Annotated in this window: 44 protein-coding genes and 2 pseudogenes (1 of these 46 running past the window's edge); 17 read left to right on the forward strand and 29 right to left on the reverse strand. The window is 39.3% G+C overall.

Going from position 1 to position 57671, the window contains the following annotated elements; all coding sequences use genetic code 11:
* Positions 1 to 70: 70 nt before the first annotated feature.
* Both VB713_RS19500 and VB713_RS19505 read left to right on the forward strand, forming a co-directional pair.
* Positions 71 to 907, forward strand: a complete 837-nt coding sequence (locus tag VB713_RS19500) for a DUF2887 domain-containing protein (RefSeq protein ID WP_323313165.1) — start codon at positions 71 to 73, stop codon at positions 905 to 907.
* 3 nt (positions 908 to 910) lie between these two features.
* Positions 911 to 1162: a DUF4351 domain-containing protein gene (locus VB713_RS19505; protein WP_323313166.1), complete on the forward strand. Its 252-nt coding sequence runs from the start codon at positions 911 to 913 to the stop codon at positions 1160 to 1162.
* A 155-nt stretch (positions 1163 to 1317) separates the two neighbouring features.
* Here VB713_RS19505 and VB713_RS19510 read toward each other — a convergent pair whose 3' ends face one another.
* The gene (locus VB713_RS19510; protein WP_323313167.1) at positions 1318 to 3003 is read right to left on the reverse strand and encodes a DUF3352 domain-containing protein; all 1686 of its coding nucleotides are present in this window, start codon (positions 3001 to 3003) and stop codon (positions 1318 to 1320) included.
* A gap of 637 nt (positions 3004 to 3640) precedes the next feature.
* Between VB713_RS19510 and VB713_RS19515 the strand changes: the two genes are divergently transcribed.
* The 3 genes from VB713_RS19515 to VB713_RS19525 all read left to right on the forward strand — a co-directional run bounded on the left by VB713_RS19515 (position 3641) and on the right by VB713_RS19525 (position 8629).
* Positions 3641 to 6226 (forward strand): M1 family metallopeptidase, encoded by a 2586-nt coding sequence (locus VB713_RS19515; RefSeq protein ID WP_323313168.1) that lies wholly within the window; start codon positions 3641 to 3643, stop codon positions 6224 to 6226.
* Between the two features lie 287 nt (positions 6227 to 6513).
* Positions 6514 to 8190, forward strand: coding sequence for an AarF/ABC1/UbiB kinase family protein (locus tag VB713_RS19520; RefSeq protein ID WP_323313169.1), 1677 nt, complete (start codon positions 6514 to 6516; stop codon positions 8188 to 8190).
* A 46-nt stretch (positions 8191 to 8236) separates the two neighbouring features.
* The gene (locus tag VB713_RS19525; RefSeq protein ID WP_323313170.1) at positions 8237 to 8629 is read left to right on the forward strand and encodes a hypothetical protein; all 393 of its coding nucleotides are present in this window, start codon (positions 8237 to 8239) and stop codon (positions 8627 to 8629) included.
* 301 nt (positions 8630 to 8930) lie between these two features.
* On the opposite strand, the gene VB713_RS19530 is transcribed toward VB713_RS19525, so the two are convergent.
* From VB713_RS19530 to VB713_RS19560, 7 genes are all read right to left on the reverse strand, one after another.
* Positions 8931 to 9860 carry an Npun_R2821/Npun_R2822 family protein gene (locus VB713_RS19530; protein WP_323313171.1) on the reverse strand — a complete coding sequence of 310 codons (930 nt, stop codon included), beginning with the start codon at positions 9858 to 9860 and terminating at the stop codon, positions 8931 to 8933.
* A gap of 12 nt (positions 9861 to 9872) precedes the next feature.
* A complete protein-coding gene (locus VB713_RS19535) occupies positions 9873 to 10871 on the reverse strand; it encodes an Npun_R2821/Npun_R2822 family protein (protein WP_323313172.1) in 999 nt (332 codons plus the stop codon).
* A gap of 35 nt (positions 10872 to 10906) precedes the next feature.
* A complete protein-coding gene (locus VB713_RS19540; protein WP_323313173.1) occupies positions 10907 to 11860 on the reverse strand; it encodes a glycosyltransferase family 10 domain-containing protein in 954 nt (317 codons plus the stop codon).
* A gap of 24 nt (positions 11861 to 11884) precedes the next feature.
* Positions 11885 to 13096 (reverse strand): glycosyltransferase, encoded by a 1212-nt coding sequence (locus VB713_RS19545; RefSeq protein ID WP_323313174.1) that lies wholly within the window; start codon positions 13094 to 13096, stop codon positions 11885 to 11887.
* Between the two features lie 4 nt (positions 13097 to 13100).
* A complete protein-coding gene (locus tag VB713_RS19550) occupies positions 13101 to 15350 on the reverse strand; it encodes an ABC transporter ATP-binding protein (RefSeq protein WP_323313175.1) in 2250 nt (749 codons plus the stop codon).
* An 89-nt stretch (positions 15351 to 15439) separates the two neighbouring features.
* Positions 15440 to 16612 (reverse strand): glycosyltransferase family 4 protein, encoded by a 1173-nt coding sequence (locus tag VB713_RS19555; RefSeq protein ID WP_323313176.1) that lies wholly within the window; start codon positions 16610 to 16612, stop codon positions 15440 to 15442.
* 112 nt (positions 16613 to 16724) lie between these two features.
* On the reverse strand, positions 16725 to 17567 hold the full coding sequence (locus tag VB713_RS19560) for a hypothetical protein (RefSeq protein WP_323313177.1): 843 nt from the start codon (positions 17565 to 17567) through the stop codon (positions 16725 to 16727).
* A gap of 594 nt (positions 17568 to 18161) precedes the next feature.
* On the opposite strand from VB713_RS19560, the gene gloB reads away from it, so the two are divergent.
* The 3 genes from gloB to dnaB all read left to right on the forward strand — a co-directional run bounded on the left by gloB (position 18162) and on the right by dnaB (position 23230).
* Positions 18162 to 18935, forward strand: coding sequence for a hydroxyacylglutathione hydrolase (gloB, locus tag VB713_RS19565; RefSeq protein ID WP_323313178.1), 774 nt, complete (start codon positions 18162 to 18164; stop codon positions 18933 to 18935).
* A 205-nt stretch (positions 18936 to 19140) separates the two neighbouring features.
* Entirely contained in the window at positions 19141 to 19599 is a 459-nt protein-coding gene (gene rplI, locus VB713_RS19570) for a 50S ribosomal protein L9 (RefSeq protein WP_323313179.1), read from the forward strand.
* A gap of 325 nt (positions 19600 to 19924) precedes the next feature.
* Positions 19925 to 23230: a replicative DNA helicase gene (gene dnaB, locus VB713_RS19575; RefSeq protein WP_323313180.1), complete on the forward strand. Its 3306-nt coding sequence runs from the start codon at positions 19925 to 19927 to the stop codon at positions 23228 to 23230.
* 142 nt (positions 23231 to 23372) lie between these two features.
* Here dnaB and VB713_RS19580 read toward each other — a convergent pair whose 3' ends face one another.
* Both VB713_RS19580 and VB713_RS19585 read right to left on the reverse strand, forming a co-directional pair.
* Positions 23373 to 23894, reverse strand: a complete 522-nt coding sequence (locus VB713_RS19580; protein ID WP_323313181.1) for an FKBP-type peptidyl-prolyl cis-trans isomerase — start codon at positions 23892 to 23894, stop codon at positions 23373 to 23375.
* A 79-nt stretch (positions 23895 to 23973) separates the two neighbouring features.
* On the reverse strand, positions 23974 to 24297 hold the full coding sequence (locus VB713_RS19585; RefSeq protein WP_323313182.1) for a phasin family protein: 324 nt from the start codon (positions 24295 to 24297) through the stop codon (positions 23974 to 23976).
* Positions 24298 to 24875: 578 nt separating this feature from the next.
* Between VB713_RS19585 and VB713_RS19590 the strand changes: the two genes are divergently transcribed.
* On the forward strand, positions 24876 to 27665 hold the full coding sequence (locus VB713_RS19590; protein WP_323313183.1) for a Calx-beta domain-containing protein: 2790 nt from the start codon (positions 24876 to 24878) through the stop codon (positions 27663 to 27665).
* Positions 27666 to 27923: 258 nt separating this feature from the next.
* Here the strand turns inward: VB713_RS19590 and VB713_RS19595 are convergent, their stop codons facing one another.
* The 5 genes and pseudogenes from VB713_RS19595 to VB713_RS19615 all read right to left on the reverse strand — a co-directional run bounded on the left by VB713_RS19595 (position 27924) and on the right by VB713_RS19615 (position 33690).
* The gene (locus tag VB713_RS19595) at positions 27924 to 28793 is read right to left on the reverse strand and encodes a hypothetical protein (RefSeq protein WP_323313184.1); all 870 of its coding nucleotides are present in this window, start codon (positions 28791 to 28793) and stop codon (positions 27924 to 27926) included.
* Between the two features lie 201 nt (positions 28794 to 28994).
* Positions 28995 to 29357 (reverse strand): hypothetical protein, encoded by a 363-nt coding sequence (locus VB713_RS19600; protein WP_323313185.1) that lies wholly within the window; start codon positions 29355 to 29357, stop codon positions 28995 to 28997.
* A gap of 342 nt (positions 29358 to 29699) precedes the next feature.
* Positions 29700 to 32279 (reverse strand): leucine--tRNA ligase, encoded by a 2580-nt coding sequence (leuS, locus tag VB713_RS19605; protein WP_323313186.1) that lies wholly within the window; start codon positions 32277 to 32279, stop codon positions 29700 to 29702.
* A 171-nt stretch (positions 32280 to 32450) separates the two neighbouring features.
* A pseudogene (locus VB713_RS19610) lies at positions 32451 to 32954 on the reverse strand (DUF4351 domain-containing protein); the annotation flags it as partial.
* Positions 32955 to 33270: 316 nt separating this feature from the next.
* Entirely contained in the window at positions 33271 to 33690 is a 420-nt protein-coding gene (locus VB713_RS19615) for a formylglycine-generating enzyme family protein (protein WP_323313217.1), read from the reverse strand.
* On the opposite strand from VB713_RS19615, the pseudogene VB713_RS19620 reads away from it, so the two are divergent.
* Positions 33668 to 33967, forward strand: a pseudogene (locus VB713_RS19620) (gamma-glutamylcyclotransferase family protein); the annotation flags it as partial. The gene VB713_RS19615 and the pseudogene VB713_RS19620 sit on opposite strands and share 23 nt — an antisense overlap.
* Here VB713_RS19620 and VB713_RS19625 read toward each other — a convergent pair.
* Together VB713_RS19625 and VB713_RS19630 are read right to left on the reverse strand one after the other, a co-directional pair.
* The gene (locus VB713_RS19625) at positions 33968 to 34603 is read right to left on the reverse strand and encodes an anti-sigma factor family protein (protein ID WP_323313187.1); all 636 of its coding nucleotides are present in this window, start codon (positions 34601 to 34603) and stop codon (positions 33968 to 33970) included.
* A 157-nt stretch (positions 34604 to 34760) separates the two neighbouring features.
* The gene (locus VB713_RS19630; RefSeq protein WP_323313188.1) at positions 34761 to 35417 is read right to left on the reverse strand and encodes a sigma-70 family RNA polymerase sigma factor; all 657 of its coding nucleotides are present in this window, start codon (positions 35415 to 35417) and stop codon (positions 34761 to 34763) included.
* A gap of 496 nt (positions 35418 to 35913) precedes the next feature.
* On the opposite strand from VB713_RS19630, the gene VB713_RS19635 reads away from it, so the two are divergent.
* Complete coding sequence (locus VB713_RS19635; protein WP_323313189.1) at positions 35914 to 36711, forward strand: L,D-transpeptidase; 798 nt, start codon at positions 35914 to 35916, stop codon at positions 36709 to 36711.
* A 70-nt stretch (positions 36712 to 36781) separates the two neighbouring features.
* Here VB713_RS19635 and VB713_RS19640 read toward each other — a convergent pair whose 3' ends face one another.
* Both VB713_RS19640 and VB713_RS19645 read right to left on the reverse strand, forming a co-directional pair.
* Positions 36782 to 37318: a late competence development ComFB family protein gene (locus VB713_RS19640; protein ID WP_015215431.1), complete on the reverse strand. Its 537-nt coding sequence runs from the start codon at positions 37316 to 37318 to the stop codon at positions 36782 to 36784.
* 78 nt (positions 37319 to 37396) lie between these two features.
* Positions 37397 to 38320, reverse strand: coding sequence for a M23 family metallopeptidase (locus VB713_RS19645; RefSeq protein ID WP_323313190.1), 924 nt, complete (start codon positions 38318 to 38320; stop codon positions 37397 to 37399).
* A gap of 295 nt (positions 38321 to 38615) precedes the next feature.
* On the opposite strand from VB713_RS19645, the gene VB713_RS19650 reads away from it, so the two are divergent.
* Positions 38616 to 39815, forward strand: a complete 1200-nt coding sequence (locus VB713_RS19650; RefSeq protein ID WP_323313191.1) for a caspase family protein — start codon at positions 38616 to 38618, stop codon at positions 39813 to 39815.
* On the opposite strand, the gene VB713_RS19655 is transcribed toward VB713_RS19650, so the two are convergent.
* Positions 39800 to 41032 carry a site-2 protease family protein gene (locus VB713_RS19655; protein ID WP_323313192.1) on the reverse strand — a complete coding sequence of 411 codons (1233 nt, stop codon included), beginning with the start codon at positions 41030 to 41032 and terminating at the stop codon, positions 39800 to 39802. The genes VB713_RS19650 and VB713_RS19655 overlap by 16 nt on opposite strands.
* A gap of 240 nt (positions 41033 to 41272) precedes the next feature.
* Positions 41273 to 41527: a photosystem I reaction center subunit PsaK gene (psaK, locus tag VB713_RS19660; RefSeq protein ID WP_323313193.1), complete on the reverse strand. Its 255-nt coding sequence runs from the start codon at positions 41525 to 41527 to the stop codon at positions 41273 to 41275.
* A 129-nt stretch (positions 41528 to 41656) separates the two neighbouring features.
* On the opposite strand from psaK, the gene VB713_RS19665 reads away from it, so the two are divergent.
* Both VB713_RS19665 and VB713_RS19670 read left to right on the forward strand, forming a co-directional pair.
* On the forward strand, positions 41657 to 42316 hold the full coding sequence (locus VB713_RS19665; RefSeq protein WP_323313194.1) for a phosphoribosylanthranilate isomerase: 660 nt from the start codon (positions 41657 to 41659) through the stop codon (positions 42314 to 42316).
* Positions 42317 to 42627: 311 nt separating this feature from the next.
* Entirely contained in the window at positions 42628 to 43329 is a 702-nt protein-coding gene (locus VB713_RS19670; RefSeq protein WP_323313218.1) for a Uma2 family endonuclease, read from the forward strand.
* Between the two features lie 345 nt (positions 43330 to 43674).
* Here the strand turns inward: VB713_RS19670 and folE are convergent, their stop codons facing one another.
* The 5 genes from folE to VB713_RS19695 form a co-directional block, all read right to left on the reverse strand.
* A complete protein-coding gene (folE, locus tag VB713_RS19675) occupies positions 43675 to 44382 on the reverse strand; it encodes a GTP cyclohydrolase I FolE (protein WP_323313219.1) in 708 nt (235 codons plus the stop codon).
* Positions 44383 to 44530: 148 nt separating this feature from the next.
* Positions 44531 to 45256 (reverse strand): SDR family oxidoreductase, encoded by a 726-nt coding sequence (locus VB713_RS19680; protein ID WP_323313220.1) that lies wholly within the window; start codon positions 45254 to 45256, stop codon positions 44531 to 44533.
* A 348-nt stretch (positions 45257 to 45604) separates the two neighbouring features.
* Positions 45605 to 46585, reverse strand: a complete 981-nt coding sequence (locus VB713_RS19685; protein WP_323313195.1) for an acetyl-CoA carboxylase carboxyltransferase subunit alpha — start codon at positions 46583 to 46585, stop codon at positions 45605 to 45607.
* Between the two features lie 125 nt (positions 46586 to 46710).
* Complete coding sequence (locus VB713_RS19690; RefSeq protein ID WP_323313196.1) at positions 46711 to 47730, reverse strand: long-chain acyl-[acyl-carrier-protein] reductase; 1020 nt, start codon at positions 47728 to 47730, stop codon at positions 46711 to 46713.
* A 451-nt stretch (positions 47731 to 48181) separates the two neighbouring features.
* Positions 48182 to 48880, reverse strand: coding sequence for an aldehyde oxygenase (deformylating) (locus VB713_RS19695; protein WP_323313197.1), 699 nt, complete (start codon positions 48878 to 48880; stop codon positions 48182 to 48184).
* Positions 48881 to 49058: 178 nt separating this feature from the next.
* Here VB713_RS19695 and VB713_RS19700 point away from each other — a divergent pair, with 178 nt between their 5' ends.
* Both VB713_RS19700 and VB713_RS19705 read left to right on the forward strand, forming a co-directional pair.
* Positions 49059 to 49886 (forward strand): carbohydrate ABC transporter permease, encoded by an 828-nt coding sequence (locus VB713_RS19700; RefSeq protein ID WP_323313221.1) that lies wholly within the window; start codon positions 49059 to 49061, stop codon positions 49884 to 49886.
* A 320-nt stretch (positions 49887 to 50206) separates the two neighbouring features.
* Positions 50207 to 50473: a transporter suffix domain-containing protein gene (locus VB713_RS19705; RefSeq protein WP_323313198.1), complete on the forward strand. Its 267-nt coding sequence runs from the start codon at positions 50207 to 50209 to the stop codon at positions 50471 to 50473.
* Positions 50474 to 50495: 22 nt separating this feature from the next.
* Here VB713_RS19705 and VB713_RS19710 read toward each other — a convergent pair whose 3' ends face one another.
* A complete protein-coding gene (locus tag VB713_RS19710) occupies positions 50496 to 54731 on the reverse strand; it encodes a chemotaxis protein CheB (RefSeq protein ID WP_323313199.1) in 4236 nt (1411 codons plus the stop codon).
* A gap of 653 nt (positions 54732 to 55384) precedes the next feature.
* On the opposite strand from VB713_RS19710, the gene VB713_RS19715 reads away from it, so the two are divergent.
* Complete coding sequence (locus VB713_RS19715) at positions 55385 to 55678, forward strand: 4a-hydroxytetrahydrobiopterin dehydratase (protein WP_323313200.1); 294 nt, start codon at positions 55385 to 55387, stop codon at positions 55676 to 55678.
* Between the two features lie 101 nt (positions 55679 to 55779).
* Here VB713_RS19715 and VB713_RS19720 read toward each other — a convergent pair whose 3' ends face one another.
* Positions 55780 to 56796 (reverse strand): hypothetical protein, encoded by a 1017-nt coding sequence (locus VB713_RS19720; RefSeq protein ID WP_323313201.1) that lies wholly within the window; start codon positions 56794 to 56796, stop codon positions 55780 to 55782.
* Positions 56797 to 57000: 204 nt separating this feature from the next.
* On the reverse strand, positions 57001 to 57671 hold the 3' portion of the coding sequence (locus VB713_RS19725; protein ID WP_323313202.1) for a FecR family protein. Its footprint extends 157 nt past the window's final position; 671 of the gene's 828 nt are visible here — the last part of the coding sequence; the start codon falls outside the window, past its right edge; it ends in the stop codon at positions 57001 to 57003.

Below are 57671 nucleotides of genomic sequence, written 5' to 3' on the forward strand. Positions count from 1 at the left end.
AATCCTTAAATCCTGGATATCCTGATTCAGACATTTTCCCTAACTAGCAACTTACATTATTAATAAAAATATGCACACAGATACGATATTCTATCAAATCTTTCTCACCTTCCACACCCTATTATTTGAACTACTTGGACAACCCACAGAAAATGCCAAAAGCTATAACTTCACATCTGTCGAAGTCAAAGAAAAAGCTTTTCGATTTGATGGGATTTTCATGCCAGATAGTTTAGAAAAGCCCATTTATTTTGTAGAAGTTCAATTCCAAAACAAACCAGAATTCTACTGGGAATTAATTACAGAAATCAACATTTATCTCAATCAATACAAACCCGCACAAGATTGGCAAGCAGTAGCTTTATTTGGTAAACGTAGTTTGGATGTAGAAATATTAACTCCCTTCCAGCAAGAATTAGTTAATAGTGGTCGCATTCAAAGAATTTATTTAGATGAAATCCCAACAGGTTCAATCGGTATGGGATTGATTGAGTTAATTCTGAGTAAAGAAACCCAAACACCAGAATTAGTTAAAAACTTAATGCAAAGAACCAAAACAGAGATTAGCAACAACACAGAAAGACAAGGTATTATAGATTTATTAGAAAGTGTTTTGGTGTCAAAATTCTCACAATTAAGCCGTCAGGAGATTGAAGCGATGTTTTTAGTCAGTGATATCAAGCAAACAAGGGTATATCAAGAAGCAAGGCAAGAAGGTAAACAAGATGAAGCGACAAGCTTACTACTGCGAATATTATCCAAGAGATTTGGGAAATTGAGCGATAATAACCTACAAAATATCAAAAATCTAACAATAGAGCAACTAGAAGACCTGGGAGAAGCATTGTTAGATTTTGTGGACATTAACGACCTAGAACAATGGCTCAAATCCCACATAGAATTATAGAAAATGCACACAGACCTGATATTTTTAGTGAATGGTATCAAGCAAACAAGAGTATATCAAGAAGCAAAGCAGGAAGAAGCAACAAACTTACTGGTACGTCAGTTATCCAAGCGATTCGGAAAATTGAGCAGTAATTACATCGAAAATATCAACAAACTCACCATAGAACAACTAGAAGACCTGGGAGAAGCATTATTTGATTTTGTGGACATTTCTGACCTGGAACAATGGCTAAAAACCCACACAGAGAAGTAAGTGATTAACCCAAATTGCTAATTAGACCAGAGAAATGTAATCAGGTGCAAGGAGGAAAAGGTATTGATAGGTAAAAACCCTTTGTAGGGATAATTAATGAATTATCCCTACGTCTTGTTTGGAGATGTATACTGCCCGATTACAAGTAATTTAATTTACTTTGCAGTAGCAGGTTTCAGAGACAACAACATTTCCATTTGACTGGTAGATTTATCAGGGCTATTCACAGTCACACCAATACCACGAATGGAACTCAGGATAGCACTAGCTTCGGGAGGAAGAGGTTGACCTGCTGTGGCAAAACGAGTAATCAGGGATGTGGTGTTGTCCATATCTAAGTAAAAATAGCCTGCGTTGGGTTTTTGCAAAGAACCTGTTACGGATTTAAAGGTGTCCGTGTTATCGAGAGATTGACCTTTTTTATCTGCTAGGGTTTCGCCAACGGGTCCGCCAATAGCGAGAAATACGGTGTCCTGATCTAGCCAACCATGTGCTACTAAAGCGCCTTGCTGGGGTATTTGCCATTCTGTGATATTTTTACCACCAATGCTTTTTTGAGCAACGTTGAGAGATTGTTTTTTGGCTAAATCATCTAATTTAGTGAAGGTGGCTTCGGCTGTTTTGCGATCGCTCGTATCAAATACTATCGCTCCCCCAAATCCTACATTAGCTAACCATCCTTGACTTGATTTCACAGCACCCAAAGCAAATTCTTGATTCATCCAACCAAAAATATCTTTATCTAAATCAAGATTGGCAAATTGTTGTAGTTGTCCGCGAGTCTGTTCAATTACTTGCTTCAGTTCAGGATAATCTTTTGACTGTTCTACCAAAGTTTGCCAACTACGATTAATATTCTGTCCAGTGACTAAAGCAAAGGTATCGCTAGGAAATTGTCCCACTATCTTGGCAGGAGTCGTTTGATACTGAAATTTGCTCAGTTGCGGATCTAAATTCACTACAGCTTTTAACCGCAATCCTGCATCATCAACACCAATACCTGCTACCATCGACTTTACTTGTTTAAGTTGTGCCAAGGTTTGGGGAGGTAATGGCCTAGCTTGAGGATTTAATGCTGTTAATTGCTGTGCCATATTGGCGTAATCAGGAACATAAATTTGAGCAAGGCTGTTTTTTACATCCACACCTTTGGAGAGAATGCTGCTTGCACCTTCTTTAGTCGCAAAAGAAGGTTCACCTTTATAAGTGTCAATAGCTTTTTCTAAAGCTTGTTTTTCTGGTGCTAACAGCAACTGGCTATTATTCAAAACCGTTGTGTATGTCGATTTACCCTTACTTTTACTAGCAATAATTTTCTGACCTTTATAGTCTGATTCCTCAGTTTGCAGGTTTTTTTGCTCTTTCAATTTCTTAGAAAAATTCAAAGCACTGAGTTTATCCTTAATACCTACTACTAACAGGATATTTGGCTCTTGTTTTGGCTTAATAGGTGCATTCGGCGGAGTTGGTGTAGGCGGAGTTGGTGTAGGCGGAGTTGGTGGTAACACAGCAATCATCACACCACCTACCCAAGGCTTAATGTCTGTTTCGTAAGAAATATTACTACCACTTAATAGTTCTTTATTGACATCTTCTAGACTTTTTGTTATTAGCTGTTGGGCTTGTGGATTACCAAATTGCCGTAACTTATTCCAAGATTGATCATCTGTATTGATATAAGTTGCGATTAAGGCATTAGCCGGTACTACTTTAGCACTGCCCAGAGGACTGGAACTATCTCCCGTAGGAGATTTTAAATACATATAAACTGCAATACCTCCAGCCACGACTATAGCAGTACTAATAGCAGGAACTAAAAACTTTGATTTACTTTCAGGCATTGTTATTGTCCTCTTTTGAGCAAATAAATTATTATCAGGCAGTTAAAACAGTGATAGTCAATATAGCAATCCTATTTGAGTTGATTGATTGGTGGGGGCAGGGAATAGGGAAAAGAAAGCGTTCATAAATCATTTAGGATTGCTATATTTAGGATTTTTATCACCGATTTCCACTAATTTAGCGGTTTTTACTGATAAAATTAGTGTTTATACACACGCAGAATTTGTAGTGGCTCTAAAAAAGACTTCACTAGAGTCAGGAGTCAATCCGCAAATGGTATCTTAGTTGATATCCAAAAAATAGTCGGACTCTTAGCCACAAGCTATTCTAAGCTAGAAGAATGATCGATAGTATTTGTGCTTAACAGAAATCTATTGCCTAACGGCACGCTACGTGAACACAGCGCGGTGCAAGACACTCTTGTCCCGAAGATGTAAAAGTGCAAAATATCAGATGACATCAAAACATCGAGACTTGGGAGCAAAATGAAAAGGTTAATACCAATCATCCCATCCCAGAGAAAAATCCTCATCAAATAATCATATTGATTGGGGATACGCATCTACGATGCCGACGGCAAGCGTAGCTATCGGTATTTTTATGAAAGTTTCAGGATTACAAGGTCAGTAATTATCAATGTTGCATTCTTATTTTGATACAGAGAATAACGGACACAAATCGTTTGAGTTGCCAGGGGCTAAACCACACTACAACCCTGACAAACCCGGACAGGTAGAGCATATTTTTCTCGACCTGAGTTTGGATATTCCGAACCAAAGTTACTATGGCAATTGTAGTATTAGATTATTGCCTATCCGTAATAATATTGAGCGTTTGACCTTGGATGCTGTAAACCTGAATATCCAATCTGTACAGGTAGACGAAGTACCGCAAAAGTTTGAATATGATGGAGAAAAGCTGGCAATTCAACTGTCTCAACCAACTCAGACAGGTAAGAGATTGTTGATTGCGATCGCTTACTCAGTGGAAAAACCCCAGCGGGGAATTTACTTTATTCAACCAGATAAACACTATCCAGACAAACCCACCCAAGTCTGGACTCAAGGAGAAGACGAAGACTCTCGTTTTTGGTTTCCCTGTTTTGACTACCCAGGACAGTTATCAACTTCGGAAATTCGAGTTCGTGTTCCCAAATATCTGATTGCTATTTCTAATGGTGAATTGATCCACACCCAAGAAAATGGCAATGATAAAATTTACCATTGGTTACAGCAGCAAGTTCATCCTACTTACTTGATGACATTAGCGGTAGGTGACTTTGCCGAAATTCGAGACGAGTGGCAAGGTAAACCCGTCACCTACTACGTAGAAAAGGGCAGGGAAGCAGATGCTAAACGTAGCATGGAAAAAACCCCCCGCATGATCGAATTTTTGAGTGAAAAGTATGGTTATCCATACCCTTTTCCCAAATATGCCCAAGTTTGCGTCGATGACTTTATTTTTGGAGGTATGGAAAACACCTCCACAACTCTCTTAACCGACCGCTGTTTACTAGATGAAAGGGCAACATTAGATAACCGCAATACAGAAAGCTTAGTTGTCCATGAACTCGCACACCAGTGGTTTGGTGATTTGCTGGTAATTAAACATTGGTCTCACGCTTGGATTAAGGAAGGAATGGCTTCCTATTCTGAAGTCATGTGGACAGAACATGAATATGGTATCCAGGACGCAGCCTATTATCGCTTATTGGAAGCTCGAAGTTACTTGAGCGAAGATAGTAGTCGCTATCGTCGGCCAATGGTAACTCATGTTTACCGGGAAGCAATTGAGCTTTATGACCGCCATATTTACGAAAAAGGATCTTGTGTTTATCACATGATTCGTACAGAATTAGGAGATGAATTATTTTGGCAAGCCATTCAAACCTTTGTTAATGATTATGCTCATCAAACTGTAGAAACAGTAGATTTATTAAGGTCAATTGAAAAAGCAACTGGACGAAATCTCACGTTTCTGTTTGACCAGTATGTTTATCGCGGTGGTTATCCCGATTTTAAAGTTGCTTACTCTTGGGATGGAGATGCGAATTTAGCTAAGGTGACGGTGACTCAAACCCAAGCCAGTACAGATAATAATGGGCAGAAGGATTTATTTGATCTGAAAATTCCCATCGGTTTTGGTTATACTCAGCCAAAATTAGAACTCAAAAGTTTCACTGTGCGTGTGAATGAACGAGAACAAAGTTTCTACTTCCCATTGACATCAAAACCTGATTTTATCAGCTTTGATGTGGGTAATAATTACCTGAAAACTGTGGCTTTAGAATATCCAGTCCCAGAGTTGAAAGCACAGTTAGAATTTGACCCAAATCCCATTTCTCGCATCTATGCGGCTGAAGCTTTAGCTAAAAAAGGCGCATTAGAATCGACAAAAGCACTATCAGCAGCTTTAGAAAATGATTCCTTTTGGGGTGTGCGTGTAGAAGTGGCTAAACAGTTAGCAGAAATTAAGTTAGATCAAGCTTTTGATGCTTTAGTTTCTGGTTTGCAAGACCAAAGTCCTTATGTACGTCGTGCGGTGGTAGAGTCTCTATCTCAAATCAAAACTCATACTAGTTATAAAGCTGTGAAAAGTTTTGTGCAGGATGGTGATGCCAGCTACTATGTGGAAGCTGCTGCTTGTCGTACCATTGGCACAATTGCAGCTGCTAATTTGGAAGATAAACCCCATGAAGATAAGGTTATCAAGCTGCTAAAATCTGTTTTGGAAGAAAAGGCCGGTTGGAACGAAGTGGTACGGAGTGGCGCAGTTGCTGGACTGGCTGAATTGAAAACTTCTGAAACGGCTTTGAATTTGCTGATTGAATACACCAAACTGGGCATCCCCCAACCGTTACGACTAGCGACAATTCGTGCTTTAGGAAAAATTTCTGTTGGTCAAACTCCTGCTAATTTAGAACGAATTTTAGCCCGATTGGCAGAAATAGCTAGAGAAACGTTCTTTTTGACACAGGTGGCAGTGGTGTCAGCATTAGGACAAATGGAAACTCCCAAAGCGATCGCTATTTTACAATCTTTAGCTAATCAAACAGCCGATGGGCGTGTTCGTCGTTATGCTGAAGAAGAAGTTTCCAAAGTCCAAAAGAATATTGGCCCAGAAAAAAGCTTGCGTCAAATGCGTGAAGAACTCGACCAACTCAAACAACAAAATCAGGAACTAAAAAGCCGCTTAGAAACTTTAGAGGCCAAATCAAAGTAAACTCAATATCCTCAATTATTCCTGAATAACAACCAGATTCCCGACTTCTTGGAGATTCGGGGATCTCAACCTTTTTAACTCAACAAATTACATAAAATATAAAATACTCCAGCTGGAGAACAAATGTTTGTACTTTTATAAAGTATAATTAAGAAAAAGATAAACAACTCTAGACAGTTGAAGTAGGCTTCTTTAGCCTGACATAGTGTCTGTCAATAGGCAAAGCTCAATACTTTGTCAACCAATTATCTATCGTAAAATTCCCAGTTGAAGAGGCAAATAAAGGCGTGGGTCAGTATCAACCTGCTCAACTAAAGCAGTATAATCCAGACGCGATCGCTCGTTACTATCGTTACCGTCCCTGGTTAGCTTGGGGCAGACTGCTAAGAATCATCCTCTCTTTTGCAGGATTTATACTCGGTCTCAAGTGGGATGAATGGCAAAATCAAGTTGAGCAGAACAAGGGGAAACGAGCTACCCAGTTGCGAGAACTGCTCACTCACCTTGGCCCTACATTTATTAAAGTAGGTCAAGCACTCTCCACCAGACCTGACCTAATCCGCAAAGACTTTTTAGTAGAACTGATAAAGTTACAAGACCAGTTACCACCCTTCGATAATGCCCTGGCTTACCACATTATTGAAACTGAACTCGACCGACCAATTCAGGAAATATTTAGAGAACTCTCACCCAAGCCAGTAGCAGCAGCCAGTTTAGGTCAAGTCTATCGGGGTCGTTTACTCAGTGGTGAAGAAGTAGCCGTAAAAGTTCAGCGTCCGCACCTACGTCCAGTCATTACAAAAGACTTGTATTTAATGCGCTGGGCAGCAGGTTGGCTAACACCTTGGTTGCCTCTCAATCTGGGTCACGACCTGACATTAATTGTGGACGAGTTTGGCACAAAACTATTTGAAGAAATAGATTACATCAACGAAGGTCGCAACGCCGAACAATTTGCCAATAACTTCCATGATGATCCTCACGTCAAAGTTCCGTCTATTTATTGGCGTTATACCAGTAATCATGTTTTAACTCTAGAATGGATTAACGGATTTAAACTCACCGATACACAAAGCATCCGCCAAGCAGGTTTAGATCCAGAAACAATTATCCAAATAGGTGTTACGACCGGATTACAACAGCTATTAGAACATGGTTTTTTCCATGCAGATCCCCATCCAGGTAATTTGTTTGCTGTCCCCGATGGTCGGATGGCTTACATCGACTTTGGCATGATGGATCAATTAGAGGAAACTACTAAAGAATCACTTGTAGATGCCTTAGTACATCTGGTAAATAAAGATTACACCGACTTAGCTGAAGACTTTGTCAAACTAGGCTTTTTAGCCCCAGATACAAATATTTGCCCCATTGTACCAGCATTAGAAGCCGTATTGGGAAATGCTATTGGCAAAAATGTCAAAGACTTTAACTTCAAAACCATCACTGATGAATTTTCGGAATTGATGTATGAATATCCTTTCCGAGTACCAGCCAAATTTGCTTTAATTATTCGTTCGCTGGTGACACAAGAAGGCATTGCTCTCAGCCTTAACCCCAACTTTAAAATCGTGGAAATAGGTTATCCCTACATAGCAAGGCGGTTGCTGACAGGGGAATCTCCCGCATTAAGACGGAGGTTGCTGAATGTATTATTTAAAAATGGTAAATTCCAGTGGCAGCGGTTAGAAAACTTAATTTCTATTGCTCGTACCGATGAGGAATTTGATGTTTTACCTACAGCGAAAATGGGCTTACAATTTTTACTATCTGAAGAAGGTAAATTCCTCCGTCGTGAGTTAGTTCTTGCCATTACCGAAGATGACCGCTTACATACTGAAGAAGTACAACGGCTATGGAATTTAGTCAAAGATGACTTACCACCAAATCGGTTATTAAATGTAGCAGTTGGCTTGTTAACAGAGTTATCTAGAGAAGGTGTAGCTGCTATTCTGCCCAAATAATCCCTCAGTAAATAAAAACGAATTTTAATAACAATCAGGAGTTTTAATGTACTATTACCCTCTACAACCACCTTACATTTCACTATTAATTGGTTTTCTCATCGCTTTAACTTCAGGTTTAGCCCTATCTGGCACATTAAAAGTAATTGTCCAAGAATGGCCAAAGGATAAGTCTAAAGATAAGTCATCTGAACAAAATACTAATGCCCGTTTCTTTTATAAACAATTGTTAGTGCCATTTATTGGTATTACGGGTGGTATTTGTTTATTTCTGTCTTCCGGTTTAGAGATATTTGGTTTTCCCTTTGGACTAGCTTTAGGTGTGGGTTTACCAATTAGTCTGCTAACTTGCTTATTTGTTTGGTGGCAGTTGGGAGGTATGCTAGATTATGTTAAAAGTCAAGGAATGCAATCTTTAGATTTAGATTCTTGGTCTTAACAAGAGAAGTTTATGCTTGTATCGAGATCCCTCCTAACCTCCTTAAACAGGGAATAACCTGCTCACAGTCCTCCTTAAAAAGGAGGATTTAGGAGGATCTAAAGTTTTTAATATATAGCGTTTCCTAATCACATGAGGTATATCATAGCCCTCTCCTCGCTTGCGGGGAGGGGGTTAGGGGTGGGGTTCTTGTACCTCACTCAACCGATAACCGCTATATCAGTCACCACTTTTCAAACACCCTCTAAAGTAGCTAGAGGATATCTAAAGATTTTTTGATCCATATTTGGACTGTGAAGAGTTACTTATTTCTCAGTTGTCTAACTTGGTTTTTAAGATTGTCAACAGTCTGCTGCCACTGACTTTTTTTCGCAGGTGTAGGAATAGCAGCGGGAGGTATACCAGGATTTAAATTACGATAATATTCCCAAGTTTCCCAATAGGGACAACCTGGTTGAATTTTAATTCCTGCCCAATGAAGATATTGTAGAGGTTGATTAACTGTTGGATCAAATAAAATATTACCTTGGGTCTGAAAATGTGGTGTTCCCCCCCAATTTCCTGGCGCTTTTCCTTCTCTACGAACGATGTTAAAACGATGGGGAATACGCTTAAGTAGCATATAATTGATAATTGGTTGGTCAGAAGTTTTTTCAGAAAAATCAAAATATTCTGGATGAGATGCACATTCAGCAAATGTTTCATACAAATCATTTTCGGAAATTAAGTTTTTCTTAGAACCCCAAAAACCACCATTAAAAATTTCTTTAACTTCGTCCTTTGTAAATACTTTATTTTCTATTACTTGGGAATTAAAAACATTTTTAATCCCTCCTAAATGTTGGTAATCACAACAGATAAAGTCAGTATTTTTCAAATAATTGAGATTATCAATTATTTTTTCAAAAACAACAATATCAGTATCAATATACAAAAATTCATCAAATTCTCCAAACCAGCAAGCTTGTTTACGAAATTGATTAGGACGAGCAAAAAACTGACCCCCAAAGGTTTCATATAATCTTTGAGAAAGACGAGCAATAAAATCTAGGTCTTCATAGATTTTTACGCCATAATTTTTACCCAAAATATCAGCAATAGCATGATAATTATCATCATAAGGAATCATGACTACTGGTGTATCAGCATCATATAAACGAATACTATTCAGGAGAGCAATCGCTTGCTCTGTCACCTTATCATTAGCAATGATATAAATTCCCCTATTCATTCAATTAAACCTCTAATTTTTAGCTAATTTCAACTTGTTTAAAATTCTTGTGCCTAAACTGGGAAGAGCATTATAAGCCTTAGCTTTAGTTGTGAACTTTGGCCGCTGTTCTGGTTCATGCAAATAGCGATAGTACAGAAAAATATCTCGATAAGGAAAATCAATATTTTCTCCAGTACAAACTCGATGGAATAATTTAGAAGATAACCCAATATAATGCAAATAAGTTAATCTGTTACCTTTGTCATAGAGAATTTGATCTCGGTTTTCAAAATGTAAAGAGGTTACAGAGCAACCAGTAGTTTTATCAGCAGGTAACTCCAGGGCAAAATTATAGTTAGATAGCCCTAATCGCATGACCATATAGTTGAGAATTGTTTGGTCAGGAGCCATATCATAAAGAACTTCTGCTTCTCCTTGACGCAAAAACTCTAGGATCATTTCTCTATTTTGTTCAGGAAATATATCTTTTTTAGAACCATAAAATCCAGAACAAAATATTTCCGTTTGCAACCGTTTTAGGGTAAACAATTCTTTTAATTTGCTTGATGATACACTGTAAACATGAGCTAAATCTTTAAATTGAAAATCATATACTACCCAATCATGATGATTTAGCTGAGTAAAAATATGATCTAATGGGCTCATTAATATAGTATCAGCGTCCATATAAACAAAGCGGTCAAAAGGAGCATCAAAAGCGCAGTAACGCCGATGAGTTCCTAGTCTGTGATATTTCTCGGTTCCTATTTTTTGCCAATGGGTTTGGGCGTTAGGATGGGTATCCCAAATCTCTTTGACAAATTTATCCCACTTTTGAATTGAATCTTGGTGATCATAAAGTGTCACATGAGGGCGGTGGACAAGTTCAGCAGCAATTTTTTCTGTATTGTGATCATAAGGATAGATACATACAGGCATTGTCTGACCATAAATTGCTTCTATACTGTTGATGAGGGCAATGAGTTGGTCATAAACTCGGTCATTAGCAAGTGTACAAATACCATCCATATATAAATCCTAAAATGTACATTTATCAATTTGAATTAAGAAAATTGAGTGACAAATTCTGATAACCAATTGAGTAAGTTTAGTTTGTGTAAAATAATTTGTCTGGCTTCAGCAATCGCATCTTTGGCAGCATACCAAGCATCAGGTGTAGATGTTATTTCTTGAATGTAAGCAATTCCTTTTTCATCTAAACTTGGTAATCTTAAAAAGCTTCCTGGTGGTAATAATTTATCTGCGGCTTGTCCACCATAATAAATTGGTAAACACCAAGCTAATAAACTATCCCAAAGTTTCTCACTGACATACCAACTATTATCAGCATAGTTTTCAATTGCTAAATTATAATAATATGGTGCCATGCCGTACCATTTATTACCAAGTTCTCCGGAAGTTTTCACCCATTTTTCTAAACCACGTCCATAGAAATCAATTTGCATACCGCTAGATTTTAAAGATTGCAAAAAATCGAGACGTTGCCGATGATTTGCTGTGCGATTAATACCGGAAGTAATCCAACTACAGTTAGATACTTTTTGTGGACATGGCATTTCATTTAAATCCTTAAAGGAATTAGAATGATACCAAATAGCAGGCATATAATTGGGAATAGGGGCAAAATCATCAGGGCCAGAAATGTAACCACAATAATTTTCAGCTTGTTGATAATTACGCTTATTAATTTCTAAAATTTCATCTAAAGGTGGTTCTCTCAATAAATAAATAATCTGCTCTTTACTGACATTACGTAATAGATTATGAATATTTAATTCTGGTTTTGGTTGCTTTTTCCGTAAACGGTCTAATAATGACGGAGGAGGTGATGGTTGAGGAAAATCAAACTGATACATGAGCAGGAAATTTGGTTTTTCTGCTAGTGCTTGCATTTGTATATTTTCCCAAACACCAAAGGGATGGGGTGTTTGTTGCCACAGCCAATCTGCTCTTGATTCTAGAGCGCGATAGCTGCTAATCATACCTACAGTTTTCATATTTAGTCGCTAATCAAAATTAGTTTAGGGGATGAGTGGAGGTAGAAAGGATTCATCTATGTAGCTGAGAATTTTGGCGGCGCGATTTTCCCAAGAGAACTGCTTAACAAAGTCAATAATTTCTGGATAACCAGCTATTTTTTTAGGATGTGTTGCTAATACTTGTCGTAGAGCAATAGCAAATTGAGTTGGGTTATCTGGTTCACACCAAGCAGTAATGGCCGGAGTATTTTTAAACTCAGTTAAGGAGGGAATTTCGGTAGCAACAACGGGATTCCCAGAGGCTAGGTAGTCGAATAACTTTAAGGGGGATGTAAAAGTTGCGGCTTTTCCTAAACAATGAGGATGAGCCAAGATATCTGCTGCTTGTAGCAAAGATGATAACTCATTATGCAAGATGTAACCTAAAAAAGTAATATTTTCTACTTGCTTGTCTTTTGCTAATTGTTGATAGTGTTCAACTTCTGCTGGTTTACCACCTGCACAGGCAAACTGCACATTTGGCATTTCTTTAGCTACCTCAATGAGTACATCAATACCTTTAAATTGCTTTAATGCTCCTGCATAGACTACTAATTTTGTTCGTTCATTTTGCAATAATTTTTCACGCCACAATCTGGATTTTTCAGGTTGTCTTTCCATAAATAGGCGATTAAAACCATTGTGTAGGGTAATCACTTTTTCTGGGGGCATACCATTTTCAATCATGGTTTCACGGATGGTATCTACTACTGTGATGGCAATTTGAAATAGGGGATTTTTGACGATTTCCGGTTCAAATTGTTTGTGATCATGATGGTGATGTTCGTAGATTGCTGGAATGCCATTTTTGATGGCAGCTTTAATAAAATTCCAGTTACGACTGTGAACAATTTGGGTTTTTGGTAGTATATGAAAAGGTAAATAATATTTTGTGGCAATAGTATTAGAATTAGTAATTTTATTTTGCCAATTGTCAATTGGCCAAGGCATAGGTAAGGGAGCAACTTTTAATTTATCTTGTAAGTTGTAGTAATTAACAAGTTTGTCTGGTATTTTTTGAGGTTGAAAAGGACGAGCTAGATGCCAGAAATTTATAGCTGATAATCCTTTTTGAGGATAAACTAGTACGGTTGAATAACCTAAGTTAGCTGCCCCATTTGCAGCGTTAGTAGACTGAACTAGGTGAGCTTCTGGCTTTGGTAATTCTTCGTTAATAAAAAATATATAGTTTTTAGCTAAAATATTGTTTTTCATTGTTTTATATTTTAATGTTATCCTCAAATTTTTCTAAGTTGCCCAGAAGATAAATAGCAGATTCATATGCTTCATTAAGTAGTTGATTTTGAAATTCCATTGGCTCTTCCACATTATCAGCTAGTGTGCGGAGGCAGGCAAATATGGGATTAAGAGAGGAGCGAAATTCATCAAAGAGATAACTAAAATTTTGATAATATGTGGTGATACCACTGCGATTCTGTTCGGCGATAGAGACTAACTGTCCCTTGATTTGTCTGTTAATTACATCATCGAAAACATCAATGGTGTTGAGGATTCTCCATGATGATTTGTAAGATTCTTCCAGTAATTCTTGACGCTCTGAGAAATCATCTACTAGATCATCAAGTAATAAACGCATTAACCCAATCATGGAATTAAGTTGTGTGCGAATTTCATAAGATATCCGGAGTAAGCTTTGATTGCGTTTACTGGGAGTGTCGGAGTTATTGGCAAATTGCATGGAATACAGCTGTGAATAGTATCCACCTTTTTTGAGCAGTTCTTCATGGGTTCCAACTTCTACAACACGACCTTGATCTAGGACGGCTATTTGATCAGCTTTACGGACTGTGGAAAGACGGTGAGCAATGACTAGGGTGGTGCGATTTTGACTGAGTTCATCGAGTGCAGATTGTACCAAGCGTTCGGAAACAGTATCTAAGGCGCTCGTAGCTTCGTCTAAGATGAGGATTTCTGGATTTTGAACTAGTGCGCGTGCGATCGCTAGTCTTTGTCTTTGACCACCTGATAACATCACACCGCGATCGCCTATCAGGGTATCAAATTGCTGTGGTAATTTGCTAATAAATTCATAGGCATTAGCTTTCTGTGCTGCTGTGATAATTTCTTCTTCTGTTGCTTCTGGTCTAGCATAGGCGATGTTATTCCGTACTGAATCATTAAACAAAAAAGTATCTTGACTAACAATTCCCATGTGTTGTCGCACAGAAGTTAAATCAAACTCTCGTAAATCTACATCATCAAAGGTAATACAGCCACTTGTTGGATCATAAAATCTTGGTAAAAGGTCTGCCAATGTCGATTTACCAGCACCAGAACCTCCTACTAATGCTAAAGTTGTGCCACAAGGTAAATATAAATTGATATCTTTCAATACCTGTTGTTTATGTTCAGTATATGCAAAGGAAATAGATTTAAAATTTACTCCCCGTTCTAAACTTTTATAAGGAAGTTTACCATTACCCATAAATGGCTTATCTTCTAGCCTTAAAAATTCACTTACCATCTCTACGCTAGTAGAGGTACTGGCAAAATTGCTCCGCAGGCCATTTAATTGAGAAATTAGTGGTAGTAATCGCAATAGCACTAATAAGTATGTCAATAGTACGGTAGAAACGGCAGTAATTTGGTTCGCAAATAAAGTTTTACTCAAAAAAACAATTATCAGTAAACAAGTGATGCCCATAAATTCACTCAATGGAGCGATCACTTGAAAATTAGCCTGAGATTCAAAATCTGCTTTTTCACGATCTCTAATCAGTTTTTGAATACGTTGATATTCTCTTGTTTCATTGCCTGTTGACTTGACTAACCTGATTCCATTCAAAATTTCTAGTACAGCAATTGAATATGCTTTAGATAATTCACTAAGTTGTTTACCAAATTTTTTAGAACGGTTAATAAAGTACTGATTCAGAAATGTCACTACTGACATTAAAGCTGTTGCCGCAATTGTTAATGGCCATGAAATCGACAATAATAAACCAATAAAAACTAAAATTGTAATTGACAGAGTAGTTAATTTAACTATATTACTTATAGCACTAGAGGCGCGACTCATTTCTCCGCCTAGACGGTTCATTAAATCGCCAGCCTTCATCTTAGTGTAGTAATCTATATCAACTTTTAATAAAATATTGAGTCCCGCTTCTCGCATATCTGATGTTAACATCCGGGTTAGAGAACTAGATGTTAATGAATTAATATATGCAGATAAATTCTTCAAAGCAATTGTGCCAATAACTGCTATTGCCATGACGGCAATCCGGTAATTTTCTGGCACACCATCAAATGGATTCAGAAGAATTTTAAGAATACCAGGAGCGCCTTTAAAGTCTATATCTTGTCCTACTATTTTTAAAATAACTGGTACAATTAGAGCCGTGCTAACGCCATTAAATAAAGCTCCAGAAAATCCTAATAATATCGTTGATAAAATCAATACTGGATAAGGTTTAGCAAATTTTAGTAGTAGTTTTCTGGTAGACATTGGGTTTAATTAACATGAAAATTAAGTTATTTCTCACACCAACAATATATATGATCATTCATGAAAAATTAATTATTTCTCAGAACTATTTATAAGTTGGCGATGACTGATTCAAGAACAGAAGACATTGAATTGATACTATATTTTTCTACACATCTTTCTCTTGCTTTAACTGCACGCTGATTAGCTGTATCTAAATCCTCAAATATCAATTTGATTTTGTCAGCAAGTTGTTCAGGCGCTTCAGAATCAACTAAATAACCTGTTTCGCCTAAAATTTCGGGAATATCTCCCACACGGGTTGCTAATATAGGTTTAGCCATTGCCATACCATCTGTTAACTTGAGGGGAAATTGAGCTAAAGCTGCGGGAGTATCTCTTTGTGGTACAACAATGACGTGTGCCGCTGCCACAATTTTAGGCATTTCTGTAGATGGATATTTTGGGAGTTTGATAATCCAACGTCCCCATTTTTCTGAGAGTTGAGCATCATAATCATCATAAGGACTACCACCTACAATTACTAGTTTTAAATCTGGGTCATTGAGAATTTCCAGTGCCATTAATACATCTTCAACACCTTTGTAAGGTCTAGGTGCGCCAGGAAACATTAAAATTTTATAACCTGACAGTCCATAGTAGCTTCTACTTGCTTCGGGATCATAATAATTAGGATTAAACAGTTCTGTGTCTTTTCCATTGGGTATATATGTGCCACCAAATTTATCTTGTAAAAACTTAGTATGAATTGTAATGGCATTAGCTTTGTGTGTCATCCCTTCAATTTTTTGCAAATAAAGCGGATGATCAGGATTTTTCAAGGCTCCATCTGGTTTAAAAACATCCCGATAAATTTGCTTCCATGATAAATTATATTGCCATTTTTCACCACCATACCAACTGAGTTCCCAGTCATCTATATCTAAAATTATCGGTCGTTTGGTTTTTAATTTTTGCAGTAATGCTAAACCAAAAGTTGTAGGTTTTGGTCTCATAGCATAAATAATATCACCATCAAGTCTTTTCAAAAGTTGAGAAGCTGAGATCAGAAATTTTGGGTAGTTATAGCCAGTAAAGTGACTAACTATAATCTCTGATTGAGGAATCACTGCGGCTTCTTGTCCAAAGACAAATCCTAAAATTTCTACTTGATGATTAAGTTTTTGTAGTGCTTGAGCTAACAAAAAAGAACGGACAGATCCACCACCCCATCTTCCTGCTCCGGCACTCGATAAATCACTCACTAATATAGAAATTTTCAATTTTGGTATTTTCTCCTGTGATTACAAAATTTTCAGATGTTTTTATTATGCTAGGCTCTAATCGCAACTATTTTATTACATAAAGTAGTTATTATTTTTCATGATTAATGGTTTATTTTTTACGCCAGGGATTAGTTACTTGGTTGGGTAAAAATACTTGAGCTAATTTGTCAAATACTCTAGTATAAAGACTTCGAGTGATATTTTTAGCGTATTGAGGACGGTAAGGATAGGTACAGTGTAGAACTTTGATTGGTGTATCAATCTGGTACGCATCTTGCCATTTACTCATATAATTATAGGTAGGGGGTAATATCTTTATTTTAGGCTTGGTTGAGGCTATAGCTGAGGAAAAAGCACCTTGATCTTTGAGTAGTAATTTATCTTGATTGTTTTTGATTATTTCAAAATACTGTTTAAATTCATTAAAAAAGATTTGATTTTTTTCTGATTTTGTAAAAGCAATTAAACCGCTATTATACTGGATACTATCATCCTGTAGTGGTAAGTCTAAGGATTGCAAAATTGTTAGCACATGGGGTAAAAGTTCTTGTTGATTTCCCCTCAATAAATTCGTAGCTTTGGCAATAGAAGGTTGAACATCTTCTGTTAGTAATAAATCATATTCATCTAAATAATTAAATACATCATTTAAATCAGTTAATAGACAGGTGTCTGAATCTAAGTAAATAGTTTTATCAAATTCTGAGGCAGCATACAAAGCCAGTTTAGCTTCTCGTGATGCTAAAACAGGATTTTTATTAGCTGGAGCTGGCTTCAAGATTATATTGTTAAATCTTGTTAATAGGGGATAAAAAATTTTAGGAACTTGATCAATTAAAATAATTATTGGTTCCTGATGAAACTTTCTTACAGATGCTAAAAAATGAACACAATCTTGAAAAGGGTAAAGTCCTGTGAGAATTGTAATAAATCCTTGAGTTGCTGATCTCATAAAACCTTTTTTGTTTAAAACTAATGTAGTGTGTCCCTTTGCAAAAACTTTTATTCCAGTCTTCGTGTTAATAAAAAATTCCTTGTCATTAATAAAAGTAAACAAATGGGAGTGTAGTTTTTGTTCTATGATTAGAGAATGTATGTAGTTGCAATAGGTTATTCTTGATTAAGATAGCGTTTCTCGGTTGAGTGAGAGACAAGAACCCTACCGCCGACCTCCTTCACGAAGCAGCGGGGAGGTGGCTATGATATAATTAATATGATTAAGGAACGCTATATCTAAAATATGTGTGTAAAATCAAAGTTTGTGGTAATCATGATGAAATAATACCAAAAGTGAATAACAAAAACTTGGAATTAATACTTCGCTTCTTTTAACCTAGATTTTTCGAGAGTTAACATATTTTCCAGCTATTGTGGATAGTTTTGCAGAACAGATAATGCAAAATTATACATATATAATACCAGGTATGGTTTGATTTTTATTTAAAGTATAAGTAATTATTTGCAATTTTTTATGAAGTTATGTATTTTACTGAAGACGATTTAAATATTTAATACTTGTATTATATTGAAGATAGAGGCAAATGTAATGCAAATCATACGTTTGGCAGCACTTTCAGACAATTATGTATTTTTGCTCTATGATAGCAAAAAAAACATTGCCGCAGTAGTCGATCCGGCAGATTCTCAACCGGTTTTGCAGCAATTAGCGCAACTTCAAGCGGAGTTGGTAGCAATATTTAACACTCATCACCATCATGATCACGTAGGTGGTAATCAACAGTTAATGCAACAATTCCCCCAGGTAGTGGTTTATGGTGGGGTGGAAGATCGGGGGAGGATTCCTGGACAGCAGGTATTTTTACAAGATGGCGATCGCATACAATTTAGCGATCGCACCGCAGAAGTTTTCTTTGTCCCTGGACATACCCGCGCTCATATTGCTTATTACTTCCCACCACTGATAGACGGTGAAATAGGAGAATTATTCTGTGGTGATACCATATTTACTGGTGGTTGTGGTCGCTTATTTGAAGGGACACCAACACAAATGGTAGATTCATTAACTAAACTGCGGAATTTAGCTGATAATACTCGTGTTTGGTGCGCCCATGAATACACATTGAGTAATTTGCGATTTGCACTCACCGTGGATGACGAGAACCTAGATTTACAAAAGCGTTTTGCTGAAGTTACCGCTATGCGTAATCGCCAAGAAGCAACCGTACCCTCACTACTAGGAATAGAAAAGCTAACAAATCCCTTTTTGCGATGGGATCAAGCATCATTACAATTAGCTGCAAAAAGTAGTGATCCAGTGCAAACCTTTGCCAGAATTAGAGGCATGAAAGACCAATTTTAAAGATTTTAGTAACTACTGAAACTCTATAGTAGGAACAGGTATTGTAGATTTTGGCAAATTAGAGTTGCGATCGCCCCCTATTTTCCGCTACGATCTGTAGGCTTTGGGGTAACTATGTAAAGTCGCTGGGAATCAAGCTACCATTTTGTAAGCTCTCCTGCTGATACCCAAGTCAATAAAAATTTTACAGGAAAAACGAAAGACAATGGCCAAACGTGTGCAGTTAATTTTGAATCAGGATATTTATAAGCTCGGTAAATCCGGCGACTTAGTGGATGTAGCACCTGGCTATGCTCGTAACTTCCTAATTCCTCAAAAAAAGGCAAATCATGCCACTCCCGGTCTTCTCAAGCAAGTAGAACGTCGTCGTGAGCAAGAACGTCTCAGACAATTAGAACTAAAACAACAAGCTTTAGAACAAAAAGCAACTTTAGAAAAAGTTGGTAGCTTGAAAATTGCCAAGCCAGTTGGTGAAAACGAAGCTATTTTCGGTACTGTCACCACCCAAGATGTAGCCGAAGCAATTATGGCTGCTACTAGTCAAGAAATTGACCGTCGTGGTATTACCATCCCCGATATTAACCACCTTGGTACTTATCAAGCTGAAGTTAAGCTGCATTCTGACGTAACAGCGCAAATTGATATCGAAGTTATTGCCAGCTAAGAGTACCGAGTACCGAGTACCGAGTGCTGAGTTCTGAGTGCTGAGTTCTGAGTGCTGAGTTCTGAGTGCTGAATGCTGAGTGCTGAGTGCTGAGTTCTGAGTTCTGAGTGCTGAATGCTGAGTGCTGAGTGCTGAGTGCTGAATGCTGAGTGCTGAGTTCTGAGTGCTGAATGCTGAGTGCTGAGTGCTGAGTGCTGAGTGCTGAGTGCTGAGTGCTGAGTGCTGAGTACTGAATGCTGAGTATCGTTCCTACTTATTACTCGTTACTTATTACTCTGTACTGACTTGCCCCTACCCCTGTTTGCAAATCCAAAATCGCTCACTTATGGCTGAAGAACTGAGTTTTCAAGGTGATGGGAGCGATCGCTTACCACCCCAAAACATTGAAGCAGAAGAAGCGATTTTGGGGGGTATCTTACTAGATCCAGAAGCAATAGGTCGAATTCGCGATCGCTTGGCTCCCGAAGCATTTTACATCAGCGCCCATAGAGATATCTATCGAGCTGCGATCGCACTCCATGCCCAAAATAAACCCACAGACCTGCTCTCCCTCACCAGTTGGCTGACTGATAACGATAAGCTGACCCGTATTGGTGGTAGAAACAAATTAGCCACTTTAGTAGACCGCACAGTCTCAGCAGTCAACATTGATGCTTTAGCAGGATTAGTCACAGAAAAATACCTGCGACGACAATTAATTAAAGCGGGTAATGAAGTTGTCCATCTTGGTTACGAAACAGAAACCGAGTTACCAATTGTCTTAGACCAAGCAGAACAGAAAGTTTTCGGTGTCACTCAAGAACGTCCCCAATCAGGTTTAGTTCACATTTCTGATACCCTGATTAACGCCTTCCAGGAAATTGAAACTCGTCATCAAGGCATCGCCTTACCCGGTATTCCCTGCGGTTTTTATGATTTAGATGCCATGACCAGTGGTTTTCAGCGTTCTGATTTAATTATCATCGCTGGTCGGCCGTCAATGGGGAAATGCCTTAGTTACGACTCAGAAATCGTTCTAGCTGATGGGCAAATTACCACAATTGAAGAATTGTATAACCAACGTCAAGGCTTTTTATTGACGTTAAACGACAATTGGAAATTTACCTTTACCCAACCATCTGCATTTGTAGATGATGGTATCAAACCCGTTTTCCGTGTCACAACTCGCTTGGGTAGATTCATTGAAACTACCATTACTCACCCATATTTAACTATTAACGGCTGGCAAAGGCTAGAAAATCTAAAAATCGGTGATAAAATTGCCGTCCCCCGTAAAATTGATGTCTTTGGTAAAGAAACCATCCGGGAGTGTGAAGTTAAGTTATTAGGTTATTTAATCGGTGATGGTGGTTTAACTAACAGCACCCCCAGATTTACAAATAGCAACCCATTACTACAAGCAGATTTTTCTCAAGCCATTACTGACTTTGGTGGTTTATCAATAAGATGGGAAGATTCCCAAGGGCAAAGGACACCATCATTGTGTGTTAAAGGAAATTTAGAATTTATTGCTACTCAAAGAGAGTTGTTTGCCGAAAGTCTCAAAATGGCCATTCGCTCTCGTTCATTATCGGCTAAACAATTAAGCCATGAACTAGGCGTAAGTCCATCTTTACTTTGTACGTGGACGAAAGGAGAATGTGTACCAAATTTCAACACTTTTCAGCTATTATGTAAAACTCTAAACATGGAGTTAGAGGAATTTGCACCTTATGGATTTAATAGCATCAGCAAGTCTAGTAAAAATAGTTTAACAATTTGGTTAGAAAAATTAGGTTTGTGGGGTAAAGATGCTCATACTAAAACTATCCCCAAAATTATATTTAAATTAGAAAAATCGCAAATATCTTTATTCTTAAATCGTTTATTTGCCACAGATGGTTGGGCGACATTACTGGCTAGTGGACAATCACAGTTAGGCTATGGCACAGTTAGTGAGAAACTAGCAAGACAGATTCAACATCTATTATTAAGGTTTGGCATTATTGCTACCTTGAAAAAACGCTCTGTAAAATATAACAATACTCGTAGACCTGCTTGGCAATTAGATATTACTGATGCCTTATCTATCAAAACTTTCATTTCAGAAATTGGTATTTTTGGTAAAGAAGAAGCATTAGCAAAGGTGACAGCCGCAATATCTACCAAACGATATCAAACTAATCGTGACCTTATACCTATAGATATTTGGGAAAAATTAGCCGCAGCCAAAGGTCATGAAACTTGGAATAGTTTAGCTTACCGTGCGGGAATTAAAGGCTATAGCAATATGCACGTTGGTAAACGATCTTTAAGCAGAGAAAGATTGTGGATTTTAGCTACTGCTTTAGATAATTTAACACTCCAACAATTAGCAACCAGTGATATCTATTGGGATGAAATCGTTGCTATTGATGCCGTAGGTAACAAGCAAGTTTATGATTTAACTATTCCAGAAACACACAATTTTGTAGCTAATGATATTTGTGTACATAATACTGCCTTCTGTCTGAACCTAGCTCATAATATCGCTGCTGGTTATAAATTACCTGTGGCTGTTTTCAGTTTAGAAATGTCCAAAGAACAACTAGTACAGCGACTATTAGCCAGTGAAGCAGGAATTGAAAGTGGTTATTTACGCAGTGGACGCATTAGTCAAACCCAGTGGGAACCGTTAAGCCGTGCTATTGGGATGCTTTCGGAAATGCCCATTTTTATTGACGATACCGCAAATATTACAGTTACACAAATGCGGAGTCAAGCGCGACGACTCCAAGCAGAACAGAATACAGAACTAGGTTTAATTGTTATAGATTACTTGCAATTAATGGAAGGTGGAGGGGATAATCGGGTACAGGAGTTATCAAGAATCACGCGATCGCTCAAAGGTTTAGCTCGTGAGTTATCTGTCCCAGTTATAGCCTTATCTCAACTCAGTCGAGGCGTAGAAGCCCGCACCAATAAACGCCCAATGTTATCTGATTTACGTGAATCTGGCTGTTTAACTGGAGAGACCTTAGTAACATTAGCAGATACTGGCTTACTTGTACCAATTAGGGAATTAGTAGGTAAATCTGGTTTTGCAGTTTGGTCATTAAATGAAAAAACAATGCAGTTAGAAGAGGCAATTGTTAGTAACGCCTTTTCCACAGGTATCAAACCTGTATTTACCTTAAAAACCCGATTAGGGCAAAAAATTAAAGCTACAGGTAATCACAAATTTTTAACAATTCATGGTTGGAAAAGACTTGATGAGTTAATCCATAACAAAGAAAATTTAAGTCGAGAAGGAACATTAAAAATCGCCAATATTGTCCAATCAAGTCAATTAATTAACCTAGCCAACAGTGATGTGTATTGGGATGAAATTGTTTCAATTACACCTGATGGAGAAGAAGAAGTATTTGATTTAACAGTTCCTAAATTACATAACTTTATTGCAAATAATATTATTGTTCACAATTCAATTGAACAAGATGCGGATTTAGTGATCATGCTTTATCGTGATGAGTATTATTCTCCAGATACTCCAGATCGCGGCATTACAGAAGTTATAGTAGCTAAACACCGCAATGGACCGACTGGGACTATTAAACTTTTATTTGATCCACAATTTACAAAATTCAAAAACTTAGCTAGACCAAATTATTAAAATAATAGGTAATTGGTAATAGGTAATTGGTGATAAAATTCCAGTCTTAATCCTGTTCATCCTTAAATCCTGTAAATCCTGATATGGCTACGCCACGCCACGCTACGCTATCAGACAATTACCCATTACCCATTACCGATTTTTATTTGATATCTAACAATTCCACATCAAAAATCAAAGTAGCGTTGGGAGGAATTACGCCACCAGCACCACGAGAACCATAACCTAATTCTGAGGGGATGATTAACTTGCGACGATCGCCTACTTTCATAGTGCTGAGTCCTTCATCCCAACCTTTAATTACCTGTCCAATACCAATTTTGAAACTGAAGGGTTGGCCGCGATCGCGTGAACTATCAAATTTAGTCCCATCTTCCAAAGTACCAGTATAGTGAACTACAACGGTTTTTCCTTTTGCAGGAGTTGCTCCACTTCCCTGTACTAATTCAACGTACTTCAGTCCAGAGGGAGTAGTAACGACATTCTCATCAGACATAATCTTGTTCGCTATCAAAGTATTGTTTTCTGCAATTACAACAGTGGCTGCTGATGTTTGGGTTAATTTAGCAGCATTAGCAGTATCTTGTTTACCACCAACTTGTGCCAAAACCAAAGCCGCAACACACACGAGCATGAACACCACACTCAGTAAAATTCCTTTCACAATCAGCCCTCCCTATCTAGGTAATTCGGTAATTTTCTTACCAACAGGACATAACCCAGTTTAAATCACAATAGACATCCTAACGCCACAGCTTATTTTCTAAATCACGCACCTGACGCTCTAAACGATCAATTCTGCCGCGCAATTCATCCACTTCTGACTGACGTGCAACCCCCAAATCCTGCATCATATTTCGCATTTGTCTTTGCATTTGCACTTCCCAGTTACCTTGATCTGACTTTAACTGCTGTACAATGTCGTCCATTACTGCCTTAGCTTGTTCAGGATTGAGCTTACCATCCTTGACGAGTTCATCACTGACTTGCCGTAGTTTATCTGCTACCAAAGAGGTTGTCCCAAGACCCAGCATCATCAGCTGTTCTAACCAGTTGTTGCTATCCATAGTCTTTTCCTAATCATTTTATTTTTAACCAGCGAACCTTTTGCCCTTTAATGGATAAGTATTACCATTAGACTATGCGGGAAGCTTAGTGATTTTAGCTAACAGATATACTTGTCAAACCCTCTTCCCTTATGCCTCTTGCCTTATCTTAAGGATAAATATTCATACTCACCTACTTATCTTAAGCTGATTACTTATTGTTTTTGGTGTCAGTCTCCCCAACTCCAAACCCTTAAACTCATTCTCAAACAGGGTTTTAGGTGAATGCTGGCTACTGACTGCTAATAAAGTTAATTCTTAATTGGTTGATAAACTTTTAATAATTATTAATTAATTAATTTATGAGATTTATATTATCAACATTCTGGACAGACTGAGAATGTGTTGATTTAGTCGGTTCTTAGATACTAAATCCCTGAACTGTATTGTTCGGGTTTGGTAAGGGCTGAGTTTAAAACAAATATATACAACACTGTGATTAAGCGTGTTATTTAAGACATACTAACCCACATGATGACTGTCCAGAGTATTGTATTAACTGTACTTATTGAAATACCTACGTAGGTAAAAATGTAATCATGATCATTAACGGTACTGCCAATAACGATGAATTATATGCTCAACAGGATGATCAAGTCTTTGGCTTTGAGGGTGAGGACACCCTATATGCTGAAGGTATTTTGGGCAATAACACACTTAATGGAGGAGACGATAACGATTTTCTTAGTGTAGTAGAGGGAAACAATAACACGCTTAATGGTGGTAATGGTAACGATCGCTTATTTGTAGTAGAAGGAAACAATAACACACTTAATGGTGATGCTGGAGATGATGAGCTTTATGTCATAGAAGGCAGCTTTAATACCCTCAAAGGCGGGATTGGTGATGATTTTCTGAAGACATCCAGCCCAATGGGTAACAACACCTTAGAAGGTGGTGAAGGTCATGATATTCTGATTGGGTATTTATCTAGCGATCGCTTATTTGGTGATGCTGGCGATGATTCCCTATATGCTGGTAAACAAGGAACTCAAATGACTGGCGGTGCTGGATTAGACCGCTTTTATTTTGGTAATGGTTCAGTTCCTGATGTACCAGCAGAAGTATTAGATTTTACAACAAGTGTAGATAAAGTTGTCATTGCTGGCATCCCTCAAGTCCAGAATTTTGAAGACATCATTCTAGAGCAGGATGGGAATGACACAATTGTCAAAGCTCTGATCGATGGTTCTGAAAAAACTTTTGGTATTTTAAAGAACGTCAATAAAGATACTCTTACAGCAGAAGACTTCGACTTTATCATTCCTGTTTTCTCAATTGCTGGCGCTTCCGCAGTTGAAGGTAACGCTATAACTTTCACCATTACCCGTACTGGTGATATTTTAATTGACCAAACAGTAACTGTATCCACATCTATAGGTACAGCTAGTTCCAGTGACTTCATTTCTAAAACCCAGGAGTTCACCTTTACTCAGGGAGAAACTCAAAAAACCTTTACTGTTGACACAATTCAAGATGCCCTATTCGAGGGTGATGAAACTTTTACTGTCACCTTAAGTAATCCTACTAATGGTTCTGTTATTAGTTCTACAAATGGTACAGCCCAGGGAACTATTACCAATGATGATGCAGTACCTGTATTTGCGATCGCATCAGCTTCAGCAATAGAAGGAGATGCGATCGCTTTCACCATCACTCGTACAGGAGATGCACAAGCTTCCCAAAGCGTGACTGTATCAACATCTATAGGCACAGGAGATACAGCCAGTACTTCTGACTTCACCACTAATACTCAAACTCTAACTTTTGCTCAGGGTGAAACCACTAAAACCTTCACCGTTCAAACCAATGAGGATGAATTGTTTGAGAGCGATGAAACTTTCACTGTCACCTTGAGTAATTCTACTAACGGTGCGGTGATTAGTTCTACAAATGGTACAGCCCAGGGAACTATTACCAATGATGATGCAGTAGCCGTATTTGCGATCGCATCAGCTTCAGCAATAGAAGGAAATGCGATCGCTTTCACCATCACTCGTACAGGAGATGCCCAGGCTGCCCAAAACATAACTGTATCCACATCTATAGGCACAGGAGATACAGCTAGTACTAGTGATTTTACTGCTAACACCGAAACCCTCACCTTTGCTGTTGGTGAAACTCAGAAAACCTTCACAGTAGCAACCACTGAAGATTTCCGAGTTGAAGAAGATGAAACTTTCACTGTCACCTTGAGTAATGCTACAAACGGTGCAACTATTAGTTCTACAAATGGCACAACCAAAGGAACTATAAATGACGACGATATTTCCCTAGCCATTATCACCAACAACAGCATCTTTAACATCAAAGGAACTGGTAATACAGTCAGACTTAAAGCCACTCTCATAGAACGCAATTCTATTTTTGTTAATGAACTAGGTGTATTTATTGTTGACGATGCCGACGGCAGAATCAACGGTATTGCACCAGAGGAACAAGGTTACAACGAAGCAGCTTTAGAAAGAGCTAAAAGCCAAGGTAAAGGTATTTTCTCCGCTATTACCAACATTCCCGATGGGTTTAATACCGTCGATTTAACACGCCTACTAGAATTTGATTCTGGTGATTACTTGAAATTCTTTTTAGTAAAAGACGGTACAATCGACTCCTTCAGAGCCGGACTCACTCAAACCACCAACATTTTATTTGCTGATTCCTCAACTCAAATCATTACACAAGAAGAAGATGGTTTCATTATTTCCTGGAAAGAAAGCACCACTATTACAGAATTCAACTCTCTAAAAGTTAAAATTGAATCCACTGATGATTCCTTAACTCTAGGTACTTACAAGGGATCAGAAAACCAAGCAGAACTAGAAAACCAAGCAGAACTAATTGATTTAACAGGCATAACAGGTCTGGTAAAAGCAGATTTCTCTGTCTTCCGGGAAGCCGCATACAACAACGAAGTCTACTTTTATGAAATAGATAATGCTCAAGGAGAAATTAGCGGCTTACAAGCAACTTCAGCTAATAGAGCAAATTACCTACAAGCAGCAATCAACAATCTGATTACAAATGCAGAGACTGGAGAAATAATCAAATTCGCTGTTAATAACCAAAGTCCAGTCACAGACAGCACCATGATTGCAGGTGGTTCAATATTAGCTCCCATGATCATTATCAATGGCACCCTATCCCAGCTAACTGATAACAACACCAATAATGATCCTCAAGTTTACTTCCCCTATTTGGGAGTAAATTCCGATGGAGTAGACCACATTCGCTTATTAGCAGATAACACCTTTGGTTTTGAAGATCTACCAAATGGTGGTGATTTCGATTACAACGATATAATTATCAAGTTTGATTTCAGCATCGTTTAGTAGGAATTTGATGAAGTAGCACTAATTTGTCATTACGAATAAATTAGTGCTACTAACGGTAGGTTGGGTTAAGCGACAGCGCAACCCAACGCATTTGTTGGATTATGGCTTACGCACGCTCCGCAAACGTTCACTTTCCACAAGCCAACCTACAAATCAAGGCTTTTTCCAATTTGGAGATGTCTATTAACTAAACTAGGCTGACTATAGCAATAGTAAACAGATATTTGAAAAAATTGATCGACTATTTAACCCACTTTACTTCACCACACCAATATCACCAAATATTCTTCTTGAGTATTCCAATACTTCCTTATTATTTAATAGTTTTTGGTAGTCTGCATGATTCTCAAACATCTTGTATCTATTGAGAACATCCATTTGATTTGCTTGTCCATCCAATCCTTTACCATCAAAAGAACTACCACCACCATAATTTTTTACTTGCTCAATCCCAGCATCAGTAAATTCAAGTCTTAGCTGAGATGCAATTTGATGGCGATAATTCAGATCCAGAAACCACTGATTATAATTAACACAAATTTTATTATTTTTTAAATAGTTAGTTTCTCCTAAAAATTCTTTAGCATAAGCAATCCAAAGACTCATTACCGTTTCATTAGGAGTTTTAACTGTTATAAAGTTTTTTTGTAATCTACTAGCCAAAAGATTAAAAGGATCTCTCAAGATAATGATATCATATCTGACAGCACTTTTTCCCAAATAAAGATCATGATTTCTTTCAAACTTTGGGTTATTAACCTCCTCAAGACTATAATCTTCGTAATTGTATAGCAAACAATTCTTTTTGACAAAATCACCTATAGCTTCCCGTTTCAACTCATCTTTTGGATAGTGGTGATATAAAAAACGATAAGGATTTTCAGTTACGAGAATGTTATTAAGATGCATAACTTTCCCAGTGGACTGCTTTCTAATCCAGTTAATAATTGCATGATTACCAGTGCGTCTAAGTCCAACAATTCTAATTTCCTTTTCGTTAACTACTTGGGAAAGGATATTTTGCCGAGTAATAATTCTAACTAGATCGTATAATTTATATCCCGCATCCCGCTTTGTTTTGCGAAGTATATTTAAGATATTTGCTTTATCAAGATTGTTAATCATGATTGATTCCTCCTTACTTAAGTAGGTTAATCTCACATTATACACGCTAGGAAAATCCACTTGCAGAAAAACGTTGAAAAAATTTTTAAATCTACAACTTACCCGACTCTAGTTGATCTAAATATTATGAAATCAGGAGACTTTACCCCAACATCTTGATTAGATGAAAAGCGCGATCTGCTACTAGATGGTAAAATGGGTTCATTGACTCAACTGTTGTGCTAAATATGCAGTTCTGGCTGTAGCAGCATTGAGTTCAGCATTAACAAGATTATCTAACTCAATTTGTATTTCTGAGGGAAGTGTTTGTCCTTGATCTCGTGCTATTCTCCACATACTCATTAGTTTAGATAAACGTTGTTTTTGCTCGTTAGTGAAAAATTGATCAGCTTGAAAGTTATCAATAATTAATAATGCCCGAAATTCAACTTCACCTAATTGTGTAGTCAAAGCATCTAAAGCTTGACCGGCAGTTTTGCCAACAGACTGTTTATCTCCAGCAATGGCGCGATAAGACCTTTCTCCATTGGCATTTGATGTAGGTATAATAGCAACTGTAGTCATAATGCTAATTAAGGATATCTGTTATTTATCAATTATACTATTAAGTAGGTTGGGTTGACCCAAGGAAACCCAACATTAACTGACAATAATACATAAGTTGGGTTGCATTTCATTTAACCCAACCTACAAACAAAATCAGGGGAAACGCATCTAAATTTTATTGACAAAATACCGTTTTAATGTATAAACCAATAAATCCCAATTTATCGTTTGATTGATTTTTTTATGGTCATAGTGATGGATTAAATTATTGTCAATAAGTGGTTATTAATGCGAATATTGTGGTCATTATTGAGATTTAATCGTCCTTATTGATAAGATGCGTTTCCCCTGCAAACAAAATTAACCCAAAACGAAATTCACCAACTTACCAGGAACAACAATCACCTTCTTAATTTCCTTCCCTTCAATATAACGCTTCGCCACCTCAGACTCCCGCGCATACTTCTCCAAACCGGCTTTATCTAACTGCGAAGGAACTTGAATAGAACCGCGAGTTTTACCCATAATTTGAATTACCAAAGTAATTTCATCAGCTATCAAAGCCGCAGGATCAAAACTTGGCCAAGTTTGGGTATGCACAGAATTTTTATTCCCCAACAATTGCCACAATTCGTCAGCAATATGGGGTGCAAAAGGCGCTAACATAATCACCAAAGTTAGAATCCCTTCCGCATAAATTGGTGAATTATTGCAATCAGCATCATTCATGGCATTACTTAACTTCATCAATTCCGAAATAGCGGTATTGAATTGATATTCATCTTCCACATCTTCCGTGATTGCTTGAATTGCAATATGAATTGCCCGACGCAAATCTTTTTCCGCTTTATTTAACTTATCAAGTTCTGGTTTTTGCTTACAAACTCCCGCAGCAGCATAATCTGTTACCAACCGCCAAACGCGATTTAAAAAGCGGAATTGTCCCTCAACATCAGCCTCATCCCATTCCAAATCTTTTTCAGGAGGGGCTTTAAATAAAATAAACATTCGCGCCGTATCAATGCCATATTTATTAATCACATCTTCAGGTGCCACACCATTTCCTTTTGATTTGGACATGGTAGCATAGAGACGTTGTAAAGGTTCTCCTGTTTGCGGATCTACAGGATTATTAGCATCAACTAAATGAGAAGGAATCCATTTATCCTTGCCACCTTTATTTGGGTTCATGTAAGTTAAACCCTGTACCATTCCCTGGGTTAATAGGCGTTGAAATGGTTCATCAAAGTTAAATAAACCTCTATCTCTCAATACCTTAGTGAAGAAACGCGAATACAATAAATGTAAAATTGCGTGTTCAATTCCCCCCACGTATTGATCTACAGGCATCCAATCATTTACTTTATTAGAATCAAAAATCTTGGCTTCATTTTTCGCATCAGGATAGCGTAAGAAATACCACGAAGAATCAATAAAAGTATCCATCGTATCGGTTTCCCGTTTTGCAGGAGTACCGCAAGTTGGACAAGGAACATTTACCCAATTTTCTAATTGTGCTAAAGGTGAACCACCACGGCCACTTAATTCGATATCTTCTGGTAATTGTACTGGCAAATCTTTGTCAGGTACAGGCACAATTCCACAATTAGGACAGTGAATAACAGGGATAGGTGCGCCCCAATAACGTTGTCGAGAAATCAACCAATCTCTGAGGCGATATTGTATTCTTAATTTACCAAAACTTTGTTTTTCTGCAAATTCGATAATTGCTTTTTTCGCATCTACAGAACTCATGCCATTAAATTCACCAGAATTAACTAAAATTCCCGCTTCTGTATAAGCTGCTTTTAAAGTTTCATCTGCACCAATTTCCGGGACAATTACTACTTTAATAGCTAAATTTTGTTCTTTCGCAAATTTGAAATCTCGGACATCATGGGCTGGTACACCCATCACCGCACCTGTACCATATTCATAGAGAACATAATCTGCAATCCAAATGGGTACTTCTTCGCCAGTGAAGGGGTTAATAGCTTGACCACCTGTAGGAATACCCCGTTTTGGTTTGTCTTCTGCGGTTCTTTCTAATTCGGTTTGGTTGCCAACTTCTTTGATAAAGGCTTCTACTGCGGCTTTTTGTTCGGAAGTTGTCACCACTTGAGTTAAGGGGTGTTCTGGAGCTAAAACAACGTAACTAACACCATAAATGGTATCAGGACGGGTGGTATAAACGCCGATTTTTTCTTCTGAACCAACAATAGGAAATTCTAAATATGCACCTGTGGATTTTCCTATCCAGTTGGCTTGCATTAATTTAACTCGTTCTGGCCAACCGGTGAGTTTATCTAAGTCATTTAATAATTCTTCGGCGTAGTCGGTAATCTTAAAAAACCATTGACGCAGTAATTTACGTTCTACTATTGCACCACTGCGCCAAGAACGTCCTTCATTATCAACTTGTTCGTTTGCTAATACAGTTTGGTCAATGGGGTCCCAATTAACTGCGGCTTCTCTTTGGTACGCTAAACCAGCTTGTAAAAATTGCAGAAAAATCCATTGAGTCCATTTGTAATAATCTGGGGAACAGGTAGCAACTTCGCATTCCCAATCTAAGGATAAACCCAGACGTTGTAATTGCTGCCGCATTTGGGCAATATTTTGATATGTCCATTTAGCAGGGGGTACACCTCTATCAATGGCGGCGTTTTCTGCGGGTAGTCCGAAAGCATCCCAACCCATTGGATGTAATACCCGATACCCTTGCATCCGTTTGAGGCGAGCAATCACATCTGTAATTGTATAGTTACGGACATGACCCATGTGCAAGCTACCGGATGGGTATGGGAACATGGAAAGCGCGTAGAATTTTGGCTTATTTTTGTCTTGAGGCGTTTTATCTAAGCCTAGTTCTAACCATGTTTTTTGCCATTTTTCCTCAATTGTGGCTGGTTGGTATGACGTTTTTTGGGGGGACTCCACAAGTAAAACTCCTAATGCTGTTATCTAATTTTGCTATTGTGGCATAATTCTAGATATTAGACATATAGGGATTATTGGTTGAGTGAAATAATAAGAACCCCACCCCCAACCCCCTCCTCGCTTGCGAGGAGGGGGCTATGATTTAATTTATTAAAGTGCGTAATGGTATAATTATTTTAGCCAAGTTTCTAAATCTGTAACTGAAGTAAAATCTAACAAAGCTTCTCCTAATTCTTCAAGTTTTTCAACAGGTAATTCTTGGACTTTTTGAATTAATGATGAATCAATTTCACCAACTCGGCGATTTAATTGACGGATAATTAGACGTTGTTCTCCTTCTTGTTTAGCTAGTTCTCTGTCTTGTTGGTAAAGTGGTGCTAATCGCATAATCAACTCCTGATCTTCTGTTTGTGAACTTTGATTGATTTTTAAATTTTTCTGGAGATTATAGAGTAGTTCTAAGGTGATTTTAACGTAAGGTTGATTTAATGGTAACGCAGCTAATTCGTCAATTGCTCGTTTTTGGACTGTACCTCTACCTAAAAGTCTTAACCACAGTGTTTCTTGAGTTTGTGGTAATTGATGAATGACGACAATTGCGGTGTGTAATGATTTTGGTAAATGGTATATTCCGGGTAAGGAATCTGGGTTTATTGTGCCGCTAAATCCTGAAAGTTGCTAGTTGGGTAAATTGTCAGAATCAGGATATCCAGGATTAAAGGATGAACAGGATGAAAACCAGAGATTTTATCACCAATCAGCAATTACTTTAGAGATATCTTAGATGCTACCAAATCTCCGACTTCTTTAAGAATTCGGGGATCTATTCTATGCTATTTACTTGACTAAATTCTAAGTTTTCTGTATCATGGGTGAAGCACTCATCAAGCACCCGAAAAGCTAAAAAAGTATTTTTGATCGCTCCACTTCGTTACGCTAGGGAAGTGAAAAATAAAGAGCGCAAAGCGCAAGAGGATAAAAGTATAAAGGGCTACTGAAGAATTTTCCCGACCGCGCAAACAACACGAAAACCGAAATGGATATCGAGGTAGTCGCGCTCAACCCAATAGAAGGGTCTACGAAACGCGGAGCGGCAGTTTTGAGGATTGTTACACCAAGAACTACCGCGCAGAATTATGCTATTATTGGGATTATCCAACCACGCACTACCATCAGTTGGAGCATTTATATAATGATCGTGCCACTCATCTTCGCACCATTCCCAGAGATTACCACACATATCATATAAACCGCAGGGGTTTGCAGGAAATTTTCCTACCTCTGTGGTCTTTTCTCGATATTCTCCTTTTACACCACCACTATAAGTGTAGTTACCATCGTAATTTGCTAAATCTGTAGAAATTGTTTCTCCAAAATAAAAGGGTTCAGGTAAATTGTTTACTTTGCCAATGGGTTATCCAGCCATGACTCTAGGAGATGGCAAAGTTCACGGTTATTTACTTTATTTTGATGATTCCAGGCTTTTAACAGCCTTGGATGATTTAGAAGATTACCAGTCCACAAGGCCAATGTCAGAAAATCTCTATAATCGTCAATCTATAGAGATTTTTGAGTTAAACAGCTTGTCTTTGGGTTGGGCTTGGGTCTATTTGATGACACTAGAAAAAGTTTACCAACTAGGCGGTATACCCCAACTTGATGGCAATTGGACTCTGAAAGCAACTTGATTAGTTGATGTCTAATTTTGTGTCTTTTACCGGAGTTTCGGACTGATTAATTAGCTTTTTTGGGGAAGCTATTGCTGTTTTGGGAATTTCAATGACTGGGTTGTTTAAGGCTACCATCAGCGGTGAAGTAGGAACTGCTGGCTGTGTGGTTGCAGCTATTGGTTGTATTTGCTGTTGTGCAAATTGCATTTTTGAGCCACTACCTGGAATTAAGCCAGATATCGTCCCTATAACACAAGCAGCAGCTGCTGCACTACCTACCATCCAAGTTAACTGAGAACGGCAACGTAGGCGTTTCCAGACTTGTTGGAATGTTTCCTCTGCTGAATTTTGCTCTTCTGGCAATGGTATGGTCTTTAAGCCTTGTCTCAGTTTTAATAGTCGCTGATACAAGCATTTGACTGAGTTATCATTTGCCAGCCATTCTTCTACTTGCCTACGTTCAACTGCTGTGACTTCGCCATCAAGGTAAGCACTCAATAACTCGAAGCGGTCAGCTTCGCTGTGCCGTAGGCTATCTCGCTTCTGTCTATCCATAGCACCCGTTGATTCATTGGTATGATTAGCCATTCCATCTGAGACATCCGAAGGAAGTTGTGAGTGGGAACGGTCGTAAAATTGAGAATCAGTGTTCATTTTAACGTTCTTACCAATTCAGACACAGGAAAACACAGCGAATAAATTTGGGAATTTAAGCAATTTTGCTCCTAAATGACGGAATAAATGTGTATTTTTCCGAGATTCTTAATATTTCTTAAATTCTGCCTTTGAACTGAGGAAAGATATTGTAATTTTAGTTATCTAGATAAATTTGCAACTGGGTTTGCAATCTGGATCTAGCTCTAGCTATTCTCGACTTTACAGTTCCTAAGGAAACTCCGGTGATTTCGGCAATTTCTTCATATGCCATCCCTTCAATTTCTCTTAAGACAATAGTAGTACGGAACACCTCTGGTAGATCAGCGATCGCTTCTCGCAGTTGTTCGTAAAATTCTCTAGTTGTCAGTTCTTCCTCAGGACCAGGTGTATCGCCAGCTATGTCCCAATCCATCTCACCGTCTTCTACCGAGCGGGGAGCATCTAGTGATAGGGGACTAGCAAATCGTTTCCGTTTACGCAACTCGTCATAGAACAAGTTGGTAGCAATACGGCTTAACCAGCCTCGAAATTTGGCGGGTTCTTGTAATCGGTTAATATTCCGATACACGCGAATCCAAACTTCTTGGGCTAAATCGGCTCTGTCAGACCAATCAGGAGCTAGATGGTATAACACCCTATCGACCTGAGTCTGATAGCGTCTTAACAGTTCTCCAAAGGCTACACGCTCTGGACGCAATCCTGCTTGACAGCGCAAAATGAGATCGTGATTTGAGAGTTTGTCAACTTGCACCGATGCTTCCGAATAAGTTGCATCAACAGTTGACCAGGATACAGTAATCGATTGACTCATAGATCGTACTGGCGTTAATTCATCCCCTTCTATTAGACCTGATCATTTGTCAGAAGTTCCTGAGGTAGGTGACGGATTTATGACCGGAACACGGAAATATAAGAAAAGATACTCTTTCTTGTAGGAGCCAACCTTATTATTTATAGAGGCAAACAGTCTGACAGGAGGCAAAGAGACATATTTCTTGTTTCATCAGCTTTTGCGGCTTTTAAAACTGAGTAGTTATTTCTGTCACACTGCACTAGGGAGAGTCACTAGAAGCAAAAAAGGCTGGTTTCAAATTCTCTTGAGAATTAGCCATAATAGGGAAAATTGTGTTCAGATTTACAAATGGCCACTAGGGCTTGACAAAAGTCAGTATTTACAAATCATGGAAGTATTGGCAAATGCATGAGAAAAATGAAAATTTTTGATAAATTTTTTGCTAGTTGGCTGCTCACAACAGGCAATTAGTCATTCACGGTCAGCCAGATATGTCAGGGATCAACAATAAGCGATGGCAATGGCAAGAAATGAATCTGTAGCGCGGATGGTGATGTTCCTCTGTTTTGGCACAGCAATTTTATCTTTGGCTGTCCATTGGCACATTATGAAAACGACAGGACAGTTAAATCAGTCTGCATCCACTACATTAAGGCAAAATTCTACCCCCCGCACCGACTCTAATCAAAATCGCTCTGAAGGCATTGGCATTGGGGAACCTGCTTTAGCTGAATCTGTATCCCCTGCAAAGCCTAAGGCTAAATTGGGACAAGGAAATAAATATGTAGCTAATGCGGATACACCCAAGAAGACAAAGTTGGTAGTTCCAGTCAAAGGAGAAAATCAGAAAACAAATAACAGTCCTAAAGGCTTTGTATTTCCGGGTGTGGCTCAAGCTAAATCTGTTCAGGGACTAGGATCTAGTCAGACACAAGTGGTAGTTAATTTAAGCGATCGCCGTGTCTATGTTTATCGCTATGATCAAGTAATAGCTAGTTACCCTATTGCTGTAGGTAAAAAAGGCTGGGAAACGCCTACAGGTGATTTTCAAGTCATGCACATGGAACACCATCCAATTTGGCGGCATCCCATTACTGGCAAAGTATTTGAACCAGGTACGGATAGTCCTTTGGGAGACAGATGGATTGGTTTTTGGTCAGATGGACGCAACAAAATTGGCTTTCATGGCACACCTAACACCGATTTGGTGGGAGCAGCAGTGTCTCATGGTTGCTTAAGAATGCGTAATTCTGATGTCAAAATGTTATATAGCCAGGTAAATATAGGCACGCCAGTATTAGTGCGTAACTGAAACGGCAACAAAGCAAAGTCATTAGTTTTTTCTGCAAGAACTAATGACTAATCACCAATGCCTAAAGATGTTATTTTTGCTCAAAATTCGGCGCGTAAACTTGGAGTAAAGTACTGACTTGATGTAAAACTTCGTTTCCAGTGCTTTTGCTCAGGGCTTGACGTTCTGGGAAGAAATTTGGTTGATCTAAATAACGATCTATTGCTTCCCCCACTTGCTGAGAAATGAATTCATAAAGTTCTGTTTTAGCGCGTTTACGCTGATACTTTGCGCCTTCTTCTGTCGTTGCATACAGGGGTGGAAGACGGTTAAGGGCGTAAGCTGTGATATCCCCCACATCTAGAGAACTTTCACAACTGGCTTCAATTTCTGCTACTTTAGCGATCACCTCAGTCAGTACCAATTCTTCCATGACGTTAATAAATTGTTTGCGAGGTACTGCTACTACTTCACCAGTCAACAATGACCCCATGAGTCGATCCAGCGCCATGTACTCTTCAATTGAAAGATCCGAGGCGTTGTCACAAATTCGCCCGACTTCGGCTTCCATTGCTGGTGTTAGATAACCATCCAGCAGAGCTTGTTCTACAATTTTTTCAATACTCATATTTATCAATTATCACGATTAAATTTAAGCGATCTTCATAATTCATAATTATGATTTTAATTACGAATTATGAATTATTTAGTCAACCACCTTAGTTTTCCAGGATTGTGGATCAATGGATTGTCCATTAACGTATAAACCCCAGTGTAAGTGAGGCCCTGTCGAAGCACCTGTTGAACCTACACCGCCAATAAGTTGTCCAGCTTTTACTAAATCACCTTCTTTGACATTAATGCGACTTAGGTGCATAAAAATGCTGGTTACTCCTTGACCGTGGTCAATGCCAACTACGTTACCATGAACTCGGAAACCTGCGGATACTGTACCTACTAAAGCAACTCGTCCAGCAGCTGGGGCAATTACGGCGGAACCGGATGCACCAGCATAGTCTAAGCCACGATGGTAGTAATCATTTGCAAATTTACCATTATAGTAGCGACGTACACCATAAATTGTGGTCATTCTGCCTTTATTTGGTCTTAGGAAAACACCATTCCAGTATTTTTCAGGTGTTTGTAGGGCTTTGAAAGCTGCAACACGATTGAGTTCAAGTTCTGTGGCTTGGATTCCGGCTTTTCCAGGGGGTAAGGTGATGCGTTGGATGGGGAATTTGCGATCGCCTACGTATACGGCTAAGTTTCTTTGTCGCTGTCCTTCTCCAGCTATTGTCACTTTTCTCACTCCAGATTTTTCCAGTGGAGTGGTAGGAATAAAAGAACGATACTTATTTGGAGAAATTTCAAAGGCTGGATATGTTTTCTCTCCCACCGTTACCGTAGGAATACCAGGCTGATCTTGACTTTCTAATTCAATTAATACCGATAAAGTATCTCCCAGTCGTGGTTTGTTAGGGATGATCTGTACTTCTAAAGCCTGTGCAGGTAAGGCTAAAGCTATAGGGACAGCCGCAATTATTCCCATTAAAATCTTATTGGCACGGTTAATGATGCTAACACTCTGCAACCAATTCTGCGGATTGATACGGTGAGTTTTGGTAGTCATAGAGTTATGAAAAAATCTGTTGCTGCTGTTTCTCAACAGACTAACGTATTACCGCTAGTATTTCCGCAGCTTGATCAAAAAATCCTGCAAATTGACAGATGGGGAAACATTTGCAAACTTTTTCGTCTCTAAAGAAGGTACTATTCGTACCTTTTACTACGATGCTACTCTTGAGTACCAGAAAAGACCATAATGTAAGGTTAATTAATTGGTAATGGGTGACAGGAGGCAGAAGAAAGATAAATACTCTCCGTCATCCTCCTCACTGTCCCCAGCACAACCATTTTAGCTACTTATGTCTTCTATTTCTCGTCGCCATTTCTTATATTTCGCTGGTTCAGCTTTAGCTACTCTAGGATTAAACCAGCTATCATTTCTAGAGGAGGCGCAAAACTATGGCAAAGTCCTTGCTCAAAGTACTCCGCGCAAACTTGCTTTACTTGTTGGGATCAACCAATATTCATCCCAACCTTTAGAAGGGTGTCTTAATGATGTGGAGTTACAAAGCCATCTCCTCATCCATCGCTTCGGTTTTAATCCTCAAGATATTTTGATTTTGCCGGACGAGAAAGCGAATCGCCAAGGTATTTTAGAAGCGTTTGAAGAACATTTAATTAAGCAAGCCAAACCTGGAGATGTGGTTGTTTATCACTATTCTGGACATGGTTCACGCATTTTTGACCCTAAACCCATTGCGGTAGATACAAAAGACAAAGAGGGTCTTAATGGTACTTTTGTGCCTGTGGATAGTTCCCTCCCTGCTGGATATCCTCATACTGGGGGGACAGTTAAAGACATTATGGGACATACTCTATATTTATTGATGTCTGCATTGTCCACAGAAAACGTGACGGCGGTGTTAGATAGTTGCTTTTCTGGAGGTGCAACACGAGATGGACGAGTAAGATCCCGTGCTGGTGGCAAAAATGTGTTGGTTTCTGCTGATGAAAAAACTTACCAGGAAAAGTGGTTGTCACAGTTGAAGATGCCGCCAGAAGCATTTGTCAAGGGTTATCGTGCAGGGGTGGCTAAAGGTATGGTTTTAGCAGCTACCAATCCTCAACAATTGGCGCGAGAAGTGAATATTAATGGTTTTCGTGCTGGTATTTTTACTTACTTATTAACCCAATATCTTTGGCAGCAGGATAGTACTGTTGATAGTGCGATCGCTTCTATCCTGCCCCAAATCCCTAAGAACTTCCATCAAACTCCTGGTTATGAAATCAAACCCGGTAGTAATTACAAATCACAACCGCTGTTTTTTGTCAATAATCCTGCCTCAACTGGTAATGCAGTCGTCACAGCTGTGGCCGATAATCGGGTGAGTTTGTGGTTGGGTGGTGCAAATTTAGCTGCACTTGATGAAGGAACGGTGTTTAATGTGGTTAATGGCACAGGAAAGGTAACGCTACTCAATCGGAAGGGTTTAGTCGGAGAAGCAACTAGTGTGGGAGTTGTGAAAACAGGAATGGTTTTGCGTCAGGTAACAGATTGAATCTGAGGATCTTCATCCTTAATGCTTTCTAATGACTTAGCTATTACTCCTAGCTGTAAACCTGGTGGAAAGCTACTTTCTTCTTTAATGCGCTTAATTTCAGCTTCGGTGATTCGCAAATTTAACTTTTGTGCCAAACATTTGACCGTATCTCCTCGGTCGAGGATACCCGCTACAGCACCAGCAGGAGAGAGTACGGTAATTCGAGTTAACTGTTCATTTTCTAGCTTGTTAATTACTTCGGCTAAGGAAGTGGACTCGGTAACGGTGGGTATGGTTGTGAGAGGATGGACAATACTTGCTAAAGTTTGGTTTTCCCATTGACTTCTTTCAGTTGTCTGTAAATCTCCAACTGTCACCATACCCTGGTAACGTCCATCAGCAGCAGCAAAGTAAACTTGGGAAGAAGATGTTTCTAAAAGGTATAAGTCAGCAAACTCTCTTAATGTCTGGTTGGCATCAATTACCCGAAAATCACGGGTCATCACATCAGCTGCTACTAGTTTGAGTAGGGTTTCTTGTAATGTAGTTACACGGTCGTAGTTGTTAGCATTGCGAATCGCAAACCAACCTAATAGCACAATCCACAAACCTGTTAATAATTCCCTGGTTAAGAAATCGATCACAAATCCGAGTGCGATCGCACCATAACCTAAAATCTGCCCAGCCTTTGCTGCCCAATGTACGGCTTTAAAGCGATCGCCTGTTATTTTCCATAGTGCGGCTTTTAACACCTGTCCCCCATCCAGAGGTAAACCGGGAATCAAGTTAAATAAAGCGACAACTAAGTTGATTCTCGCTAAATCTCCCCCCATGACATTCAACACTGTGGTATCAGGAATGAAATTAGAACCTAGACGCAGTAGCAAAAACAGAACTATACTGACCGCAGGCCCAGCGATCGCTACTTGAAAGGCTTTACCAGGGGTTTTTGATTCCTCTTCTATCGCTGCAATCCCACCAAAGAAAAACAGCGTAATTGAATTAACTTTAATCCCTTGCGATTGTGCTACCAAACTATGACCCAACTCATGTAATAGCACAGAAGTAAATAACAGCAGTGCCATTACTAATCCAGCACTCCAACCTGTGATAGTCCCCCATTGTTGGTAAGCTACGCCAAAATTCAGGGTTGCTAAACCCAAAATCACAAACCAGAACGGGTCTAAAAATAGCGGAATCCCAAATAAAGAGCCAATTTTCCAACTTGTTTGCATTATATTTTTCCTAAAATTAATTATGGACAAAATTTCTGTATATTAGGGGCGTATGGTAATACACTCCTACAGCTGGCGATCGCAGGTGCGAGCTACTCTAATTTCTAGAATAGACAATTTAATTAGAAATATTGCATTATTTAAAATAGTAAAACTTGGTATAAAAAAAGCGGTAGGGAATTTGATTCTTACCTACCGCCCAATTTTTACCCTTGATGACAAGAGAATCTCAAGCAGAATTTATAAACGACCAATGTTAGTCAGTCCTAAAACAATGCCAATACCAATCACATGACCAAAAGCCATTGCACCAATGAAAGCTGGGACAGTGATGGGCAGCAAGGGCATTTGTGGCCCCACTTTAGGGGCTTTACTTGCCAAACTGAGTAAAAGTACTACTAGACTGCTGGCACTAATAATGATACCCACTGTAGGACTCCACACAGGTGTGGCGGGAACTGAAGCTGCTGCTGCTAGTAAGATAGATGATATCAAGTTGTATTCTCCTACAATGAAAAAATGAATGTAAACCTACAAGATTATAAAATTCCGTAGGACAAAGCAAAACTTTTTTGCTTAATTTAGGTTAGTTTTGTGATTATTTTTAATTTCTTTTATCTTTGAATGCGGGTTAAAATTTGCGGCATCACTCAACCAGAACAGTCTATAGCGATCGCATCTCTGGGTGCAACAGCACTAGGCTTTATTTGCGTACCTACTTCACCTCGCTACGTTACCATAGAACAAATTCAGGTAGCAGTGGCTCAACTCCCTAGCAAGATTGACAGAATTGGTGTTTTCGCCAACACCAGTATTACCAACATCAGCCAAACAGTTTTGGCATCAGGTTTGACTGGTATCCAGTTACACGGTGAAGAATCTCCCGAATTTTGCCATCAGTTGCGTCAATCCCTACCCCAGGTAGAAATCATTAAAGCAATGAGAGTTCGCAGTCTGGAGCATCTACAAACAGCAGCTAACTACACCAAGAATGTAGATACCCTACTGCTTGATGCCTATCATCCTCAACAGTTAGGGGGTACAGGTCAAACCTTAGATTGGCAGATGCTACAGGAATTCAGCCCCACTTGTCCTTGGTTTTTAGCTGGAGGACTGACACCAGATAATATTATGGACGCGTTAAGTCAGGTAAAACCCAATGGTATTGATTTATCAAGTGGTGTCGAACTTTCCCCTGGCAATAAAGATTTAGACAAAGTAGCATTGTTGTTTGCAAGGTTAAAATCTGTGTATACTAAAAACGGGTTAAAAGTGTCATTCTGAACGAAGTGTGCCACGTCGTGGAGCTTTGCTAACGCGTAGCGTGCCGTAGGCTCTAGAATCTCCGAGATACTTCCCTGCACTACGTTACGGTCAGTATGACATAAGTCCAAGTTTGACCCGTTTGCAGTGTAAGTATTCAGCTATCAGTAATCATTTATAGCAATTCCTAATCTAATGAGGTACAAATTTATCTGCGGTTAATTCTTTCTTCCTCTACCTCACTTGAATGGGAATTGCTATATCAGCTTTTAGTAAGCTGATAAATGAATGATATAATCAAAGAATTACAACTTGATGCTATATCAAACTTTATGATCATTGCACAAGAACTAGAAACTCAAAAAAACATCTCCACAGATATAATTTTTCCCCCTGGTGATTTATATAGTGATGAACCTCCTGTGGAAACAGAACTGCATCTCAGACAAATAATTCTATTATTCAAATGTTTAGAATGGTTATGGAAAGATAGAAATGATTTTTATGCTACTGGAAACATGAGCATTTACTATAGTCCTAACCAGAAAAAATCAGAAGATTCTCGTGGTCCAGATTTCTTTGTAGTTCTAGAAACTGAACGCAAAACCCGGAAAAGTTGGGTAGTGTGGAATGAGGATGGTAAATATCCCAATATGATTGTAGAAATTCTTTCCCCAAGTACAGCTAAAACAGATAGAGAATTTAAAAAACAACTTTATCAAAATACATTCCGAACTCCAGATTATTTTTGGTTTGATCCTTATACTTTAGAATTTGCAGGTTTTCATTTATTAGATGGAAAATATCAGCCATTAGCAGCAAATGAAAAAGGACATTTGTGGAGTCAACAGTTAGAGTTATATTTGGGTATTCATGATGGTTTATTGCGGTATTTTACACTGGAAGGAAATTTAGTTCCTACACCAGAAGAAAGCGCAGAACAAGAAGCAAAAGCAAGAAAAGCAGCAGATGAAAAAGCAGCACGTTTAGCGGCAAAATTGAGAGAGTTAAATGTTGACCCAGAGACAATTTAAGTAAGAATTCAGGAGTGAGGGGACGCTTCACAGACCTTTGGTTCGGAATGCCTATGAAATTAAGATGGGAAACCCGCCTACAGTTCTTGTTTATCAGTCATGGGTCAGATATTAAACAATACCTTATCAAAATCGAAAAAATGGACAAGGTATTGATTAAATAAACCGGATTTCTATATTAGAAAAGCAGCAAAATCACTCACCCCCTAATGTATTTTGAGGATGAGCGATTGTTGTAATACCGTTTCATTTTAAAGTTGATACAAATAGGCAGTAAGGGGAAAGAATTAAACACCAATGATTTGTATCAGGCTTTTCGTAAAATGGTATAGAAATCCCTAATTCTTAAAAGAACGATGCTTGGTGACGAATTAAGTTAAAGAATTCTTCGCGGGTTTTTTGCTCTTCTTGGAATATACCAACCATAGAACTGGTGACTGTCCAAGCACCAGGTTTTTGTACACCCCTCATAACCATGCACATATGGGAGGCTTCCATGACCACGGCAACACCTTTAGGTTCGAGAATAGTCTGAATTGCTTCAGCGATTTGTCTAGTTAGTCTTTCCTGTACTTGCAAACGACGTGAATACATCTCTACAATCCTGGCTAGTTTACTCAAACCCACAACTTTTTGATTGGGGATATAAGCAACGTGCGCTCTACCCATAAAGGGCAGCATATGATGTTCACACAGGCTAAAGAAATTAATATCTCTAACTAGCACCATCTCGTCATGACCTTCATCAAAGATGGCACCATTAACGAGCTTTTCTAAAGATTGATTGTAGCCACTAGTGAGAAACTGCATCGCCTCAGCTACGCGCTTGGGTGTTTTCAGAAGTCCTTCCCGTTCTGGATCTTCGCCAACGCCTACTAATATTGCCCGCACTGCCTCCATCATTTGCTCTGTATTTTCTTCTGTAGGCGATCGCAAATCTGGTTGTCGCCCATCATGAGTATTACGGTCAGGTCTAGGATTCATGGCTTCTTCTAAGTCAGGAATCAAAGGAGATGTCGAGCTATTGGAACCGTTGGAACTAGCGATAGTCATGATTGAATTATGGTAATTGGTCATTGGTCATTGGTCATTGGTCATTGGTCATTGGCTTCAGCCGTGAGCCTTCGTGACTTGACTGACTTGTACTGAGCCTTGTCGTTAGCGATCGCCGAACGTCCGAACTCCGAACGGTAATACTAACTTAGAGAACGCCCGCATTAGACATTAGTGTCAATTCTTCAATCACTGCTTGCTGTGGGAGTAAGACAGTGTGGAGAATTGTCTGAGCTACGATTTCCGGGGTTAACATTTTTGTACGGTCAAAGTCAGCATTAACTGTGGCTGTGTCCCAAATTTCTGTATTGACAGAACCTGGACAAATAGCAGTTACACGAATACCGTGGACTCGTTCTTCTTGAGCCAGGGTTTGAGAAAGGGCTAGTAAGCCAGCTTTGCTAACACAGTAGGCTCCCCAACCGGCAAAGACTTGTTTGGCAGCAATGGAAGCGACATTGATGATTGTGCCTGTACCCCGTTGCCGCATTTCTGGCAAAATGCCCATCATGCACATAAAGGCGCTGGTGAGATTTAAGTTAATCACCTGTTGCCAGTCTTCTAAGGGCGTTTCGCTCAAATTGGCGGTGTATCCCATACCCGCATTGTTGACGAGAATATCTATGTCGCCAAACTCATGGGCGATCGCTTGGATTTTGGCTTTTACTTGGGAAACACAAGCTAAATCCATAGTGAAGGCTTTTGCTTCCACCCCCATTTCTATAGCTGTTTTCGTCACAGCTGCCAATTTATCCTCTGAACGGCTGACTAAGGCGACATCTATTCCCGACTTTGCAAAGGCCAAAGCCGTTGCTTTCCCTATTCCGCTGCTGGCTCCGGTAATCAAAGCGCGTCGTTTCTGCTCAAAACTCATGGTATCTCCCCATTTTCTGGCAGTGCTGTGAGACACCAGCCTCCCATAAATTAAATAAATCTAAAAATCCGATTGTTTTTTTATGACAGGTGCTACAATGCATTGCCATTATGGTTATATTGTCTACAGCTAGTTTTCCCAGTTAGGACAACAAATATCTTCTTGGAAAATCAAGTTGTAAACTCAAAGCCGATTATTGAATACTAGGCAAATTCGCCCATCAAATGGGGTTATTTTGCTGAACACACAAACACAAATGCCTATAGCTGATAAGATTGTTAAAAATCTTTAAGCAGCCCTAGGCAATTATAGCACTGCTGTAGTGCTATGGGATTGTGGCTATTATTTTTAGTGAGCGAGTTCGGTAAAGACACCAATTTTGCGGAATTTCTCATAGCGGAGTTGGCGGCGTTCGCTCGCAGTTAAGCGATTGAGTTCATCCAAGTTATCCAACAAGGCTTGCTTGAGAGTTGTAGCTGCACTCAAGGGGTCAGAATGAGCGCCCCCAATGGGTTCAGATAATATTTGGTCGATAATTCCCAGGTTTTTCAGGTCATGGGAAATAATTTTTAAGGCCACAGCTGCTTGTGGGGCTTTGCTGGCATCTTTCCACAAAATCGCGGCACAGGCTTCTGGGGTAGCAACGGTGTAAACTGAATGTTCAAACATCAATAAGCGATCGCCTACGCCAATACCTAAAGCACCACCGGAACCGCCTTCACCAATGACTGTACAAAGGATTGGCACATCAAAACAGAACATTTGCCGCAAGTTGTAAGCGATCGCTTCTCCTTGTCCTTGATGTTCGGCTTCTATGCCCGCCCAAGCTCCAGGAGTGTCGATAAATGTGACAATTGGCATACTAAACTTGTTGGCGTGTTCCATTAACCTTAGGGCTTTGCGATAGCCCCCAGGTGCAGCCATACCAAAATTACGGGCGACGTTATCTTTAGTATCCCGGCCTTTTTGATGCCCTAACATCACCACAGGTTGTCCACCCAAACGACCAACACCACCAACTAAAGCTGGATCATCACCTCCACAGCGATCGCCATGTAACTCCATCCATTCATCACTTATTGCCTGAATGTAATCTAGAGTACTGGGACGACGAGGATGTCTAGCTACTTGCAGTCTCTGAGAAGGGGTGAGACTGCTAAAAATTTCCTCCCGCAATTGCATAGCCCTGGTTTCCAGTTGCCGAATTTGACCAGAAACATCAACGCCATTCTCATCTGCAAGTTCCCGAATTTGGTCAATCCGGGTAGCCAGTTCTGCTAACGGCTTTTCAAAATCCAACAGTAGCGGTTTGCGCTCAGTAATTGCCATAGTTAGGGATTGGTAATTGGTAATTGGTAATTGGTAATGGGTAAATGAGGATCAAGAATTAGTAATTGGCAGGGATTATGGAAAAAGTCGTCAACTGCTATTACCTATTACCCATCACCCATTACCTAAACTAATAATGGTCTAAAACCGTGTTTAATGGACACCTGACCAATTTGCTCCATTTTGTCTACGGTAATCTGATTACGACCCCAAGAAAAGTTTGTGTATAACTTCTCAAATTCCAGCAGCATTGATTCTGCGAAACAAGCGAATAACTGGCGTGCTGGTACATCCATATTGACAATTTTCATGATTTTCCAGTCAATATCCAAGGAATGTTCCACAATTCCACCATTTAGAACATACACACCAGGATGCTGAACTTTCATCCCTAAGTTTTTAGGATAGCCACCATCAATCAATAAACATGGTTGCTTCAATACTTTGGGGTCAATTTCCACACCTTTGGGCATACTAGCAACCCAAACTACAATATCTGCTTGGGGTAGTGCTTCCTGTAAACCCATAATTTTACCCCGTCCCAATTCCGCTTGTAGTTCTTGGAGACGTTCTTGGTTACGGGCTATGAGAAGTAATTCTTGGACATCTGTTTTTTTGTCTAACCAGCGGGTAACGGCACTACCAATATCCCCAGTCGCACCACATACTGCCACAGTTGCTTTCGACAGTTCTATTCCTAATTGCTTAGAAGCTTCTTCCACCTGCCGACAAATAATATAGGCTGTATGGGTATTTCCGGTTGTGAAGCGTTCAAATTCTAATTTGACGTTTCGGACTTGGCTAAACTGCTCTAAATTGAAGTTCTCAAAAATAATTGAAGAAAACCCACCTAAAGCCGTGATATCAATGCCATGCTTTTGAGCATGAGCCATAGCATTTAGAATTTTGCGCGTTGCGGCTTTAATGCGACGATTTGCCAGCATTTCCGGCAAAAAGCAAGATTCTACATACCGACCCTCAATTTTTTGTCCCGTAATACTAGTAACAGTAATGTGATCGACAATTTGCGGCGGGGCGCTACACCAAAAGTCTAGCCCTTGATCGGCATATTCTGGGTATCCCAATTCTTGAGCTACGGATTGAGCGTGTTCTAAACTAGTCAGATGTCCAATTAGACCAAACATGTAGTGATATATTAGGCGAGTGCTGTCAAAAGCGTGGAATTTGTGAGCGATACCAATTTTAGATTTTGCGGAAAGTTGCGTGGGCGGCTATGCCAACTTGAGCAAACTTTCCAAGACGGATTTTGGATTCAGAATTTTGACTAAAAGACTGTTCCAAAAATCGCAACCAATACTAACTATGCCAAGTTGGGATGGGATATGATATCTAATCCTTAAAAGTACTACATAAAGTGTCCAAATAATTCGTAATTCGTAATTACACTCCTGACTTGAGGTGTAGGTTGGGTTGGGAAAATTGATGCTGAGTAGTCGGACAAAATTAAATTCACTCATTGAGAGAGGGAATAGGGAACTGGGAACAGGAAAATCAGTTGTGTAATTAATTCTGTCCCATCACTTACCTTAATTTTTTTCATCAGGGGTAACAGGTTAGTCACCCCTATGGGAATATTTAGACAGGCATGAGTCCGTAAGCTGAGAGACGCATAATATCACGAGTTGTGAAGCCGATGTTACTTAATGCTTCACCGTATTGAATCATGAAATCTTCTACTAGGGCTTCTTTTTCCATTGCCAATACGTGGGCATCATCCGCTACTTGGTTGAGCATTTTCCAGACCAGGGGCAGATTTTGGCGGTTAGCTGTTTCTAATTCAGCTTTGGATTCTGCAAAGTTTTCTTTGAGCCAAACTTCGCCAAAATTGAGATGACTGTATTCTTCTTTAACCACACCTTCTGTAATTTTGCGGGCAAAATCATCAGCGACGGGAATGTAGATGTTATATGCAGCGATCGCAAAACATTCGATAATTAAAGCTTGAATCAGCAAGCAAGTAACAACTTTACCTTCTGCTGCTGCGGTTTGAAAATTTTGGTGCAGTCCTGAGAAAAACTCCTTCGCAAATTGCATATCTGGTGTAACTTGCAAATTGCGTCCACAAGCTTCAAATCCTTTTTTGTGGCGGCTTTCCATCTTCGATAAGCGAATCAGATCTGCTTTGCTTTCTGGTAGCAGTTCAGCCAGTTGGATGTAATTATCATGGGCTTCTTGTTCCCCTTCAATCACAATTGCATTAATACGACTATATGCATCTTTGTATTTTTCACTTTGGAAATCAATTTTTTCAATTTGCTCAACAAGCTGCTGCATGGTATGTTTACTCCGTAGCCCTTAATTATTTGATACTAAAATCTAATTTACCCTAGTAATTAAGGGTGATGATCACTGTGGTTTAATTTAACTTAACAAGAAATTATGGTAATTAGATGAGTTTTTATTAGAGGTGATGCTCTAATACTAAAAAATGACTGTTTTAGAGGCACAACCGATGTCCAAGCCAAACTGGAATCTGAACAATGCGAATTTGTGGAGCCTGGTAGTGTTAGTGCTAGGAGCATTTATTGTTTTACTGCCTTTGATTGTAGTCTTTCTCACCTCCTTTTCACCTGCGGGTACAACTCCAGGAGTTTTGGGAAAAAATAACTGGACTTTAGCTAATTACCGCGAAGCTTGGGAACGAGGGAAGTTTTTACTAGCATTTGCTAATTCTACCTTGGTAGCGATCGCAGTTACGGCTTTTCAAATTATCACATCTGCTTTGGCAGGTTACGCCCTCGCCAGGCTGAAATTTCGAGGAAGACAAGCGCTATTGTTAGTGATACTAGCAACCTTGGTGATTCCCTTCCAGTTATTAGTGATTCCCATCTTTTTAGTTTTGAAGTGGGGACACATGATCAATACCTACTGGGCTTTGATTTTACCAACTGCGGTAAACGGCTTTGGCATTTTTCTGTTACGTCAATATTTCCAGACAATTCCCATAGAACTGGAAGAAGCAGCAGCCATTGACGGCGCGAACCGACTGCAAATTTTATGGCGCATCATGTTACCTTTAGCACGTCCAGCTTTAGTAACGCTGTTTTTGTTCACCTTTATTGGGGAATGGAACGATTTATTTAAGCCCTTGGTATTCACAACAAAACCAGAATTAAGAACAGTGCAGTTAGCATTGGCAGAATTTCAAGAGCAGTTTACCAATAATTGGCCTTTGATGATGGCAGCAGTGACAATTTCTACTGTACCTGTGATGGTGTTATTTCTAATTGGACAAAAGCAGTTTATTCGCGGTATTGCTGCAACGGGAATTAAGAATTAGTCAGAATCAGGATATTCAGGATGTGGTGTTCCGTTTTTTTCATGTCAAGACTTGACAAGACGCAAAAAATAAATTACTCTTATGTTAAGAGTAGAAATCTGTTCGCGCATATATAGTAAAATTTTCAAATATCAACATCATTCAAAATCAAAAAATCGTTAAATCCTCTAAATTGATTGATTACTTAATTTTATCCTGTTAATCCTTAAATCCTGGATATCCTGATTCAGACTAATTCCTAATTGTAAAGAGTGTAAGTTAAGCCACTCCAAGCAACCATATAAAAACACTAAACTCAGATTCTGTTACAAACAGGAATTATGCAAAAGCTGGGTTTGGTTTTAATTATTGTTTCATTTTTTCCGTGGTTAGCGATCGCTATAATTATCCCATTTCTACCAATCTCCGTAGCTCAAAAAGCCTTATTAATACCAGCATTATTGGTTTTAGCTGAAATTATATTTTGGTTTGGTATATTATTGGTAGGCAAAGAAGTTGCTCAAAGGTATAAACGTTATTTGAGTTTTCGTTATCTAAAAATACTGCTCAGAAAACTTAAGCGCAGAAGAAGCAAAAGAGCAAAATAGACTCTTTCCCCCTGCCCCCTGCTCAATTTTTACCTCGTCCAGCTAGATTTGCAACCATAATTACCAGTTGATCTAGCTGAATGGGTTTAGCCATATGCATTTGGAAACCTGCCAAGTAAGCTTCTTGAGATTCCTCATTGCGAACGTATCCAGTCAGTGCGGCGGCGGGAATTTGTCCTCCTGCTTCAGCACTAAGCGATCGCACCTGCCGGATTAAACTATATCCATCCTCATTCATCATCCCAATATCAGATAGCAGCACATCATATATCCCAGGGTTGATTGTGAGTATTGAGAGCGCGTCCTTAGCAGATGCGGCCATTGTCACCTCAGCCCCATAACCTTCAAGCATTGTCATCAGTAACTCGCGTATATCTGCCTCATCATCTACAACAAGTATACGCAAACCTTTTAGTGACGGCAGACCATCAACGGATAAATTCACACCTTCTGCCAATGGAAACTGCTCAGTATCATCAGACAAATAGTTTTCCTGAATAGCAGCAGAAAGCGGTAGCCTAACGATTATGGTTGTCCCTAACCCCTCACCCGGACTTTCTGCACGAACCGTACCACCATGAAGTTCGATCAAATAACGGACAATTGATAATCCCAACCCAATTCCATTATAGGCGCGAGTTTTGGTGCTATCAGCCTGACGGAAACGCTCAAAAACATAAGGGAGAAAGTCATTAGCTATCCCAATACCTGTATCACTAACTCGAATCTCGGCATGGGAATCAACCCGTTCTAGCGTGACTTCAATACTTCCCCCTTCAGGAGTAAATTTCACAGCATTAGATAGCAAATTCCAGAGTATCTGTTGCAAGCGGTCTATATCACCCAGTACTTTGCCAATTCCAGGTTGCAGATGAGATGAAATATTAATGTTTTTAGCCTCTGCGGATAACCGCACAACTTCAAGCGCTGAACCAATGACAGAGATGATATCAATGAGGCTATTGTTTAGACGGAGTTTACCAGTCGTAATGCGGGAGATGTCTAGAAGATCCTCAATTAGTTGGGTTTGTACCCTAGTGCAGCGCTCGATAACTTCAAGTCCTTGAGCAATTTGATCTGCCTTCAGATTTTGCGTGCGGAGTAACTGAGACCATCCCAAAATGGCATTCAGCGGATTGCGGAGTTCGTGAGAGAGAATAGATAAAAACTCATCTTTGGCGCGGTTAGAAACCTCTGCTTGCAAGCGGGCTGACCGCTCCTGAGCCAATAACTGAGCCCGTTCTGCCGCGAACTGCTTCTGCTGCGTGATATCCTGAATTGCCAGCAGAATCATTTGTTCATTGTCTTCTTGAATAATTTTACAACCATTGAGCAGCATAATTCTGTACCCAATTTTCTCGAAGACTCTCTCTACCTCAAAGTCGTGAAGCCGAGTATTTTTCAGGAAAATTTCTTCTAGGAGTGTAATTAGATCGGGAATGTTCCACTGACCATTTCCTATCTCAAACATTAGTTGCTGCTCTGTTTGTGCTGATGAAATTTGGAACGTTTGATAAAAAGCCTGATTAGCTGTAACAACTCGTAAACTAGAATTAATCACTACTAAAGGCTGTGGCACAGTTTGCACAATGGCTACAGCATAATTACGAGACTGTTCTACCTGCTGGGCGATGCGTTTGATGGCATCAATATCCATCAATACCATCACCACACCATCAATTTGATTACTTGTCGTTCTGTAAGGTCGAATTCGCAGATTATACCAATGCCCTTGCTGGTCTTGCACTTCTAGCTCTTTGACATTGAGAGTGTCAATTACCTCTAGGAGCAATGACTCTAAGTTAGGAACATTAATCTTAGAGCGAATATCACTAAATGGTCGCCCCACATCTGTGGGAATCAGATTGAGCAAATGCTGTGCCGTGGGAGTGAAGCGCCGAATCCGCAAATCATTTGCCAAGATTAAAATCGGAATATTAACACTACTGAGCAAATTCAATAGATCGTTGTTGACATGATGTAATTCCAGATTTCGACTTTGCAGTTCTTCGTTGGTCGTTTTTAATTCTTCGTTGGTTGCTTGAACTTCTTCTTTTGCTGTTTGCAACTCTTCATTAGTGCTTTGTAATTCCTCGTTGCTCGACAGAATTTCTTCATTTGCCACTTTCAAGTCTTGAGTTGTGGCTTCCTGCTCTAAAATCATCGATTCCAAATACTCTTGAGTCAGCGCCAGCTCCTGTTTAGTAGCTGTCAGCGCCTGTTTGAATCGAGATATTTCAGTAACTATATCTGTCTGTTCCTGATTTTCAGGTGCTAGGATAGATTTTTCTGCTGATGAAGGTACATCCTCAAATAAGACAAGAAAGTAGCGAGTTTCTACTGCTACGGGAGTCTTGAGCGGAATCACCTCAACATTAACTATCCTGCGCGGTTCACTCCCTTCAATCTGTAAATTGTCCTTTCTTACAGCAATATCCTGCCTTTTGGCTTGATGAACTGCGGTACGCAACTCTTCCAGTAAGCCTTTTCGAGCCATTTTCAGCAAATTGAAGCTGGGTTGACCTGGAGCAGGTCTCAAATAAAAGCTGGTATCTCCTCGAAATTGGAGAATGTCCATATCGTCGCTGATCAAAACACCAGATGGGGCATAACGATTGAAGATGATTTGGTCAGCTTCTTTATGTAAATCATCAATATCCCAAGTCTTTTCACTCATCTGCGGGTCAGGCTTTACTCTTGCTACAGGATAGTGTCCGCTGGAAAAATTAAAATTCGGCTTAGTCGCTACTAACTTTTTAGAATATACCTTGTTCTTTCTATCTAATAAAGCAAATAAGTCTGATAATTCTCCTACACTCTCTGAATTACCTAACATCAAAAACCCTGTGGACTTAAGACTGTAATGGAAAAGTGACATCAACTGCTTCTGTACACCAGATTCCAAATAAATCAGCAGATTCCGACAAGTAATCAGATCCAGATTGGAAAATGGTGGATCACTAATCAAGTTTTGTCTGGCGAAAATACACTGCTCACGAATCGATTTATTGATCTGATATCCACCTTCCACTTCGATAAAAAAGCGTCTTAGCCGTTCTGGTGAGACATCAGCCATTTCGTTCTGCTTATAAATACCTGACCTGGCTTTTTCGATTCCTGTTTCATTAATATCTGTAGCAAAAATTTGGATGGTAGGTTTGGAGATAAAATCTTCCAGAAACTCCATCAAACAAATAGCAATGGAGTAAACTTCCTGACCAGTGGCACATCCTGTCACCCAAATCCGAATTGGCGATTGCAGGGACTTACCTTTACCTTTATCCTTAACAATACTCGGAAATACTTTCTCCTTTAAGGCTTGATAGGCTTCAGGGTCACGGAAAAAACTGGTGACATTGATCAGAATTTCCTGGTATAAAGCCTGTACTTCAGCCGGATGGGTTTGGAGATACTTGACATAATCCTCCAGCGGTTGCAAATTGTACAGCACCATCCGTCGATCAAGTCGCCGGTTTAAAGTGGCTTGCTTGTAGAGGCTAAAGTCAACTCCAGTAGCAGTTTTCAGTAAAGCCAAGATTGTGGGCGAGACATCCTTACTTTCAGAAATTGGCTCGACTGTTGGTGAAAGAACCAACTTGGTAAACTTGGGATGAAGAGCAATTTTTCCCAGTTCTTTAGCAATTTCCTGTGGTGATAAAATGAAGTCTACATCACCTGTGGCAATGGCAATACTCGGCATTTCCCGAAATTGAGCGGATGTTTCCGACTGAGCAAAGGTAATACCACCAGCTGCCTTAATTGCCTGTGTTCCTATTGTGCCGTCGCCATCACTTCCAGATAGGACAACACTAATTGCTTTATTTCCCTGTTCTGCTGCCAATGAATTTAAAAAGGCATCACCTGGTCTGTATCTCCCTTCAACTTTCTCACGGGGTACGAGTTGCAATATCCCTTGCGTCAAGGTCATTTTCTTATTCGGGGGAATAACATAGACGTGGTTAGGTTCTATAGCCATGCCAGAGTGCGATTCATGGACGGGCATCTGAGTTGTCTTAGCTAGAATCTCTGTCAGTAGGCTCTGATGATTTGGTTCTAAGTGCTGAATCAATACAAATGCCATTCCAGTATCAATTTCTAAATTCTCTAGCAATTCGGTGAATGCTTCTAATCCCCCCGCAGATGCTATAATGCCGACTATTGGAAATAATTCCTTGCTTTGAGTCTGCTGTTTTTCTTCCCCGATTTCAACAGCTTTGGTATCGGATTGGGTTGGTTCAGAAGACTTTTTATCATTCATATAAAATTAGTTATTCCTGTTTTAAATAATTCATAATAATGCTTTTGATCTCGTTAAGGATACGTAATTAATTTTTGCAACAGGGATTTAGATTGTGCCTAGTAACATAGTTGCTATTAAATTTCAAACCACGAAACTTGGTTAAAAATTAATTTTTAAATTAACTAAAAGTTTCTAAGGTTTTTAATTTTTAATTATGCTCTGTGCTAATGGTGGAGAAAATATGGGGATTTAGTACAAATAAGTGGAAGTTTGATAAACAGAGTCTAATACCTGTTTAGGTCTATTTTAGCTGTTATTTTCAATCAACAAGGTAGATTAGCATAAATTGAGTTAAATATATATCTAACAACAGGTAGATATATGTGTTTAATTTTATTTAGAGTTTATCAATAACTTCGCAACTTTTCTGTAGGTTGGGTTTCATGCTTCAACCCACGAATCAAGGCTTTTTTCAATTTTCCTCGAAGGACGGGGCTTTAAACCCATTTTTTTGGTAAATTTTTTATCAATGTTGATAATGGAGAAAATTATTACTTATATAAATTATTACTTATATTATGAGTACATCTATGTCTGTTGATGAACCCTCAATTATGGGAACTTGTTAGTATAAGGTGAAATATCCACATAAATCAGGAATATAGTCACCAATGGCAGGACATAAGCTCAACGAAGTAGAACTACAACAAGCCTTGAGTAGTTTACCTGGATGGCAAATTAAAGAAGGTAAATTGCATAAAGAATACAAATTTAACTCTTTCCCGACTGCGTTAGGTTGGATGGTGACTGTGGGTGTTCACGCGGAAACAATGGGACATCACCCTGAATGGTTAAATGTTTACAACACGGTTCGGGTGAATCTTGCTACCCACGACATCGGTGATGCTATCAGCGATTTAGATGTGGAATTGGCGAAAAAAATGGAAGAAATCTTTAATTCGTAATAGGGAATAGTTTGGTTAGGGCTAGGAGGCAGGAGGCAGGGGGCAGGATTTAAAAGGTTATTCTCCCCAGTCCCCAGTCCCCAGTCCCCAATGCCCAATGCCTAATTTGTCTCTTGAATCTGTAACCTAATGGTGTGTTCGGTTGCACCACTGAGTTGTAGTTCCATGATTTCACCACCGAGGGGTTCTATGCACGTGAGGAGCGATCGCAGATTGGGTGTACTCGCTCCAGTGTCAACATATAATCTATCTGCTAAGTTACTGATTTTTTTCCAAGTCATATATAACTTGGCTATACCTTGTTCCATCTGGGATGCTTGATTTACCAAGTCAGCAGCGATGCTTAAACAGCCGATTCTTTGCGCTTCTTCTAATGCTGTTTCAATATCTACATTTTCTTCTGTCAACGCTTGGACTTGTGCTGCAGATTTGAGATATTTTCCTAGTTGACGCGCTTCTGTGGTTGCCTGTTTGAGAGTATCAACATCAGGACTGGCGGCTATGTCTCTTTGTAATGCCTTTTGGTGTAATTCTGGCAGTTTTTCCATTTCTTTCACCAGAGGGGCAATGTAGCGCGGTGGCAGGGTGTTATCTGCGGCTTTTTCCCTAACTTCCTCTGGTAATAAATCTGAGGACATGGCTGTCCATTCGTCGGTGAGTTGACGGACTTCTCTGCGGGTGATGCGATCGCCTTTTTGGGCGGCTTCACTCACCATTTGTTGCACTTCTGGGGCGGCTTTGGCGGTTTCTACAAAGGCACGTTTACTAAAGTTATTGACACTACTGGGGTCAAGTTTGCCATCTTCAATTAAGGTATCAGCACTGTTTGCCAGTTGAATCCAACTGTAGGCTTGAGTTTTACTAATTTCCCGTTCTTTGAGCCATTTGAGAAAACCTGCACCGCGTCCGTCACCGTTTTTTTTCTCTCGATCACGAACTGAGCGTAAAATGCGACCACGCCAAATTTCTGTTTGTAAATCAAAGCGATCGCATACTTGCCAAGCTACATCTAGCTGCTGTAAAAAATCAGACTCCAGAATCTGTTCATCTTCGGGATCTGGTAGTTCAAAATCTAAATCTACTACTGGCTGTTGCAGTGCAGCAGCAAGGTCATTCATTGAATCGGTATCTTGCACGATGGATAGCTGGTTGGTGTGTGCGATTAGCTGATTGTGACAAACAATAAGCAGTTAAATATTATAGTTGATAAATGTAAAATTACGTGAATTACTGAAAAACTCTAGACAAATGCAGATTTTGAATGGATCTGTGGGGTTAAACTGCGAGACTGTAGGCGATCGCATCTCTCTTTTTTGGTTTGATTAAGGAACTACTAATACATAATCTTGTTTTTTACTTAAAGGTGTTGTTACTGTCACCGCAACACGCCGATTAGCAGGCATGGGGATGATAATGTCAAATTTTCCATTCCGATCAGTAATCAGTGGTTGATTTAGCATCACCAAGTTAACTGGATCAACTTTACCAACAATTCGGACTTGTTGATTTCTTCTTTCTTCCAGTACTTGCACATCTAATCTTGTATCATTTCGCAATCTCGTAGGTACTGAAGGTGGTTCTCCTGGAATCACTATGGTCTGAAAGCCTTTATTTACATATACTCTTTGACCTTGAGCCGTTGTTGCTACACTACCTGTGAGAGTCGCTACACCTGTTTTACCACTCGGTTGGACACTGACACCAAAGTCTGTCCCTCGCACGCCTGTAATTCCTGCTGGAGTCTGTATTTGCAAGGTGGAATCTTGATGTGTAAAGGCACGTATTTTCAGCCGTACCTGTCCACCTGTCACTTGTAAATTGGTAATGCGTCCACCCTGACTAGTTGTTTGCAGTTTTTGAATTTCCAGTTTTGTATTTTCTGCAACCTGAACAAAACCAATACCCGTATCCAGGGAAAGCATACTACTCGAACGCTGGCCGGTGCTGATGCTATCTCCTACATTTTGTAGTTTTGCGCCTATGCGAGCCAATT

Source organism: Anabaena cylindrica UHCC 0172 (assembly GCF_034931625.1).
Lineage (GTDB): Bacteria > Cyanobacteriota > Cyanobacteriia > Cyanobacteriales > Nostocaceae > Anabaena > Anabaena cylindrica_A.

Coding starts and splice junctions, on each gene's coding strand:
- VB713_RS19500 (WP_323313165.1), top strand. CDS start 71: ATGCACACAGATACGATATTCTATCAAATCTTTCTCACCTTCCACACC.
- VB713_RS19505 (WP_323313166.1), top strand. CDS start 911: ATGCACACAGACCTGATATTTTTAGTGAATGGTATCAAGCAAACAAGA.
- VB713_RS19510 (WP_323313167.1), bottom strand. CDS start 3,003: ATGCCTGAAAGTAAATCAAAGTTTTTAGTTCCTGCTATTAGTACTGCT.
- VB713_RS19515 (WP_323313168.1), top strand. CDS start 3,641: ATGTTGCATTCTTATTTTGATACAGAGAATAACGGACACAAATCGTTT.
- VB713_RS19525 (WP_323313170.1), top strand. CDS start 8,237: ATGTACTATTACCCTCTACAACCACCTTACATTTCACTATTAATTGGT.
- VB713_RS19530 (WP_323313171.1), bottom strand. CDS start 9,860: ATGAATAGGGGAATTTATATCATTGCTAATGATAAGGTGACAGAGCAA.
- VB713_RS19535 (WP_323313172.1), bottom strand. CDS start 10,871: ATGGATGGTATTTGTACACTTGCTAATGACCGAGTTTATGACCAACTC.
- VB713_RS19540 (WP_323313173.1), bottom strand. CDS start 11,860: ATGAAAACTGTAGGTATGATTAGCAGCTATCGCGCTCTAGAATCAAGA.
- VB713_RS19545 (WP_323313174.1), bottom strand. CDS start 13,096: ATGAAAAACAATATTTTAGCTAAAAACTATATATTTTTTATTAACGAA.
- VB713_RS19550 (WP_323313175.1), bottom strand. CDS start 15,350: ATGTCTACCAGAAAACTACTACTAAAATTTGCTAAACCTTATCCAGTA.
- VB713_RS19560 (WP_323313177.1), bottom strand. CDS start 17,567: ATGAGATCAGCAACTCAAGGATTTATTACAATTCTCACAGGACTTTAC.
- gloB (WP_323313178.1), top strand. CDS start 18,162: ATGCAAATCATACGTTTGGCAGCACTTTCAGACAATTATGTATTTTTG.
- rplI (WP_323313179.1), top strand. CDS start 19,141: ATGGCCAAACGTGTGCAGTTAATTTTGAATCAGGATATTTATAAGCTC.
- dnaB (WP_323313180.1), top strand. CDS start 19,925: ATGGCTGAAGAACTGAGTTTTCAAGGTGATGGGAGCGATCGCTTACCA.
- VB713_RS19585 (WP_323313182.1), bottom strand. CDS start 24,297: ATGGATAGCAACAACTGGTTAGAACAGCTGATGATGCTGGGTCTTGGG.
- VB713_RS19590 (WP_323313183.1), top strand. CDS start 24,876: ATGATCATTAACGGTACTGCCAATAACGATGAATTATATGCTCAACAG.
- VB713_RS19595 (WP_323313184.1), bottom strand. CDS start 28,793: ATGATTAACAATCTTGATAAAGCAAATATCTTAAATATACTTCGCAAA.
- VB713_RS19600 (WP_323313185.1), bottom strand. CDS start 29,357: ATGACTACAGTTGCTATTATACCTACATCAAATGCCAATGGAGAAAGG.
- VB713_RS19625 (WP_323313187.1), bottom strand. CDS start 34,603: ATGAACACTGATTCTCAATTTTACGACCGTTCCCACTCACAACTTCCT.
- VB713_RS19630 (WP_323313188.1), bottom strand. CDS start 35,417: ATGAGTCAATCGATTACTGTATCCTGGTCAACTGTTGATGCAACTTAT.
- VB713_RS19635 (WP_323313189.1), top strand. CDS start 35,914: ATGGCAATGGCAAGAAATGAATCTGTAGCGCGGATGGTGATGTTCCTC.
- VB713_RS19640 (WP_015215431.1), bottom strand. CDS start 37,318: ATGAGTATTGAAAAAATTGTAGAACAAGCTCTGCTGGATGGTTATCTA.
- VB713_RS19645 (WP_323313190.1), bottom strand. CDS start 38,320: ATGACTACCAAAACTCACCGTATCAATCCGCAGAATTGGTTGCAGAGT.
- VB713_RS19650 (WP_323313191.1), top strand. CDS start 38,616: ATGTCTTCTATTTCTCGTCGCCATTTCTTATATTTCGCTGGTTCAGCT.
- VB713_RS19655 (WP_323313192.1), bottom strand. CDS start 41,032: ATGCAAACAAGTTGGAAAATTGGCTCTTTATTTGGGATTCCGCTATTT.
- VB713_RS19665 (WP_323313194.1), top strand. CDS start 41,657: ATGCGGGTTAAAATTTGCGGCATCACTCAACCAGAACAGTCTATAGCG.
- VB713_RS19670 (WP_323313218.1), top strand. CDS start 42,628: ATGATCATTGCACAAGAACTAGAAACTCAAAAAAACATCTCCACAGAT.
- folE (WP_323313219.1), bottom strand. CDS start 44,382: ATGACTATCGCTAGTTCCAACGGTTCCAATAGCTCGACATCTCCTTTG.
- VB713_RS19680 (WP_323313220.1), bottom strand. CDS start 45,256: ATGAGTTTTGAGCAGAAACGACGCGCTTTGATTACCGGAGCCAGCAGC.
- VB713_RS19685 (WP_323313195.1), bottom strand. CDS start 46,585: ATGGCAATTACTGAGCGCAAACCGCTACTGTTGGATTTTGAAAAGCCG.
- VB713_RS19690 (WP_323313196.1), bottom strand. CDS start 47,730: ATGTTTGGTCTAATTGGACATCTGACTAGTTTAGAACACGCTCAATCC.
- VB713_RS19695 (WP_323313197.1), bottom strand. CDS start 48,880: ATGCAGCAGCTTGTTGAGCAAATTGAAAAAATTGATTTCCAAAGTGAA.
- VB713_RS19700 (WP_323313221.1), top strand. CDS start 49,059: ATGTCCAAGCCAAACTGGAATCTGAACAATGCGAATTTGTGGAGCCTG.
- VB713_RS19705 (WP_323313198.1), top strand. CDS start 50,207: ATGCAAAAGCTGGGTTTGGTTTTAATTATTGTTTCATTTTTTCCGTGG.
- VB713_RS19710 (WP_323313199.1), bottom strand. CDS start 54,731: ATGAATGATAAAAAGTCTTCTGAACCAACCCAATCCGATACCAAAGCT.
- VB713_RS19715 (WP_323313200.1), top strand. CDS start 55,385: ATGGCAGGACATAAGCTCAACGAAGTAGAACTACAACAAGCCTTGAGT.
- VB713_RS19720 (WP_323313201.1), bottom strand. CDS start 56,796: ATGAATGACCTTGCTGCTGCACTGCAACAGCCAGTAGTAGATTTAGAT.